Origin of the sequence: Streptomyces sp. NPDC093065 (assembly GCF_044754585.1) — a bacterium.
Taxonomy (GTDB): Bacteria; Actinomycetota; Actinomycetes; order Streptomycetales; family Streptomycetaceae; genus Streptomyces.
Window position 1 is genome coordinate 1 of record NZ_JBIVPJ010000012.1, and the last position, 55355, is coordinate 55355.

Genomic DNA, 55355 nt, shown 5'->3' on the forward strand with positions numbered 1-55355 from the left:
GTTGGACTCCATGTCCAGCTGCTGGAGGTACGCGGTGAACTTCGACAGGTAGTGCGAGTACGGCAGCACCGCGTGCGACTGCGCGCCCAGGAAGTTGCCGTACCAGACCCCCAACAGGCCCATCAGCAGAGGCACGTTGGACTCGGCGGGGGCGGTGCGGAAGTGTTCGTCGACCAGGTGGAAGCCGTCGAGCATCTCCCGGAAGCGGTCCGGGCCGATGGCGATCATCAACGACAGCCCGATGGCCGAGTCGAAGGAGTACCGGCCGCCGACCCAGTCCCAGAACTCGAACATGTTGGCCGTGTCGATGCCGAAGTCCGCGACCTTCCCGGCGTTGGTCGACAGCGCCACGAAGTGCCTGGCGACGGCGGCGTCGTCGCCCAGGGCGTCCAGCAGCCAGGTCCGGGCGGAGGTGGCGTTGGTGACCGTCTCGATGGTGGTGAAGGTCTTGGAGGCGATGACGAACAGCGTCTCGGCCGGGTCCAGGTCCCGGACCGCCTCGTGCAGGTCGGCGCCGTCCACGTTGGAGACGAAGCGGAGGGTGAGGGAGCGGTCGGTGAAGGCCCGCAGCGCCTCGTAGGCCATCGCGGGGCCCAGGTCCGAGCCGCCGATGCCGATGTTGACGACGTTCTTGATGCGCTTGCCGGTGTGGCCGGTCCACTCGCCGGAGCGGACCCGGTCGGCGAAGCCGGCCATCCTGTCCAGCACGGCGTGCACCTTGGGCACGACGTTCTCGCCGTCGACCTCGACCACCGCGTCCCCGGGGGCCCGCAGCGCGGTGTGCAGGACGGCCCGGTCCTCGGTGACGTTGATGCGCTCACCGCGGAACATGGCGTCGCGCAGCCCGAACACCTCGGTGGCGGCGGCCAGTTCACGCAGCAACCGCAGGGTCTCGTCGGTGGCGAGGTGCTTGGAGTGGTCGACGTACAGATCTCCCACGCGGAGCGTCCAGCCGGTGCCGCGCCCCGGGTCGGCGGCGAACAGCTCGCGCAGCCGCACGTCACCGAGTTGCTCGCGGTGCTTGGCCAGCGCGGCCCATTCGGGCGTCTGGTGGAGCCTGGTACGGCCGTCTGCGTTCATGTCGGACGTCAGCCTTCTTCCTTGGGGTGTCCCAGCTGTCCCGGCTGTACAGCTGTTCCAACCTAGATGATCAGGAGTGAAGGCGTCCGACGGAGACGGAACTAGATCTCGCCGCGCAGCTTGGCGAGTGCCTCGGCGAGAATCGCCTCGCCGTCCGCGTCGCTGCGGCGTTCGCGCACGTACGCGAGGTGGGTCTTGTAGGGCTCGGTGCGCGGCGGGTCGGGCGGGTTGTCCCGGTCCTGTCCGGCGGGGAAGCCGCAGCGCGGGCAGTCCCAGGTCTCCGGGACCTGGGCGTCGCTCGCGAAGCTCGGCTGTGTCTCGTGTCCATTGGAGCACCAGAAGGAGATGCGCAGACGCGGCGCGGACTCGCCGCGCTCGGCCTCGCCCATCGGCCCCGCCCCGACCCGGCTTCCCCGGATCGCGTTGCCACTTGCCACGGTCGTAACTCCCTGCGTGATGGTGCCGCGAAGCGAGTCGGCGTTTCGCTTCGCTGCGAGCGCCTCAGTCTACGTAAGGCCCAACGCGCGTCCAGTGATTGGAGTTACAAGCTCCGATGCTCAGACGCAAGCCCCATGATAGGCGGCGCCGTGGGGCGCGTACCGAACATGGGGCTTTACGTGCACAAGTGTGTGAAGGGTCGGTGCGACCGGTCAGTTGTTGGCCTTCATGATCAGGCCGAGCACCATGATGCACGCGAACCAGCACAGACCGACCACCACGGTGATCCGGTCGAGGTTGCGCTCGGCGACCGAGGAGCCGCCGACGGACGACTGCATGCCGCCACCGAACATGTCGGAGAGACCGCCGCCCTTCCCCTTGTGCATCAGCACCAGCAGCATCAGCAGCAGGCTGAAGACGATCAGGGCGATCGAGAACCCCAAAACCACGGCTGGACCAACTTCCTCGGATTCGGATGAACGACGGGGGCACGGTGACAGCACACCACCATGCCCCCGCAAGGGTACGACGTATCGCCGCTAGCGCATACTCACTGGTCGATCTGCCTCCCGACCGGGCGCCGGCTACTGGTCGCGGAATCGGACGATCTTGACGAACTCGTCCGAGTCCAGCGAGGCGCCGCCGACCAGGGCGCCGTCGATGTCGGGCTTCGCCATGATCTCGGCGACGTTGCCGGACTTGACGGAGCCGCCGTACTGGATGCGGACCCGGTCGGCCAGCTCCTGGGAGTACAGCTCGGCGAGCTTGCCGCGGATCGCCGCGCAGACCTCCTGGGCGTCGTCGGCGCCGCAGACCTTGCCGGTGCCGATGGCCCACACGGGCTCGTAGGCGATCACGACGGTCTCGGCCTGCTCGGCCGGGAGGTCCTTCAGACCGCCCTCGACCTGGGCGAGGGTGTGCTCGACGTGATTGCCCGCCTCGCGGACGTCCAGCTCCTCGCCGACGCACAGGATCGGGGTCAGGCCGTGCTTGTAGGCCGCCTTGACCTTGGCGTTCACGATCTCGTCGGTCTCGGCGTGGTACTGCCGACGCTCGGAGTGGCCGACGGCCACGTACGCGCACTTCAGCTTGGCCAGCATCGGGCCCGAGATCTCGCCGGTGTAGGCGCCGCCGTCGTGCGCGGAGATGTCCTGGGCACCGTACTTGATCTTGAGCTTGTCCCCGTCGACCAGGGTCTGCACGGAGCGCAGGTCGGTGAAGGGGGCGAGGACGGCGACCTCGACGGCGTCGTAGTCCTTGTCCGCGAGGGCGAAGGCGAGCTTCTGGACGTGGGCGATGGCCTCCAGGTGGTTGAGGTTCATCTTCCAGTTGCCCGCCATCAGCGGCGTGCGGGTGGTCATCGGGGTCAGTCCTCCAGTGCGGCGAGGCCGGGGAGCGTCTTGCCCTCGAGGTATTCGAGGGAGGCGCCGCCGCCGGTCGAGATGTGGCCGAATGCGTTCTCGTCGAAACCGAGCGTGCGCACGGCCGCGGCGGAGTCGCCGCCGCCGACCACGGTGAAGCCCGGGGCGTCGACGAGGGCCTGGGCGACCGCTTTGGTGCCCTCGGCGTAGTCGGGGTGCTCGAAGACGCCCATGGGCCCGTTCCAGAAGACGGTGCCGGCGTCGGCGAGCTTCGATGCGTACAGCGTGCAGGTCTCCGGACCGATGTCCAGACCCTCCTGGTCGGCCGGGATGGCGTCCGCGGCGACGGTGGTGGGGTTGGCCGGAGCCTTGGTCTTCAGGTCGGGGAACTCGGGCGCGACCAGGACGTCGACGGGCAGGACCAGTTCGACGCCGTTCTTCTCGGCGCGCTCGATGTACTCCTTGACCGCCGGGATCTGGTCCTCCTGGAGCAGGGAGATGCCGACCTCGTGCCCCTTGGCCTTGAGGAAGGTGTACGCCATGCCGCCGCCGATGAGGAGCCGGTCGGCCTTGCCGAGCAGCTGGTCGATCACGGCGAGCTTGTCGGAGACCTTGGCACCGCCGAGGGCGACCACGTACGGGCGCTTCACCTCGTCGGTCAGCTTCTTGAGCACGCCGACCTCGGTGGCGATGAGGTACCCGGCGTAGTGCGGCAGCCGCTTCGGCAGGTCGAAGACGGAGGCGTGCTTCCGGTGCACCGCGCCGAAGCCGTCGCCGACGTACACGTCCGCGAGGCCGGCGAGCCTGTCGGCGAAGGCGGCGCGCTCGGCGTCGTCCTTGCTGGTCTCGCCCGCGTTGAAGCGCAGGTTCTCGATGACGGCGACCCGGCCGTCGGCGAGGCCGGAGACGACGGCCTCGGCGGAGCTGCCGACCGTGTCCTCGGCGAAGGCGACGTCGGCGCCGAGGAGTTCACCGAGGCGGGCGGCGGCCGGGGCGAGGGAGAAGGCGGGGTCCGGGGCACCCTTGGGGCGGCCCAGGTGGGAGGCCACGATCACGCGGGCACCCGCGTCGGCCAGCGCCTTGACGGTGGGCACCACGGCGCGGATGCGGCCGTCGTCGGTGATGGTGGTGCCGTCCAGCGGGACGTTCAGGTCGGCGCGGACGAAGACGCGCTTGCCCGCGACGCCTTCGGAGAGCAGTTCGTCGATCGTCTTCAAGAGGGCTCCTGGGTTCTCGGATCGCTCGTGATCCTACGAGGGCTGGTCGCAGCGGACGCGACGCAGGGCCCGGACAGCGCGACCTTGCGCTGCCCGAGCCCTGCTACCGCATCGAGGTGCCTTGCTGAAGTCGATCAGAGCTGGTTGCCGACGAAGACCGTGAGGTCGACGAGGCGGTTCGAGTAGCCCCACTCGTTGTCGTACCAGCCGAGGATCTTCACCGACTTGCCGTCCTGGACCATCGTCATGGAGGAGTCGAAGGTGCAGGAGGCCGGGTCGCCGACGATGTCCGAGGACACGATCGGGTCCTCGGTGTAGAAGAGGAAGCCCTTGAGGTCGCCGCCGTCGGCGGCCTTCTTGAACGCGGCGTTGACCTCGTCCTTGGTGACCTCGCGCTGCAGCTCCACGACCAGGTCGGTGGCCGAGCCGGTGGGGACCGGGACGCGCATCGCGATGCCGTCGAGCTTGCCCTTGAGCTGCGGCAGGACCAGCGCGGTGGCCTTGGCGGCACCCGTGGTGGTCGGGATGATGTTCTCCGCGGCGGCGCGGGCGCGGCGCAGGTCCTTGTGCGGGAAGTCCAGGATGCGCTGGTCGTTGGTGTACGCGTGCACCGTCGTCATCAGACCCTTGACGATGCCGAAGTTCTCGTCGAGGACCTTGGCCATCGGCGCCACACAGTTGGTGGTGCAGGAGGCGTTGGAGATGACGTGGTGGTTCGCCGGGTCGTACTTGTCCTGGTTGACGCCCATCACGATGGTGATGTCCTCGTCCTTGGCCGGGGCCGAGATGAGGACCTTCTTCGCGCCACCCGCGATGTGCTTCTCGGCGTCCGCCTTCTTCGTGAAGATGCCGGTCGACTCGATCACGATGTCGACGCCCAGCTCGCCCCACGGGATGTCGGCCGGGTTGCGCTCGGAGAGGACCTTGATGGTCCTGCCGTCGACGGTGATGGTGTCCTCGGTGTGCGTGACCTCCTGCTTGAGGCGGCCGAGGATGGTGTCGTACTTCAGCAGATGGGCGGTGGTCGCGGTGTCACCCAGGTCGTTGACAGCCACGATCTCGATGTCCGCACCCTGCTCCAGCAGCGCGCGGAAGTAGTTGCGACCGATGCGGCCAAAGCCGTTGATGCCTACGCGGATCGTCACGAACCGATCTCCTCGTTGGTACGCCGGCCCGATGTGCCGGCGAGCTGTATTTGGGATGTCCCCGACCACCTCCGACCCTACCTCTCCACGGCGTCGGGGGTGACATCGAGACGGCCCATACCCGGCAGGGCGGTCCGTACCCGCCAGTAGGGGTACGGACCGCCCTGGGCGACGGGGACCGATCACCCGATTTCGCTACACCGTGTCAGTCCCCCGCGTACCGGAATTCACTCGTCCAGGGCACGCAGCGCCTGCCGGACCAGTGCCGCGCGGGCGGCCGGTCCGGAGAGGTGCTCCAGGCCGAATCCCAGCAGCACGGTGTCGTCCGTGGTGACCGCGCCGTAGGTCTGGAACAGGGTCCCGGTGCGGGTCCAGTCCTTCAGGACGGCGGGGCTGCCCTCAGGCGGTCCGGAGACCTGCCAGGCGCCCAGCGAGCTCTCGAAGCCCTCGGTCTGCGTCGCCGTGCCGCCGACGACCAGGGAGGCCTCGTCGGCCAGGACGCCCCGGCCGCCGCTGCCCGGGTCGGTGACGTAGGCGATCGACAGCTCGACGGACTTTCCGGCGTAGGCGCTCAGCTCGAACTCGACCTGCTTCCAGCCGCCGGAGGAGCCGGTGAGGCTGTTCCACCGGCCGGTCGTGCCGGTCGCGGTGCAGCCGTCGTCGGTCAGGGTGAGGTAGTGCCCGAGCCAGGGGTGCCCGGCCAGGTAGAACCCGGCAGCGCACTCGGCGGGTACGGCCGTGCCGGTGGCGCCGTTCGCCTCGGGCAGCGTGGTCCAGTCGTCGGCGCCGGTGGTGTGCGCCTCGATCAGGGCGTTGTCGTAGCCGCGCTCGGTGTCCCACAGCAGCTGGGTGCGGAGCGTGGGGCGGTCGGCGGCGGTGACATCGGTGAGGTCGACGGTGCGGGTGAGGCGCTTGTAGGCGTCGTCGGTGTGGACGGCGGCGGCCATCCACTCTCCCGCGTAGGGCCCGTACGGGTTGACCGTCCCGGCGAACTCGCCGGCGCCCGCGCTCGCGAACTGCGGGTAGGTGCCGGGGTCCAGCTCGTCAGAGGTCACGCTGTAGGCGCCGGCGGCGTCCAGCGGGTTGCCGGGGGCGTCGCCGAGCGTGCCGCCGGCCTCGGCGAGCCTGCCGGAGCCGGTGAAGCCGGTGGCGCCGGAGGTGGCGGTGCGGGTGTAGGCGCCCAGGTAGTACTGGCTGAAGTCGTCGGACAGGGTGCCGCCGCCGAGGTCGACGTCGCCGCCCGCCTGCTCACCGGCCTCGATCAGCTTGCCGCCCTCGTTCAGGAAGGCGCGCAGCTGGAGCTGGGTGGCGTTGCCGGGCACCGCGGCGCCCGTGTAGTGGACGACGGTGCCGAAGTGGCCGAGGACGCCGAGCGCGTCGGGAGCGCCCTGCGTGGCGACGTCCCAGACGGCGGCGCGGTGGCCGGTGGCCTTGAGCGCGTCCACGTACGTCCGGGTCTGCGTGGCCTTCGCGCCCTCCTCGGCGACGACGAGGACGTCGGCGCGGGGCCGCTCGGCGACCTTGTACGTGAAGTGCTCGCTCTCGGTGCGCTTGCCGTTCCGGTCGTGGCTTCCCCGCGGCGTCCGGCCGCTGAACCAGACCTCGACGCGGTCGCCGGGGCCCGCGCCCCCGACCTCGGCCCGGTACTCGTCGAAGTAGAGGTTGTCCTCGCCGCCGTAGGTCTCGCCGCCCCGCCAGGGCCGCAGCGCCGTGTGGTGGGTGCGTCCGCCGTTGACGCGGTACCTCAGCTCCTTGTCGCGCACGGACTTGCGGACGACGACGGAGACGTCCTGGTCGGCGCCGCGCGCATAGGAGGTGGTGAAGGGGGCCGGGGTGAAGTCGGCGGCGTCCAGACCGACCGAGGAGGACGGCCGGTCGGGGTGGGCGGCGGTCTCGGCGACGGAGAGCGCGAACGGGATGTTCTTGGTGAACTCCTGCTGGATCAGCTTCTCGTCGTCGGGGAAGTTGAAGCCCGACCGGCAGTCCCGCGCGTTCCACTGGTCGTCGGGGTCCACGTCGGAGGCCGTCTGGCAGGTCGACATCTCCGGGGTGAACATCGCCATCCCGTTGACGTTGGCCGCGTGCCCGTCGGCCTCGCCGTTGGTGGTGTACAGCTCCGAGGAGACCTGCGGGTGGTAGCCGGGGATCGCGGAGTCGTCGGGCGTGCCGGCCAGTGCCTTGTAGAGGACGTCGTCCGGGGTGCCGGTGGCCACCTGCCAGCCGACGCCGTAGAGGAGGAGTTCGGCGGCGGAGTGGTAGTTGATGCCGTACGTGAAGCCGATCCGCTTCTGGAAGGCGTCCAGCGCCTTGGTCTCGGGCTCGGAACCGGGGCTCGCGCCGCGGTAGGTCTCGCTGGTGGGGTTGGGGGACGAGCCCTCGTCGTCGTAGCCCCACTTGTAGGCGAAGTTGCGGTTGAGGTCGACGCCGTCGCCGGTGCCGATGACGCCGTCGCCGTTGACGTCGCGCAGGTTCTTGCGCCAGAGGCGGTTCTCGGTGCTCTCGAAGGTGTAGTCGTAGCCGTCGGGGTTGGCCGACAGGACGAACCACAGCTCGGTGGAGTCGACGATCTTCCTGATCCGCCGGTCCTTCTTGTAGTTGTCCAGGTAGTGGTGCATCAGCCGCCGGGTCATCTCCGGGGTGATCCACTCGCGCGCGTGCTGGTTGGACATGTAGAGGACGGAGGGCTTGGAGCCGTCCTTCGTCTTCTTCGCCTGCTTGGTGAGCTTGAGCGCCAGGATGTCCTGGCCCTTCACGGTCTTCCCGATGGAGACGACCTTGGTGAGCGCGGGGTTCTCCTGGGCGGTGCGCAGGATCTCCTCGCGCAGGCCGCCGCTGCCGCTGTAGGGGCGGAAGACGCCGTCCGCGGCGCTCGCGACCCGCTTCCGGGCCTGGGCGGACAGGGTGTGCTCGGTGAGGTCGACGCCCTGTTTCTCCAGGGTGCCGGCCTGTTTCCCGGTGAGGTAGAGCTCGACGGCGGCCGTACCGCGGTCGGGTACCTGCTCGCCGAGTTCGTGGCCGTCCTGTCCGGCGGCCAGCAGCAGGGGTACCTGCTCCTTGGTGACGTCGGCGCGGAAGACCTTCACTTCGTTCGCGTCCGGGGTCGCCGGGTCCGCGGGCTGTGCCTGGGCGACGGGTGCGAAGCCCGCTCCGCCGATCAGGAGCGCGCCGACGGCGAGGATCGATCTCGCTCTTCGTCTCATGAAACCCCCTGGGTGGGGCCTGTCCGACAGGCCTGGGTCCGCCACGGCGGCGAACAGATGCCAGGCTCATGACAGCCCATGATCGAGTCAAGAGCGCGGCAGGGACACGCGAAAGCCGGTGCCGGTCACCCAAGTGGGCGTCGGCACCGGCGTGTTGGCGGTCGCGTTCGAGGGGGCTGCGTCACCGGCCGTCCTCGGTCCGGTCTCGCTCAGCCGACCAGGTTGTCGGCCATCTCCTCCTCGCCGAGGTTGGCGTCCGTGCCGGCGATGCCGAGGTCCGAGGCCCGCTTGTCGGCCATGGCCAGCAGTCGGCGGATGCGTCCGGCGACGGCGTCCTTGGTCAGCGGCGGGTCGGCGAGGGCGCCCAGCTCCTCCAGGGAGGCCTGCTTGTGCTCCATGCGCAGCCGGCCCGCGGCGGCGAGGTGCTCGGGCACGTCGTCGGCGAGGATCTCCAGCGCGCGCTGGACGCGGGCCCCGGCGGCGACGGCCGCGCGGGCGGAGCGGCGCAGGTTGGCGTCGTCGAAGTTGGCGAGCCGGTTGGCGGTGGCGCGTACCTCGCGCCGCAGCCTGCGCTCCTCCCAGGCCAGCACCGAGTCGTGCGCGCCGAGCCGGGTGAGCAGCGCGCCGATCGCGTCGCCGTCGCGGACCACCACCCGGTCGACGCCGCGCACCTCGCGGGCCTTGGCGGGGATCGACAGCCGGCGGGCGGCGCCGACCAGGGCGAGCGCCGCCTCGGGACCCGGGCAGGTCACCTCCAGGGAGGAGGAGCGGCCGGGCTCGGTGAGCGAGCCGTGCGCCAGGAAGGCTCCGCGCCAGGCGGCCTCGGCGTCGCAAGTGGCCCCCGAGACCACCTGCGGCGGCAGACCCCGGATCGGGCGGCCCCGGCCGTCCACCAGGCCGGTCTGCCGGGCCAGCTGGTCACCGCCCGCGACCACCCGTACGACGTAACGCGAACCGCGGCGCAGCCCGCCCGGCGCCATCACGATCAGCTCCGAGCTGTGCCCGAAGATCTCCAGGATGTCCTGCTTGAGCCGGCGGGCCGCCCGCGCGGTGTCCAGCTCCGCCTCGATCACGATGCGCCCGCTCACCAGGTGAAGGCCGCCGGCGAACCGCAGGACGGCGGAGACCTCCGCCTTTCTGCAGCAGGTCCGGGTGACGGGGAGCCGGGAGATCTCGTCCTTCACCGCTGCCGTCATCGCCATGGGCCGATCCTTCCATGCATCCGAAAAATACGGTCGTACGCGGCGGCCAGCAGCTCCGGGTCGTGCCTCGGGGTCCCGTCGGTCCGGGCGACCGGAGCCAGTTCGACCGCGGCGCCGAACCGTTTCGCGGCGTCGGTGAGCGAGTCACGGTCGGGCACGGCGGCCTCGTCGGCCAGCACCACGTCCAGGGCGAGTTTAGGGGCGTGTCGTCCCAAAACCTCCAAATGACGCTGCGGTGAGAAGCCCTCAGTTTCTCCGGGCTGCGGGGCGAGGTTCAGCGAGAGCACCCGGCGCGCCTTCGTCTCGACCAGCGCGTCCAGCAGGTCCGGCACGAGCAGGTGCGGGATGACCGAGGAGAACCAGGAGCCGGGGCCCAGGACCACCCAGTCGGCGTCCAGGACGGCGTCGACCGCGTCGGGGACGGCCGGCGGGTCGCTGGGCACCAGGTGCACGGACTGCACCTCGCCGGGTGTGAGCGCCACGGTGGCCTGTCCCCGTACGGTGTCCACCGCGTCGGGCCGCTCCGGGTCGTGGCCCCTGACCAGGGCCTGGAGCTCCAGCGGGACGGCGGACATGGGCAGCACCCGGCCGTGCGCGCCGAGCAGCTTGCCCACCAGGTCCAGTGCCTGGACGTGGTCGCCGAGCTGCTCCCACAGGGCGACGATCAGCAGATTGCCGACCGCGTGCTCGTGCAGGTCGCCCTGGGACTGGAAGCGGTGCTGGATGACGCGGGCCCAGGTCTGGCCCCAGTCGTCGTCGCCGCACAGCGCGGCCAGCGCCTTGCGCAGGTCGCCGGGCGGCAGGACGCCCAGCTCGTCGCGCAGGCGTCCGCTGGAGCCGCCGTCGTCGGCGACGGTGACCACGGCGGTGAGGTCGCCGGTGATCCGGCGCAGTGCGGCGAGCGAGGCGGACAGGCCCATGCCGCCGCCGAGGGCGACGACCTTGGGCTGGGCGCCCCGGCGGCGCGGCTTGGCGCCGCGCGCGTGTTCGGGCCGGGCGGCGCGGGCGTCGGCGGGTCTGCCGCCGCGGCCCTCGGGCACCACCCGGCGCAGCCTGCTCAGCCGCGGAGTACGTCCTGTCATTCTCCTGTCATTCCCGTCCCATGTCCCGGTGGACGACCACCGTCTCCACGCCCTCGGCGGCGAGCCGGGCGGCGAGCTTCTCCGACATGGCCACGGACCGGTGCTTGCCGCCGGTGCAGCCGACGGCGACGGTCACATAGCGCTTGCCCTCCCGACGGTAGCCCGCGGCGATCAGCTGCAGCAGCTCGGCATAGCGGTCGAGGAACTCCTTGGCCCCCGGCTGGTTGAGGACGTAACTCGAGACCTCCTCGTTGAGGCCGGTGAAGGGGCGCAGCTCCGGGACCCAGTGCGGGTTGGGCAGGAAGCGCATGTCGACGACGAGGTCGGCGTCGACGGGGAGGCCGTACTTGAAGCCGAAGGACATCACCGTGGCCCGCAGCTCGGGCTCCTCCTCGCCGGCGAACTGGGCGTCCATCTTGGCGCGCAGTTCGTGCACGTTGAGGCTGGAGGTGTCGATCACCAGGTCGGCGTCGCCGCGCAGCTCGCGCAGCAGCTCGCGCTCGGCGGCGATGCCGTCGACGATGCGGCCGTCACCCTGGAGGGGGTGCGGGCGGCGCACCGACTCGAAGCGGCGCACCAGGGCGTCGTCGGAGGACTCCAGGAAGACGATCCGGCGGGTGACGCCGCGGGCGTCGAGGTCCGCGAGCGATTCGCGCAGGTTGTCGAAGAAGCGCCGGCCGCGGACGTCGACGACCACCGCGATGCGGGCCACGTTGCCCTGGGAGCGGGCGCCCAGCTCCACCATCGTGGGGATCAGCGCGGGCGGGAGGTTGTCGACGACGAACCAGCCCAGGTCCTCCAGACACTTGGCGGCCGTCGAGCGGCCGGCCCCGGACATGCCGGAGATGATCACCAGCTCGGGGATGGCCGCCTCGTGCGCCCCGGCTGTTTCCTTGCCCGTACTCACCTGTGCTCCGTCGTTGCGGGTCTGTTCTCGTTCCGCTGTGCGCCGCGTCTGTTCCTGTTCGGCCGCGGGCTGTGCCTGTTCTCGTTCCGCTGCGGTCCGTGCCTCGTGCTCGGTCATCTCTCCTGCCCCCGTCGTTCGTCCGGGGTGCCCGCGGACACGGGCTCCCCCGGGGCATCCGCCGTCGTCTCGGGTGCCCCGTCGTCGTCATCCATGATCTCTCCGGTCGCCGTGTTCACGGCGGGCGCGGCCGGGGTGGCCCCGGCCAGCGCCACGGCGACGGTCTCGGCCGTCTTGCGGCCTATGCCGGGCACCTCGCAGATCTGGTCGATCGTCGCGGCCCTCAGCCTCTTCACCGAACCGAAGTGCTTGATCAGCGCCTGCTTGCGGGTCTCCCCCAGGCCGGGCACGTCGTCCAGCGGGCCGGCGCGGAAGCGTTTGGCGCGCTTGGCGCGCTGGTAGGTGATCGCGAAGCGGTGGGCCTCGTCGCGCACCCGCTGCAGCAGGTAGAGGCCCTCGCTGGTGCGGGGCAGGACGACCGGGTCGTCCTCGCGGGGCAGCCAGACCTCCTCCAGGCGCTTGGCGAGACCGCACACGGCGATGTCGTCGATGCCCAGGTCGTCGAGAGCCCGCTGGGCGGCCGCGACCTGTGGCTGTCCGCCGTCGACGACGACGAGCTGCGGCGGGTACGCGAAGCGCCTGGGCCGGCCGTCGTCGTCCTTGAGCGCCGGACCCTGGGTGAGCGCCTCGCCGTCGTCCGGGGCCGTGCCGCCCTCCGTGCCGGCTTCGCCGTCGGTGCGCTGCTCGCCGTCGGTGAGTCCCTCGCCGTCCGCCCACTCGCCGGTCTTCTCCTTCTCGGCGAGGTAGCGGCGGAAGCGGCGGGTGATGACCTCGTGCATGGAACGGACGTCGTCCTGTCCCTCGAAGCTCTTGATCTGGAACCGCCGGTATTCGCTCTTGCGGGCCAGTGCGTCCTCGAAGACGACCATGGAGGCCACCACGTCGTCGCCCTGGAGGTGCGAGATGTCGTAGCACTCGATGCGCAGCGGGGCGCTGTCGAGGTCGAGGGCCTCGGCGATCTCCTCCAGCGCGCGCGAGCGTGTGGTCAGGTCGGAGGCGCGCTTGGTCTTGTGCAGGACGAGGGCCTGCTGGGCGTTGCGCTGGACGGTCTCCATCAGCGCCTTCTTGTCGCCGCGCTGCGGGATGCGCAGCGACACACCCGACCCGCGGCGCTCGGTCAGCCACTGCTGGACGGGCTCGACCGGGTCGGGCAGGGCGGGGACCAGGACCTCCTTGGGCACGGCGTCCCCGCTCTCCTCGCCGTACAGCTGCTGGAGGGCGTGCTCGACGAGGGCGCCGGTGGTGATCTCCTCCACCTTGTCGGTGACCCAGCCGCGCTGGCCGCGCACGCGTCCGCCGCGCACGTGGAAGATCTGGACGGCGGCCTCCAGCTCGTCCTCGGCGACCGCGATCAGATCGGCGTCGGTGGCGTCGGCGAGCACGACCGCGCTCTTCTCCATCGCCTTCTTCAGGGCCCCGATGTCGTCGCGCAGGCGCGCCGCCCGCTCGTACTCCATCTCCTCCGCGGCGTCGGCCATCTGCCGCTCCAGGCGGCGCAGGTAGGTGCCGGTGCGGCCGGCCATGAAGTCGCAGAACTCGTCCGCCAGGTCCCAGTGGTCGTCGGGCGTGATGCGGCCGACGCAGGGGGCGGAGCACTTGCCGATGTAGCCGAGCAGACAGGGGCGGCCGGTACGGGCGGCGTTCTTGAAGACGCCCGTGGAGCAGGTGCGCACCGGGAAGACGCGCAGCAGGAGGTCGACCGTGTCGCGGATCGCCCAGGCGTGGCCGTAGGGCCCGAAGTAGCGCACGCCCTTCTTCTTGTGGCCGCGCATCACCTGGACGCGCGGGAACTCCTCGTTCATCGTCACCGCGAGGTAGGGGTAGCTCTTGTCGTCGCGGTACTTGACGTTGAACCGGGGGTCGTACTCCTTGATCCAGGAGTACTCCAGCTGCAGTGCCTCGACCTCCGTGGACACGACCGTCCACTCCACGGACGCGGCCGTGGTGACCATGGTGCGGGTGCGGGGGTGCAGGTGCGCCAGGTCCTGGAAGTAGTTCGCCAGGCGCTGGCGCAGGCTCTTCGCCTTTCCGACGTAGATCACCCGGCGGTGCTCGTCACGGAACCTGTACACCCCCGGGGAGTCCGGGATCTCTCCCGGCCTGGGGCGGTAGCTGGAGGGGTCGGCCATGACTCACACCCTACTGGCGCGGACCGACACTTCGGCGGGGCTGTGGACGACGGGCCGGACCCCCTGTGGACAGCCGCCGGGGAGGACCGCGGGCAGCCGGGGGAAGGGCCGGGGAAGACGGTGCGGGACCGGACGGTCACGGCGGGTGGCCCCCGGGAGGGCGGGCCGGTGCGTTCTCGGCCAGGAGCGCGTGACGGTCGGGCGTCAGGTGTTGTCGGGACTTGGGCAACACGCTTCAATGCGGGGGGACTCGGGGCCTGAAGCGCGGCGTACGGATGTGAAGAGCTCTGCACCGCGACCGGGGGCGGCCCCGGCCGATCCGTGTCGACGGTCTGACCAGCCGTCGTGAACTTCACAGAAGGGCCCCTGCATGCCGCACGCCACACAGCACGCGGACGTCGCCACCGCTCAGCTCGACTCGGCCCTGCGCTGTGGCCCCTTCCACGTCGCGCTGCGTGCGGCGATCGCCGCCCGCGGACTGCCGCTGCAGCGCGTGCAGCACCATCTGTCGCGCCTCGGGGTGAAGGTGGGCGTCACGAGTCTGAGCTACTGGCAGCAGGGTGCCCGGCGTCCGCAGCGTCCGGAGTCCCTGCGGGCCGTGCGGGCCCTGGAGGAGATACTCCAGCTGCCCGAGGAGTCGCTGATACGCCTGCTCGCCGACTCGGAGGCCGCGGACCGGCGGCCCGCCGGCCGCTCCTACCGCGCCCATCTGGCTGCCTCGGGCGTCCTGGACGGGCTGCTGACGGAACTGGGACACCCGTCTCCGGACGGCGGGGTGCACACCCTCGGGCACCACGAACGGATCCGTGTCGGGTCGGGCCGTGAGCTGGCGGAGCGCGAGTCGCACCTCATCGTCCGCGCCCACCGGGACGGCGTCGACCGCTTCCTCGCCGTCCACTACGGCGATCCGGGGTGCGTCCCCGCGCGGATGACCGTCCACGCCCTGGAGAACTGCCGCACGGGGCGGGTGCGCGTCCACCACGAGACCGGTCTGCTCGTCACCGAGCTGCTCTTCGACACGCGGCTGGGGGTCGGCGACACCCATCTCTTCCGCTACGGCGTCGAGGACGGCACGGCCGGTGTGTCGCGCGAGTACGTCCGCGGGTTCGGTACGGCGGGCGGGCAGTACGCGCTCCAGGTGCGGTTCGACGCCGCGGCCCTGCCGGTGCGCTGCCACCGGTTCACGCAGCACTCCCCGGCGGCACCGCGCGGCGGCCGGCAGGAGCTGGCGCTCAGCGGGCGGCACCACTCGGTGCACCTGGTGGAGCCGCGGGTCAGGTCGGGCATGCTGGGGATCGGCTGGGACTGGGAGTAGGACGCCGGCCCCGCCGGTCAGGTCCCCGGGCTCGCGACGATCCGGCCCTGCTTCACCTCGACCGGCAGCTCGATGAGCGGCACGGTCGCGGGGGCGTGCAGCACCTCGCCGGTACGGGCGTCGAACTCGCTGCCGTGGCAGCCGCAGACGAGCTTGGTCCCCTCCAGTTTCTTGATGGGGCAGCCCGCGTGCGTGCACACCGTGCTGAACGCCTTCAGGGAGCCGTCCCCGGCCCGGCTGACCACCACGTTCCCGTCCGGGAAGAGCTTGGTCGCGCCCTTGGCGACCTCGCCGTCCGCGCCGAGGTCCACGGGTGCGGTCGGCCTGGCCGGGGCGGCGCCGTCGTCGCCCGGGGAGCAGGCGGCCAGACCGAGTCCGGCGACGGGCGTGGCGGCCGCCGAACGCAGGACGGTACGGCGACTCGGGGCGGGGCGGCCGGGCATGGGGGTCTCCACTGGTCGGGGCGGGGCGGGGTGCGCCGCACGGCGACGATATCGGGCCGGCCGGGCGGTTCCGCAGGCCGGGTGGCGTGCCGGGCGGCCCGCGGCGGACGTCGTGAACCGGCGTGCGTAAACGCTTGCGCAAGCGTTTACGCGCCCATGGCGCATGGGGTACGGTCCGGCCAACGCGACCGTGGGCGAAGGGGGTGTGGCGGTGCCGACCATGGCCGATGTCGCGCGGAGCGCCGGGGTCTCCGTGGCGACCGTCTCGCACGTGCTCAACGACACCCGCCCGGTGCTGCCGCACACCCGCCGGGCGGTGCTCGACGCCGTCGAGGAGCTGGGCTACACCCCGAACACCCTCGCCCGTTCCCTGGTGACCTCCCGCACCCGCTCCATCGGGCTCGCGGTGTCCGCGATCAGCAACCCGTACTTCACGGAGATTCTCCAGGGCGTCGAGGCCGGCGCCCTGGAACACGGTTACGGCCTGCTCATCGCCGATCCGCACGACGACCCCGGGCACGAGCGCAAGGTCGTCCAGCTGCTGCACGAGCGGCGCGTGGACGGCATGATCGTCGCGCCCTCCGCCGACCCCCGGGACCTCGTCGCCTACCTCACGCGCCACCGGGTGCCGGCCGTGTTCCTCGACCGGGTCGTCGACGTGCCGGACGCCGAGGGCGCCCCGCGCTTCGACCAGGTCTGCGCCGAGGGCGCCGAGCCGACGACCGCACTGGTGTACCACCTGGCCGGGCTGGGCCACCGGCGGATCGGCCTGGTCGCGGGCCGGCCGGGCCTCAGCACGACCCGCGAGCGGATCACCGGGTACCGGCACGGCCTCGCCGCCGCCGGGCTCCCTCACGACGAGCGGCTACTGGTCCACGGCGACTCCGAGGCGGCGGGCGGTGAACGGGCCACGGCGCGACTGCTGTCCCTGGCGGTGCCGCCCACCGCCCTGGTCACCGCCAACAACGCGATGACCATCGGCGCCCTGCGCGCCGTCCGTGAGCGGGGTCTGTCCGTGCCCGGAGACCTCGCGCTGTGCTGTTTCGACGACTTCGCCTGGGCGGACCTCTTCTCGCCCCGGCTCACCGCCGTCGCCCAGCCCAGCAGGGACATCGGCGCGCGGGCCGTACGGCTGCTGCTCGACCGCCTCGCCGAGCCGGACCGGCCCGCGCGGACCGTACGGCTGCCCTGCTCCTTCGTCCACCGCACCTCCTGCGGCTGCGCCGCGCAGCCCGGGCGGTTCTCCGGCCGTCCGGAAGAGCCCATGCCAAGGCCCACGAAAGGACCCTCCCGTGATCGTCGTCGCCGGTGAGGCACTGATCGACCTGGTACCGCAGGGCACGGGTGCCCTCGCCGCGCTGCGGCCCGCGCTCGGCGGCGGTCCGTACAACACCGCCGTCGCCCTGGGCCGCCTGGGATCGGCCGCCGCGTTCTGCTCCCGGGTGTCGTACGACGCCTTCGGCGAGGCGCTCCTCGACCGGCTGCGCGAGACCGGCGTGGACGTCTCGCCGGTGCAGCGCGGGACCGAGCCGACGACCCTCGCCGTGGCCTCACTCGACGTGGACGGCTCGGCGGCGTACACCTTCTACGTGGACGGGACGGCCGACCGGCTGTTCTCGCTGCCCGCGGGTTTGCCGCCCGGCACGCGGGCCGTCTCCTTCGGGACCTGTTCGCTGGTGCTGGAGCCGGGCGCGAGCGCGTACGGGGAGCTGTTGCGCGAGACGGCCGCGCGGGGCGTGTTCACGGCCCTGGACCCGAACATCCGGGCCGGGCTGATTCCGGACCCGGACGCCTACCGGGCCAGGTTCAAGAGCTGGCTGCCGTCGGTGTCGCTGCTGAAGCTGTCCGCCGAGGACGCCGAGTGGCTCGGCGGCACGCCCCGGGAGTGGCTCGCGGCGGGCCCGGCCGCGGTCGTGGTCACCCGGGGCGGCGACGGGCTGACGGCGTTCACCCGTGACGGGGGCGAGTACACGGTGCCGGGCGAGCGCGTCGAGGTGGTGGACACCATCGGCGCGGGCGACACGGTGAACGCGGCACTGCTGCACGGCCTCGCGGAACGGGATGCCCTGGGCGACGCGGCCGTGGCCGCCCTGGGTGCGGACGGCTGGGCCGGGCTGCTGGGCTTCGCCGCCCGCGCGGCGGCGGTCACCTGTTCCCGCGCGGGCGCGGAACCGCCGTACGCCCATGAAGTCACCGTCTGACGCCACTGTTCGACGACGCGGTCGTCGGACGCGGTACGGCACCGGCAGCGCCACCGGCTGCTGAGCGCCGGGCCGCATGCGAACGGCGGCGGGGCCCCGCGGATGATCCCGTGGGGCCCGGCCGCCGGCCGGACTCAGGCCTTGCTCGTCCGCGTGGTCTTCTTCGCGGCGGGCGTGGCGGCCTTCTTGGCAGACTTGGCCGTCTTGGTGGCGGTCGCCTTCTTGGCGGCCGTGGCGGTGACCGCCTTGGTGGCGGTCTTCTTGGCGGCGGCCTTGGTCGCGACCGTCTTCGCCGCCTTGCGCGGCCTGGTCACCGAGGGCGCGTCACTGACCCGGTCGGCGCCCAGGACGTCCCGCAGGAACTTGCCGGTGTGGCTGGCGGGAACGCCCGCGACCTGCTCGGGCGTGCCCTCGGCGACCACCAGGCCACCGCCGGCGCCGCCCTCGGGTCCCATGTCGACGACCCAGTCGGCGGTCTTGATCACGTCGAGGTTGTGCTCGATGACGATGACCGTGTTGCCCTTGTCGACGAGGCCGCCGAGGACCGTCAGCAGCTTGCTGATGTCCTCGAAGTGCAGACCGGTGGTCGGCTCGTCCAGGACGTAGACCGTGCGGCCGGTGGAGCGGCGCTGCAGCTCGCTGGCGAGCTTGACGCGCTGGGCCTCACCGCCGGACAGGGTGGTCGCGGACTGGCCGAGCCGGACGTAGCCGAGGCCGACGTCCTTGAGGGTCTTCATGTGCCGGGAGATGGCGGGGACCGCCTCGAAGAAGTCGGTCGCCTCCTCGATCGGCATGTTCAGCACGTCGGCGATGGACTTGCCCTTGTAGTGGACCTCCAGGGTCTCCCGGTTGTACCGGGCGCCGTGGCAGACCTCGCACGGGACGTAGACGTCCGGGAGGAAGTTCATCTCGATCTTGATCGTGCCGTCGCCCGCGCAGTTCTCGCAGCGGCCGCCCTTGACGTTGAAGGAGAACCGGCCGGGCAGGTAGCCGCGGACCTTCGCCTCCGTCGTCTCGGCGAACAGCTTGCGGATGTGGTCGAAGACTCCGGTGTACGTCGCCGGGTTCGACCGCGGGGTGCGGCCGATGGGCGACTGGTCGACGTGGACGACCTTGTCGACGAGGTCGTCGCCGTCCACGCGCGTGTGCCTGCCCGGGACGTTGCGCGCGCCGTTCAGCTCGCGGGCCAGGTGGGTGTAGAGGATGTCGTTGACCAGGGTCGACTTGCCGGATCCCGAGACGCCGGTGACGGCGGTGAAGACGCCCAGCGGGAAGGACACGTCGATGTCCTGGAGGTTGTTCTCCCGGGCGCCGTGCACCGTGAGCTTGCGGGAGGGGTCCTGCGGGCGCCGGATGTCGGGCAGCGGGATGGCCTTGCGCCCGGACAGGTACAGCCCGGTCTGCGACTCGGCGTTGTCGAGCAGCTCCTTGAGGTTGCCGCTGTGCACCACCTTGCCGCCGTGCTCACCGGCGCCGGGGCCGATGTCGACGATCCAGTCGGCGACCTTGATGGTGTCCTCGTCGTGCTCGACGACGATGAGGGTGTTGCCCATGTCGCGCAGCCGGACCAGGGTCTCGATCAGCCGGTGGTTGTCGCGCTGGTGCAGGCCGATGGACGGCTCGTCGAGGACGTAGAGCACGCCGACGAGTCCCGAACCGATCTGGGTGGCCAGCCGGATGCGCTGGGCCTCGCCGCCGGAGAGGGTGCCCGCCGCCCGGTTGAGCGAGAGGTAGTCGAGGCCGACGTCGACCAGGAAGCGCAGCCGTTCGTTGACCTCCTTCAGGACTCGCTCGGCGATCTTCTTGTCGCGGGCGTTGAGCGTCAGCTCGCCCAGGAAGTCCGCGCAGTCGCTGATGGACATGGCCGAGACCTCGGCGATCGACCTGCCCATGACGGTGACCGCGAGGACGAGCGGCTTGAGGCGGGTGCCCTCACAGGTGGGACAGGGCACCTCGCGCATGTAGCCCTCGAAGCGCTCGCGGCTGGAGTCGCTCTCGGCCTCGCTGTGCCGGCGCTTGACGAAGGGGATGGCGCCCTCGAAGGCCGTGGTGTACCGGCGCTCGCGCCCGTACCGGTTGCGGTAGCGGACCTCGACCTGGGTCTTGTGGCCGTTCAGCAGGGCCTTGCGGGCGCGCAGCGGCAGGCCCGCGAAGGGGATGTCCGTGCGGAAGCCGAGCGCGTCCGCGAGGGCGCCGATCAGGCGGCCGAAGTAGTCCTTGGTGTGCCCGTGCGACCAGGGGTGGATGGCGCCCTCGTCGAGGGACTTGTCCTCGTCGGGGACGATCAGCTCCGGGTCGACCTCCATGCGCGTGCCGATGCCGGAGCAGTCGGGGCAGGCGCCGAAGGGCGAGTTGAAGGAGAAGGAGCGGGGCTCCAGCTCCTCGAAGGACAGGTCGTCGTACGGGCAGTACAGGTGCTCCGAGTACATGCGCTCGCGCTCGGGGTCGTCCTCGGGGAGGTCGACGAAGTCGAGCACGACCATGCCGCCGGACAGGCCGAGGGCGGTCTCCACGGAGTCGGTCAGGCGCCGCTTGGCGGAGTCCTTGACGGTGAGGCGGTCGACGACCACCTCGATGGTGTGCTTCTCCTGCTTCTTGAGCGTGGGCGGGTTGGACAGCTGGACGGTCTCGCCGTCCACCCGCGCGCGGGAGTAGCCCTTGGTCTGCAGGTCCGAGAAGAGGTCGACGAACTCGCCCTTGCGCTCGCGCACCAGCGGCGACAGCACCTGGAAGCGGCTGCCCTCCGGCAGCTCAAGGACCTTGTCGACGATGGCCTGCGGCGACTGGCGCGAGATGGGCCGGCCGCACTCGGGACAGTGCGGCTTGCCGATGCGGGCGAAGAGCAGGCGCAGGTAGTCGTAGACCTCGGTGATGGTGCCGACCGTGGAGCGCGGGTTGCGCGAGGTCGACTTCTGGTCGATGGAGACCGCCGGGGAGAGGCCCTCGATGAAGTCGACGTCCGGCTTGTCCATCTGCCCGAGGAACTGCCGGGCGTAGGAGGAGAGCGACTCCACGTAGCGCCGCTGGCCCTCGGCGAAGATGGTGTCGAAGGCCAGGGAGGACTTGCCCGACCCGGACAGGCCCGTGAAGACGATGAGCGAGTCGCGAGGCAGGTCGAGCGAGACGTTCTTCAGGTTGTGCTCGCGCGCGCCACGGACGATGAGACGGTCGGCCACGCCGGTCCGCACCTTTCTTGAGAGAAGTGACAGGGGCGGGGCCCCCGTCTTTCTCAGACTAGGGGGAGCCACTGACAACGCCGGTCGGATTCACCGGTTGTCAACAAACCCCGACTTCCCAGCATGCCCGACGCCGCAATCGACCTTATAGCACGTGCATTCGAATTGCGGGGGTCGTCCACAGCCTTCACCCGAAGGTGTGGCGCGGTCTAGGGTCAGCAGCATGATTGATCACGCTCATGACCTGGCGTCTGTACGTGACGCGACCGAGCGGCTGCTCACCGCGGTCGGGAAACTGGACAACGCGTCCGTGACGGAGTCGTCACGGCTTCCCGGCTGGAGTCGCGGCCATGTCCTCGCCCACCTCGCCCGAAACGCCGACGCCCTGGTGAACGTCCTCGAAGGACGCCCCATGTACGTCTCCGGCGAGGCCCGCGACGCCGACATCGAGCGGGACGCCCCGCGCGCCCTCGACGCCCAGCTCACGGACGTGCGCGAGAGCGCGGCCCGCTTCCAGGAGACGGGAGCGGCGCCCGCGGACTGGTCGCGCACCGTGGAGCTGCGCAACGGGGTCACCGACTCGGCCTCGCGCGTGCCGTTCCGGCGGTGGGTCGAGGTGGAGCTGCACCACGTGGATCTGGGCATCGGGTACGAGCTGGAGGATCTCCCCGTCGAGTTCACCGAGCGGGAGACGGACTTCCTCGCCGCCCGGTTCGCCGGACACCCGGACGTGCCGCCCACCCGGCTCACGGACGGCCCGCGCGTGTGGCGCACGGGAGGGGAGGCGGGCACCCCCGAGGTGACCGTCACCGGTCCCCCGGCCGACCTGCTCGGCTGGCTCGCCGGCCGCCGCGAGGGTTCCGCGCTCGCGGTCGAGGGCGGCCCGCTGCCGGCGCTGCCTCCCCTGTAGGTCGTGGAGCGCGCCCGGGAGGCGGCCTGTGGGGCGCCTGCCGGGGCTAGGCTGGCCGTCATGACGTACAGCGGAGAGGTGACGGTCGGCGGACCCGCCGACGTGCACGAGCTCAAGGACCTGATGATCACCAAGGTCGCGGTCGGCCCGATGGACAACAACGCCTATCTGCTGCGCTGCCGGGCCACCGACGAGCAACTGCTGATCGACGCCGCCAACGACGCGCACACCCTGCTCGGCACGATCGGCGAGGACGGCATCGCTTCCGTCGTCACCACCCACCGCCACGGCGACCACTGGCAGGCGCTCGCCGAGGTCGTCGCGGCCACCGGTGCGCGCACCCACGCCGGCCTGCACGACGCCGAGGGCATCGCGGTGCCCACCGACGTCCTGGTGGACGACGGCGACACGATCCGGGTGGGGCAGGTGGAGCTCACCGCCCGCCACCTCGTCGGGCACACGCCGGGTTCCATCGCCCTGGTCTACGACGACCCGCACGGGCATCCGCACTTGTTCACCGGGGACTGCCTCTTCCCGGGCGGCGTGGGGAACACCTTCAAGGACCCGAAGGCCTTCGCGAGCCTGATCCACGACGTGGAGACCAAGATCTTCGACGCACTCCCGGACGAGACCTGGGTCTACCCCGGGCACGGCGACGACACGACGCTCGGCACGGAGCGGCCGCACCTGCCGCAGTGGCGGGAGCGCGGCTGGTGACGGACGGGCGCTCGCCGGCCCGGAGCGGGCGCACGCAGCGGGCGCCCACTCCCCCGTGCCTCGGTGCGCGCCCCGTGTGAAGCGTTCGCACACACCCGCGGGCCGCGCGCGCTCCCGCCGCACCGGTGCGGCGCGGTCGACTGGTGGCAGCCCCGCGCAGGACCGACGGCTCCTGGGCGGCACGGGCCGCCGGCCTCCCGATCCCCGCCCTCGGCCGGCGGCCCCGGCGCCTCAGGTACTGGCCGAGCCCGCCCCGGCCAGGGCCGCGATCCGCTCCACGCCGAACACGTACCCCTGCACGCCGCATCCCGCGACGACTCCGTCGGCGCGCTGCGAGACGTAGGAGTGGTGACGGAACGGCTCGCGCTGGTGGATGTTGGAGATGTGGACCTCGATCACCGGCAGCCCGTCGCAGGTGTTGAGGGCGTCCAGGACGGCGACGGACGTGTGCGAGTACGCGGCGGGGTTGATCACGATCCCGCAGTGGTTCAGCCGGGCCTCGTGGATCCAGTCGACCAGTTCCCCCTCGTGGTTGGACTGCCGGAAGTCCACCGTGCCGCCGTGCGCGGCCGCCGCCTTGACGCACAGTGCCTCGACGTCGGCGAGGGTGTCGGAGCCGTAGATCTCCGGCTGACGCCGGCCGAGCAGGTTCAGGTTGGGGCCGTTGAGGATCATGATCGGGGCTTGGGCCAGGGTGCGGGGCACGGTTCCTCCGGTCCGTCAGTGGTGCGGCGGCCCTTGCTCGGCCGCTGCTCGGTCCCCGGTTTATCACGGTGCACCGCCGTCCCCGCGGGCCCTACGCTCCGCGCATGACGGAGATCGGGTACCCGCCCGAGCCCTCGCCCGGCGACCGCGTCGCGGTGGTGTCCCCCGCGTCCGGGCTGCCGGGATTCCTCCCGCTCCCCTACGAGTTGGGCCTGGAGCGGCTGCGCACGGTGTACGGGCTCGAACCGGTCGAGTACCCGGCCACCCGGAAGACGGGCTCGACGCCCGCCGAGCGTGCCGCCGACCTTCACGCGGCCTTCGCCGACCCCGGCATCAGGGCGGTGTTCGCCTCGATCGGCGGCGACGACCAGATCACCGTGCTCCCGCTGCTGGACCGGGAGCTGATCCGGGCCGGCCCGAAGCCGTTCTTCGGCGTGAGCGACAACACCAACCTGCTCGCCTACCTGCGCAACACGGGGATCGTCGGCTACCACGGCGGGAGCGTGATGGTGGAGCTGGGGCGCCCCGGCGCCATGCACCCGCAGACCGCCGACTCCCTGCGCGCGGCGCTGTTCACCTCCGGCCGGTACGAGTTTCGGCCCGCCGAGCGCCGGAACGACGTCGACCGCGACTGTGCCGACCCCGCGACCTTCGAGCCCGAGCCCGCGATGCGGCCCGCAGCGGGCTGGTAACCGTGACGGCGACGGCGAGGACCAGGGAGCCGAAGGGCTCGCCGACCCGGTGGGCGACCACCTCGGCGTGGTGCACGGCGGCCAGGACGGACACCACCAGGACGATCGTGAGCGGCGCGACGACCATGCCGGGCAGCGAGCGGCCCCAAGTGAGGACGAGCAGCACGGCCGCGGTCACGGGCGTGGCGGTCGTCCACCGTGCGAGGAGCGACCTGGGGCCGGTGACCATGCGGTGATCGTCGCAGAGGGGGGCGGGGCCCGCACGCCGGGTCTCCGGGCCTCCCGCCACGGTGCACGCCGCGGTTGCCGGGCACGCGGGGAGCGGCGAACGGCACATCCGCCGTCCGCCGCTCCCGGCCCGGTGCGTCAGGCCTCGACGCTGTCCTTCGGGGCGTCGCCGCTCTCGGCGGCCGCCGCTTGCGCAGCCTCCTGCTTCTTGGAGGCGCGCAGGCTGGTGATCGTGGTGACGATCAGGACGGAGCAGATCACGCCGAGCGAGACCGGAATGCTGATCTCGGGCACGTGCACGCCGGACTCGTGCAGGGCGTGCAGCACCAGCTTGACGCCGATGAAGCCCAGGATCACCGACAGGCCGTAGGAGAGGTGGACCAGCTTCTTCAGCAGACCGCCGATGAGGAAGTACAGCTGCCTGAGACCCATCAGGGCGAACGCGTTGGCCGTGAACACGATGTACGGGTCCTGCGTCAGACCGAAGATCGCCGGGATGGAGTCGAGCGCGAAGAGCACGTCGGTGGTGCCGATCGCGAGCATCACGACCAGCATCGGGGTCATGATCCGCTTGCCGTTCTCCTCGATCCACAGCTTGGTGCCGTGGTACCGGTCGGCGACGCCGAAGCGGCGCTCGGCGGCCTTGAGGAGCTTGTTCTCCTCGAACTCCTCGTCCTCCTCGTCGGTCCGGGCCTCCTGGATGAGCTTCCAGGCGGTGTAGATGAGGAAGGCACCGAAGATGTAGAAGACCCAGGCGAAACTGGCGAGGATCGCGGCACCCGCGGCGATGAAGACGGCCCTGAGGACCAGGGCTATGAGGACACCGATGAGCAGGACCCGCTGCTGGTACTGCGAGGGCACCGCGAACTTCGCCATGATCAGGACGAAGACGAAGAGGTTGTCCACGCTCAGCGACTTCTCGGTGATGAAGCCCGCGAAGAACTCGCCGGCGGGTTCACCGCCGCCGAAGAGGAGCAGGCCGAGCCCGAAGAGGCCCGCCAGGGCGATCCAGACGCCGGTCCAGATGCCGGCTTCCTTGATCGATACGTCGTGCGGCTTGCGGCCGATGAAGAAATCGACCGCGATGAGGGCGGCGAGGCCCACGATGGTCAGGACCCACAGGGTCACGGAAACTTCCACTACGCCTCCGGCAGTACGTCACACGGCAGATGTCAGCGTCGTCGCTGCCGGAGGTCTCTTCCACCCCGGTCCGGGACGCGTGAGGCGCACGGACCACGGGCCGACGCCCCGGGATCTGGCCTGATCCGTATTGACGGGTACGCCGCAGCAGACAGGGAGTACTCCCCTCCGTACGGAAGACAGTACCCCAATCCCCAAGAGAAGGTAAAGAGATTTGCAAGTAGAGCTCAAAAGGCCAGCTCGGAGGCGGTCACCGGCCCCATGAACGGCGGGCGGCGGCGACCTGAGCGAGCACCTGCCGCAGCACCTCGCTGCCAGCCGGCACGAGCGGCGGCTCGTAGGTCCAGGCATGCCCGACCCACGGGTCGGCGAGGTGGTCCTCGGCCACCGGTGTCAGCCGCAGCAGTGAGCGCCACAGCGGGTCGAGCAGGGGTCCGAACCCGGCGGACTCCTCGCGGTCGGCGACCATCATCAGGTGGACGCCGACGGCCGGCCCCTCGTCGGCGAGATAGCGCAGCTGGTTGACGGCCCGGTCGTCGAAGCCGTGCGGGAAGTCGTTGACGATCAGCAGCTGGTGCGACGTGTCGAGGCCGGGCGGGAGCGCGTCGGGAGCGCCCCCGCGCAACGCCATCTGCACCAGGTCGACGCGCTGGGTGAGACGGGCCAGTACCTCCGCCGCCCCCGCGGCGCCCTGGGCGGGCGGCGCGGCGAGCACCCCGCTCTGCACCAGCGGCGCCAGTGCCTGGGCGCCGGATCCGGCCGGGTCGATGACGTGCACGGTGAACTCGCCCGCCGGATAGACGGCGAGCAGCCGGGCGGCGTGGACGACGGCCGTCTCCAGGCCGAGCCGCCGCATCTCGTGGGAGTCGGCGAACGAGCCGTCGAGCGAGGCGGAGCGTCCGCTGTCGACCCACAGGCCGCGCTCGAGCGGCAGCCGGATCAGCATGGGGATGCGTACGCGGTCGGCCTCGGGCAGGTGGAGATCGCCCAGCCGCAGGGCCATCGGGATCTCCATGGGGACGCGGTAGGCGTGCCACACGGGGTTGTCCCAGCGCGCGAAGGCCGCCGGCAGCGCGGGCTCGACGACCTCGGCCTCCGCGACGAGCTGGGCGACGTCCCGGTCCAGGACCTCCCTGGCCTGGGACACCAGCAGGCCGTGCCGGGCACGCGCCGCTTCCCTGGCGGCGTCGCCCTGTCCGCCGATCCGGTTGCGCGGGTCGGACAGGACCTGGTCTAGCTCCTTCTCCATGCGGGAGTCGGCGAAATCGACGGCACTGCGGTAGGCGGCCGTGGTGCGGGCCAGGTCCTCGAACATGCCCCACACCTGGTTGTAGAGCCGCTCCTCCATGGACCAGCCGGTGGCGTCACCGGCGACGGGCCGGGCGGGCCGGCCCGGTTCGGACGGGGGTGCGGCCGGCGGGGGCGGGGGCGGCGCCGAGGTCTGCCGACGCGGGTGGCTGTAGTCGATGGGGCCGCCCGTGCCGGGCGCGGGCGGCTGGCCGGCGGGGGCGGGCTCCCCCGGGCCGCCCGGGTACGGCTGCCGCGCTCCGTGCTGTCCGGGGCCCTGCGGGCCGGGACCGGGAGTGCCCTGGGGGTCGTACGGCGACGCCGGCGGTACGGAATCGCCGGTACCGGTCCCCGGCGCGGTGCCCTGGTCCGGACGGTGCGCCGGGGCGGCGGCCGGAGGTGCCGGGACCGAACGGGCCAGCCCGCTCGCCACCGCCTCGTCGATGCTCGCCGCCAGCCGGTGGGCCTGCGGCAGCTTCTGGTCGGCGAAGAGCTCGGCGAGGCCGCCCGCGTAACCCTGGCCGACGGCGCGCACCTTCCAGGCGCCCTGCCGCCGGTAGAGCTCCAGGGCGACGACGGCCGACTCGGCCTCCAGGCCGGTGATGGTGTAGCTGGCGACCTCGTCGCCGTCGAGGCCCGTGACGGCGACGAAGGGCGCGGCGACGGCGCCGAAGCGGGCCGGGCCCGTGCCGCCGGCGGGAAGGGCGAGCAGCACACTGACGCGGTGCACGGCGTCCGGTACGGCGTCCAGGTCCACCGCGAGGCGGTGGTCGGCGGCGGCCTGCCGGGAGACCTCCAGGCCGGGCAGGGTGGGCGCACCCGGGTGGGCGACCTGCTCGACGCCATGGATGATGCCGTTCTCGTCGCCGAGCGTGGCCCCGGCCACGACCGGCGTGCCGGCCGAGACCCGTATCTCGAGACGGACCCCGGGAAGCGGGTGGTTCTGTCCCCGCGTCAGCTCGGCCGTCATCGCCTGTCTCCCCCGTGTCGTTCGTGCGTCACCCGCGAGGCGCCATGCGGGTCTGGCCGGTCCCGCGAGCGGGACCGGCCGGCTGGTTTCGGACTGCTGCGGGCCGGACCGCCGCAGCCGGGCTTTCGCGGGCCGGCCGCTACAGCACCGGCAGGATCGCCGGCATGAGGTCCTGGAAGGTGCGGCCGTTGGCCGGGGTGCCGATGGCGGTCATCGCCCAGCCCTGGCCCGCGCGGTTCACCTTCGCCATGATCTGGGCCGTGAAGGCCCCGCCGCCGGCCAGGGTGTAGCGGGCCAGCTCCTGGCCGTTGGTCTCGTCGACCAGGCGGCAGAAGGCGTTCTGTACCTCCTGGAAGGTCTGGCCGGTGAAGGAGTTCACCGTGAAGACGATCTGGTCGATGTGGACCGGAACGCGCTGAAGGTCGACGAGGATCGCCTCGTCGTCGCCGCCCTGGCCGACACCGCCGACGAGGTTGTCCCCCGTGTGGCGCACCGAGCCGTCGTCGCTCACCAGGTGGCGGAAGAAGACGACGTCGACCGGCTGCTTGTCCGCGAAGAGGACCGCGGAGGCGTCCAGGTCGATCTCCCGGGTGCGCGAACCGAACAGGCCGCGCCGGGGAGCCGCCTGCCAGCCGAGGCCCATGCGCACCGACGTCAAGGTCCCGCCGTCGCTCTTCTGCAGACTGATGGCCTGACCCTTGGTCATGTTGACGGTCACGCGCTGATCCCCTCTCGAACTGTCCCCTGTTGCCGCGTTGCCCGCGGTTGACCAGAACACTACGCAGGGGCACCGACAGTGCCCCACCCCGGTCCGCGCTTTGTGTCGGTCTTGCAACACAGTGCGCTGCCCGGACGGGCCGTCAGGCCAGGCCCGCCTCCTTCATCTGGCGCAGTTCCTTCTTCATCTCGGAGACCTCGTCGCGCAGCCGGGCCGCGATCTCGAACTGGAGGTCGGCCGCGGCGGCGCGCATCCGGGTGGTGAGGTCCTCGATCTGCTCGGCCAGGTCCGCCGCCGGACGGTCGGTCACCGCCGTTTCCTTGGCCCGGCCCTTGGCGGCCTTGGTGCCGCCCGTCGTCTGGCCGCCCAGCGCGGGCACGGGTGCCTTGGCGCCCTTGCCCTCCTTCACCTGGCGGTAGCCCGAACCGAGGAGCTGCTCGGTGTCGACGTCCTCGCGGGCGATCTGGGCGACGATGTCGTTGATCTTCTTGCGGAGCGGCTGGGGATCGATGCCGTTGGCGTTGTTGAACGCGACCTGCTTCTCCCGGCGCCGGTTGGTCTCGTCGATGGCCTTCTCCATCGCCGGCGTGATCTTGTCCGCGTACATGTGGACCTGGCCCGAGACGTTGCGCGCCGCGCGGCCGATGGTCTGGATCAGGGAGGTGCCGGAGCGCAGGAAGCCCTCCTTGTCGGCGTCGAGGATCGCCACCAGGGACACCTCGGGCAGGTCGAGGCCCTCGCGCAGCAGGTTGATGCCGACCAGGACGTCGTACTCGCCGGCGCGCAGCTCGCGCAGCAGCTCGACGCGGCGCAGTGTGTCGACGTCGCTGTGGAGGTAGCGGACCTGGATGCCGAGTTCCACGAAGTAGTCGGTGAGGTCCTCGGCCATCTTCTTGGTGAGGGTGGTGACCAGGACGCGCTCGTCCTTCTCGGTGCGCGTGCGGATCTCGTGCACCAGGTCGTCGATCTGCCCCTCGGTGGGCTTGACGACGACCTCCGGGTCGACCAGGCCGGTGGGTCGGATGATCTGCTCGACGGCGCCGTCCGAACGGGAGAGCTCGTAGGCGCCGGGGGTCGCCGACAGGTACACGGTCTGCCCGATGCGCTCCTGGAACTCCTCCCACTTGAGCGGGCGGTTGTCGAGCGCGGAGGGCAGCCGGAAACCGTGGTCGACCAGGGTCCGCTTGCGGGAGGCATCGCCCTCGTACATGGCGCCGATCTGCGGGACGGTGACGTGCGACTCGTCGATGACGAGCAGGAAGTCGTCCGGGAAGTAGTCCAGGAGCGTGTTCGGCGGGGAGCCGGGCGAGCGGCCGTCGAAGTGCATCGAGTAGTTCTCCACGCCGGAGCAGGAGCCGATCTGGCGGAGCATCTCGATGTCGTACGTGGTGCGCATCCGCAGCCGCTGGGCCTCCAGGAGCTTGCCCTGCTTCTCCAGCTCGGTGAGGCGCTCGACCAGCTCCTTCTCGATGTCGTTGACCGCCCGCTCCAGGCGCTCGGGGCCGGCGACGTAGTGGGAGGCCGGGAAGACGTACAGCTGCTGGTCGTCGCTGATGATCTCGCCGGTGACCGGGTGGAGCGTGGACAGGGCCTCGATCTCGTCGCCGAACATCTCGATGCGGACGGCCAGCTCCTCGTAGACCGGGAAGATCTCGATGGTGTCGCCGCGCACCCGGAAGGTGCCGCGGGCGAAGGCCATGTCGTTGCGGGTGTACTGGATGTCCACGAAGCGGCGCAGCAGCTCGTCCCGGTCGTGCTCCTCGCCGACCCGCAGGGGGACCATGCGGTCCACGTACTCCTGCGGGGTGCCGAGACCGTAGATGCAGGAGACGGAGGCGACCACGACGACGTCACGGCGGGTGAGCAGCGAGTTGGTGGCGGAGTGGCGAAGGCGCTCCACCTCCTCGTTGATCGAGGAGTCCTTCTCGATGTAGGTGTCCGACTGGGGGACGTACGCCTCGGGCTGGTAGTAGTCGTAGTACGAGACGAAGTACTCGACGGCGTTGTTGGGCAGCAGCTCGCGGAACTCGTTCGCCAGCTGGGCGGCCAGGGTCTTGTTCGGGGCCATCACCAGGGTGGGGCGCTGGAGCTTCTCGATCATCCACGCGGTGGTGGCGGACTTGCCGGTGCCGGTGGCGCCGAGCAGGACGACGTCCTTCTCGCCAGCCTGGACGCGCCGGGCCAGCTCGGCGATGGCGGTCGGCTGGTCGCCGCTGGGCTGGTAGGGGCTGACGACCTCGAAGGGCGCCACCGTGCGTTCGATCTGGGAAACGGGCCGCATGGGTTCCACCGTACGACCCCGCACTGACAACGGGTCCCGGTCAGCGGTTCTGCGGGGTGCGGGAGCGCCGGTGCTCGAGGGGCCGGCGGGTGCGGCGGGCGGGGTGGTGCGCCGGGTGCCGGACCGTGCGCCGGGCCCCGGTGTGGGCGGGGATGCCCGGCTTGCGCTCGACGGGGGCCGCGGGTGGCCCGCCCATGACCATCAGCGGGTCGAAGAGGACGACGACGCCGGCGAGGAGGAGGAAGGCGAGGGGGCCGATCAGCATGGGGATCAGCAGTTCGGCGGGCGATCCGCCGACGGTGGGCTCGGCCGTGCCGGTGAGGTGGACCTCGAGGGCGGCCATTCCCGTGTAGTGCATGCCGGTGACGGCCAGCCCCATGATCAGGGCGGTGCCCACGCTCCACAGGAAGCCCCGGACCTGTCCGGCCGCCCACAGGGCGACGGTGGCGGCGGCCATGGCTATGACGACGGACGCCGCGACGGTGAACGTGTTGTACGTCAGCTGCCCGTCCAGGTGCATCCCGGCCATTCCCAGGTAGTGCATCGAGGCGATGCCCAGGCCGGTGACGGTGCCGCCGGTGAACAGGGCCGTCCCGCGCGCACCCCGGTAGCCGACGATGAAGATCCCCACGCCGACCATGACGACGGCGACGGCGAGGCTGGCGAAGGTCATCAGCCAGTCGTAGCGGATCGGGGTGTGTTCGATCGTGAACCCCATCATCGCGACGAAGTGCATGGTCCAGATGCCGGATCCGATCGCCGCCGAGCCGAGGGCGAGCCATCCGGGGCGCCAGGAGCGGGTGACCAGCATGGCCCTGGCGGTGCAGCGCAGGCCGAGGGCGCCGCCGAGGAAGGCCATGACGTAGGCCACCAGCGGTGTGACGAGTCCGTAGCTGAATCCGTCGACCGTGCTTTGCATGTGCGGCTGCCTTTCCGCCTTCTTACGCCCCGGAGGTGTCCCGGATTCTCCTGATGTGCGCCCCTCCCGGGACCGCGCGAACGATCAGGGTCGAGGCAGAGAGTATGGCTTCCACCGGAATGGTCGAACGATTCTCCGGCAAAGAATCACGGTCTCGCCCCAGTTGTGCCGCCTCCGTGAGCGTAGTTGAGCAACTCCATTCAGCCTGCGGCCACTCCGCACCCCTCTTTTGTTGACTCTCTGGTGTCACAGTGGTGCTGTCCGTGATCGTTCGAGGCGAGGAGTACGCATGCACGTACGGGCAGTAGCCGTCACGACCACCGCTCTTCTGGGGGTCGCCCTCACGGCTCCCCTCTCGCACGCCCGGGCCGACGAGGCTGCCGACGACGGGCCCGTGGTCGTCGCCCACCGCGGCGCCTCGGGGTACGCGCCCGAGAACACGCTGGCCGCCGTCGACCGGGCGGCGGAGCTGGGCATCCGCTGGGTGGAGAACGACGTCCAGCGCACCCGGGACGGCGAACTCGTCGTCGTCCACGACGAGAGCCTGGCGCGTACGACCGACGTGGAGGAGGTCTTCCCCGACCGGTCGCCCTGGAAGGTGAAGGACTTCACCGCCGCGGAGATCGCGCGGCTGGACGCGGGGAGCTGGTTCGGGGCCGAGTACGCGGGCGCGCGCGTGCCGACGCTGAAGCAGTACGTGGACCGCCTGGAGCACAACCACCAGAAGCTGCTGCTGGAGCTGAAGAGCCCCGGACTGTATCCGGGCATCGAACAGCAGACCCTCAAGGCCCTCGCCAACGAGGGCTGGCTCGACCGGCGGCACGTCACGGGACGGCTGGTCGTGCAGAGCTTCGACGCCGACAGCATCCGGACGGTCCACGATCTCAAGCCGGCCGTCAAGACCGGCTTCCTGGGCACTCCGGCCGTGTCTGAGCTGCCCGCGTACGCGGAGTTCGCCGACCAGATCAACCCGTCGTACAGCTCACTCTCCATGAGCTACGTGTCCGCGGTGCACGCCTTCACGGGCCCGCACGGCAGGCCGCTGGAGGTGCTCACCTGGACGGTGAACGACGCGGACACCGCGCGCCGCGTCGCCGGCTACGAGGTCGACGGCGTCATCAGCAACAAGCCCGACGTGGTGCGGGACGCCGTGGACTGAACCGGGACGCCGCGGACCGGCGGGCGTTGTCAGCGGCGGGCCGTACCGTGGGCGCATGGACAGCCATGGGCAGTACGGGCAGCAGGTCGTGTGGACCGTCGTCGGCACCGACATCGGTCCGCTGCTGCTGGCCGCCACCCGCGACGGCCTGGTCAACGTCGTGTTCCACGCCACCGGCGCCGCGCGGGACCGGGCGCTCGAAAGGCTCGCGGCCCGGCTGGGCACGGAGCCCGTCGAGGCGCCCGGTTCCCCGCTGCTGACCGAGGCGATACGTCAGGTGGAGGCGTACTTCGCGGGGCGAGGGCACGACTTCGACCTGCCGCTGGACTGGTCGCTGATCTCGGGCTTCAACCGGCGGGTGCTGCGCGAGCTGGCCTCCGGCGTTCCCTACGGCGAGGTCGTCGGTTACGGCGACCTCGCCTGCCGGGTGGGCCGGCCGGGCGCCGCGCAGGCGGTGGGCATGGCCATGGGGGCCAATCCGTTGCCGGTGGTCGTGCCGTGCCACCGGGTCGTGGAGAGCGACGGCGGCATCGGCGGGTTCGGGGGCGGCGTGGACACCAAGCGGCGGCTGCTCGCACTGGAGGGCGTGCTGCCCGAGCCGTTGTTCTGACGGGCGGCGCCGGCCCGGCCGGGCGAGCCCCGGGCGGCTACTCGTAGTGCCGGGCCTCGATGATGTTGCCGTCCGGGTCGCCGAAGTAGAAGCTCCGCCTGGCCGGGCCACGGGCGCCGTAGGAGTCGTAGGAGAGATCCGAGACCGGGACGGACTGCTCCTCCAGGCGGGTGCGCAGTGCGTCGAAGGCTTGGGGGGACAGGGATACGCAGATGTGGTTGACGGGATGCCCGGCACTGGCGTCGGCTCCCGGCAGCACGCGCATGCGGGGCGCCATGGAGTGCGGTGCCAGGTCGAGGATGGTCAGGTCGTCGATCCGCACGGAGGGAAAGCTCACGGTCCCCTCGGCGTACTCGGTGACCCGCAGGGGCTCGAAGCCCAGGTTCTTCTCGTAGAAGCCGGCCGCGGCGACCGGGTCGCGCACCCACAGGACGACGTGGTCGAGACGGGTCGTGTTGTCTGTCATGGCCCCAGGCTCGTGCCCCGTCACGAGGGCCGCAACGGTTTTGTCCGCGCACCGGCGGGGTTTGGCCGGGCCCCCCGCCCGCCAGGGATGAGGAGGACCGGAGCTGAGGGAGACCGTCGGACAGGAGGCAGGCGCGTGAAGCTGATGGTGTCGGAAGAGGTACGGGAGGCGATCGGCGCGCGCCGTCCCGTGGTGGCCCTGGAGTCCACGATCATCGCGCACGGCCTGCCGCGCCCGCGCAATCTGCTGGTGGCCCGGGAGCTGGAGGAGGCGGTGCGGCGGGAGGGCGCCGTACCGGCGACGATCGCCGTGCTGGACGGACGGCCGCAGGTCGGCCTGGACAAGGAGCAGCTGGAGCGGATCGCCAACGAGGACGGCATCCGCAAGCTGGGGCACCGGGACCTGCCGCTCGCGGTGGCCTCCGGGGCGAGCGGGGCGACGACCGTGTCGGCGACCGCCCTGCTGGCGGCACTCGCGGGCGTGCGGGTGTTCGCGACGGGCGGGCTGGGCGGGGTCCACCGGGAGTGGACGGTGACGCAGGACGAGTCGGCCGACCTGGGCCTGCTGGCCCGTACCCGGATCACGGTGGTCTGCGCGGGCGTGAAGTCCATCCTGGACGTGCCGGCGACCCTGCAACGGCTGGAGACGCTGGGGGTCGCGGTGGCCGGCTACGGGACGGACCGCTTCCCCGGCTTCTACCTGTCCGACTCGGGACACCCGGTGGACTGGACGCTGGACGACCCGGAGCAGGTGGCGGCGGTCATGCGGGCGCAGGACGCGCTGGACGGGCCGCGGTCCGCGCTCGTGGTCGCCAACCCCGTGCCCGAGGAGGAGCAGCTCGATCCCGCGCTCCACGCGCGTGTGCTCGCCGACGCGCTGCACGCGTGCGAGGCGGAGGGCATCACGGGCCAGGCGGTCACGCCGTTCCTCCTCGAACGCCTGGTACGGCTCACCGACGGCGCCTCGCTGAGCGCCAACCTGGCGGCGGTGCGGGGCAATGTGCGGCTGGCGGCCCGGATCGCGGCGGCCTGGACCGGGGCATGAGCGCGACACCGGGCGGTGCGCTGCTGGTCGTCGGGGACGTGGTCACGGACGTCGTCGCCCGGCACCGGGGGCCGCTGGCCGCCGGCACCGACACCGCCGCCTCGATCCGGCGGCTGCCCGGCGGGGCGGGCGCCAACGTGGCCTGCTGGGCCGCGTACGCGGGGTGCGGGGACGTACGGCTGCTGGGCCGGGTGGGCACCGACGCGTCCGCGTGGCACGAGCGGGAGCTGGCGGCGTGCGGGGTGCGTCCGCTTCTCGTCGTCGACGCGGTGGCGCCCACGGGGACGGTGATCTGCCTGGTCGACAGCGACGACTCGGCCGAGCGGACGTTCCTGACGGACAGCGGTGCGTCGTTGCTGATCGGGCCGGACGACTGGTCGGACACGCTGCTCCACGGCGTGGGCCGGCTGCACCTGTCCGGCTATCTCCTCTTCTCGGAGCCCGGCCGCGCCCTGGTGTCGCTCGCCCTGACGGCGGCACGCGCGCGCGGGGTGCCCGTCAGCCTGGACCCGGCGTCGGCCGGGTTCCTCACCGAGCTGGGCGTGGGCCGTTTCCTCGGCCTGGTCGAGGGCGTGGACGTGCTGCTGCCCAGCCGTGGCGAGGCGTGTCTGCTCACCGGCCTGCCCGACGCGGCGGACGCGGCCGCGAAGCTCAGCCGGCACGTTCCGCTGGTGGTCGCCAAGCAGGGGGCGGACGGGGCGCTGGTGGCCCGGTCCGGCTCCGTGAGCGCACGGGTGGCCGCCGTCACCGCGTCGCCGCGGGACAGCACGGGCGCGGGGGACGCCTTCACCGGCGCGTTCCTCGCCGCACTGCTCAGCGGCGCGGAGCCCGAGAAGGCAGCGGCCACCGGGTGCCAGGCAGGCGCACAGGCAGTCGAAGAGGTGGGCGGGAGACCACCCCGAACGGGCGGCCGGCGAGTGACCGCCGGGTAGCCGCCGTCGCCGCGGGACAGCACAGGCGCGGGGGACGCCTTCACCGGCGCGTTCCTCGCCGCACTGCTCAGCGGCGCGGAGCCCGAGAAGGCGGCAGCCACCGGGTGCCAGGCAGGCGCACAGGCAGTCGAAGAGGTGGGCGGGAGACCCCCCGGACGGGCGGCCGCCGGGTAGCCGCGGTCACCCCTTGCGGCCCCACGCCGAGATCATCGGCGCCGTCGCGAGGTCCATGTCGCCGGCCGCGACGTTCGCGAGGTGGCGGTCGATGTCGTCGTGGGAGGCCACCCCGGCGGAGACCAGCTGGTCGCGGATCTGTCGTACGGTCGCCGACTCCAGGGCGGCGCACGCGGGCGAGGTGACCGGGAAGTAGGCGTCGGCCTCCACCCGGTGCAGGCCCGCCTCCCGCAGCAGCCGGGGCAGCCGGCGGCCGTAGGACAGGTCGGCGCCGCGCTGGGACAGCAGTTGGCGGAAGCCGTGCCGGAGCCTGTTCGCCAGCTGCTGCTCGGGACCGTGCTCGTCGGGGCAGAGCAGCGGCTGGAGCGCCGGGTCCGCGTCCTCGACCAGGAGCCGGCCGCCGGGCCGCAAAGCCCTGATCATGGACCGCAACGCCCGCTCCCGGTCGGGGACGTGGACGAGTACGAGCCGCGCGTGCACGAGGTCGAAGCCGTCCCCCGGCGGTTCCTCCGCGCCGGCGTCGTGCACCCGCACCTCGACCGGCGGCCGGCCGGCCGGGGCGACCCGTGAGGTGTCGATGTCCGTCGCGAGGACCCTGCCGGTCGGCCCCACCCGCTTGGCCAGCCACGACACCACGGAGGTGCCGCCTGCCCCGACCTCCCAGCAGCGCCACCCCGGGCCGACGCCGAGCGCCTGGAGGTGCCGGAACGTGGTGGGGTCGAAGAGCGTGGCGAAGGCGTCGAAGCGCTCCGCAGCCTCGGACTGACCGTTGTCGAGGAGGTATCCGTCGGTTCGCGTCATGCTGCGATCATCCCAGTTGTCCCGCTTGCCCGAAGGGGGCGACGCTCCGGCGCCGGCGGCCCTCCGGGTCAGCCGTTCCAGGCGGGACGGCGTGGATCGTCGGCGCGCACCAGGACGTCGGCGGTGCCGGACGGGTCGGCATCCTCCTCGTAGCGCTCGAAGGCGGGCAGGGTCCAGTGCTCGGACTCGGGAGTGCGGCGGCGCAGCGCGCCGGGGGTGAGGACGAGATGGACGCTCAGGTCCAGGGGGAACCAGTGGCGCAGCAGAAAGGGACCGTGGAGCAGCAGCACGCCGCCGGCGGGAAGCCGGGAGCGGGGGCTGCGGGTGGCGCGGTCGGTGACGGGGTCCCACAGGTCGGGCAGGAGCCGCCCGTCTCCGCCGGGGCCGAGGGGGTCGAAGACCTCGCGCCACAGGGCGCCGATGTCGTACCAGCCGCTGTAGTAGGACTCGACGTCCTGGTGCCCGTACTCCAGACGGAGTGAGGCGGGCCGCAGGAAGCCCTCCGTTCCCACGACGAGCGAGGGGCGCCCGCGGACGCGCAGCGCCTCACCGATGCGGTCGGCGAGGTCGCCGGGGCGGGCGGCCGGGGCGCCGTCCAGGGCGACGCGCGTCCAGGCACTGCCGTCGGCCGGCTCCAGGTCGAGCAGTCGCTCGGCAAGCCGGTCGCCGAGCCGGTCCCAGGTGATCGCTTCCAGTCGCACCCGCCCATGATGCGTCACCCCGCGCGCCGCCCGTCGCGTCGGTCGTGCGGGCGGTCGCCGGCCCGGCCGCCTGGACGCCCGCACATGGCCCCGCGGCGCTCGGCCATGGTCACCGAGCCGTCGCGGAGGTTGACTTGGGGTGATCGGCGGCCGGTGCCACAGGGCGGGCGGCCACCGGGACGACGGCTGCTCGACGGGTGGGAGTGGACTGACATGATCGACGGACCGTACTTCGTGCTGACGGTGCTGGGCGTACTCGGGACCGGTGTGATGGCCGGTGTCTTCTGCGCCTTCTCCACCTTCGTCATGCGGGGGCTGGCCGCGCTGCCGCCGGCCCAGGGCGTCGCCGCGATGAACGCGATCAACACGGCCGCGGTACGGCCGGCCTTCATGTCCCTGTTCCTCGGGACGACGGTGCTGGCCGCGGTGATCGCCGTGGTGACGATCGTGCTGTGGCCCGACGGCGCGGCGGTCGAGCTGCTGCTCGGCAGCGCGCTTTACCTGGTGGGCTCCTTCGGGGTCACGGCGGCCGCCAACGTGCCGCGCAACACCGCGCTGCTCCGGATGGAGCCGGGCTCCGCGGAGGCGGCCGCCCGCTGGCCCGGGTACGTGCGCGAGTGGACGGCCTGGAACCACGTCCGTGCGGGTGCCTCGGCCGCCGCGGCGGTGGCGTACGTGCTGGCCCTCGCCTGAGTCGGTGGGGGGGGGCACGACGGCGCCGTGCCGTCACCCCGCGCCCGGCCGCCGCCGCACGCGGGGCACGGCTCGCGGGCCACCGCCCCTACCGGGGGACGACATCGTTTTCCGGGGCGGCCACCGGGTCGCCGAGGTCGGGATGCCACGGGTGCACCCCGACGCCGGGTTCGGCCGGGCCGGCCCGGCCCGGCGAGGAACTCCTCACGCGAGCTCTCGTGTGCCGTGTGCCGTGGCCCCCCGGCCATCGGGCCTTTCACTCCAGGTGGTGGGTTCTCGTCGCGGTGGGTGATCGACTCGGTTCAGTGCCAAACAGCTTAGAAACAACAATCAGCGAACGCGGGGTTCAGGACAGCAGGAAGTCCGCCTCTCCCGCCTTCGCGCCCTCGATGAAGGCCGTCATCTCGGCCGTGGTGTAGATGAGCGCCGGCCCGTCCGGGTCGGTGGACTGACGTACCGCGATCCGGCCGTCGGCGAGCTTCATCGCCTCCAGGCAGTTGCCTCCGTTGCCGCCGCTCCACGGCTTGTGCCAGCCCTCGCTGCCCAGTTCACGGGCGGGCATGCCGTTGTAGATCCGCTCACCGCGGGTCAGTGGCGGGCGCTGGGGTTTGATGCGGTTCATTCACAGCTCCTTGCGGAGATCCCGGAGGATCTCCTTCGTGCGATGTGCCGTGGCGGCCTGCGCCGCCATGCGGTCCATGACCTCGAGGTGGGTCGCCACCTCGGCACGCGCGTCGAGGTAGACGGCGCCGGTCAGGTACTCGCTGTAGACCATGTCCGGGAGTTCCGGCATGGCGAATCGGAACAGCACGAAGGGCCCGTACGTACCGGGGTGCGGCCCGCTCGCGAACGGGGCGACCTGCAGCGTCACGTTGGGCAGCTTCGCGGCCTCGAGCAGCCGGTCGATCTGGGCCCGCATCACCTCCGGCCCCCCGACGGGGCGGCGCAGCGCGGTTTCGTCCATCACGACCCACAGCCGGGGTGCGTCGTTACGGGTGAGCAGTTCCTGGCGTTGCATGCGCAGGTCGACGTGGCGCTCGATGTCGTCCGGCCGGGTCTGTCCGACGGCCCCGGAGCGCAGCACCCCGCGCGCGTAGTCCTCGGTCTGCAGCACTCCGGGGACGAAGTGGGGCTCGTAGGAGCGGATCAGGGAGGCCGCGCCCTCAAGGCTGACGTACAGCGAGAACCAGCCGGGGAGGATGTCGTGGAAGCGCTGCCACCATCCCGGCTTGTTGGCGTCCTCGGCCAGCCGGACGAACGCGTCGGCCTCCTCGTCGCCGACCCCGTAGGCCTTCAGCAGGAGCTGGAGGTACGGGATCTTGAGGGCGACCTCGGCCATCTCCATGCGGCGCACCGTGGCGGGGGCGACGCGCAGGATGCGGGCGGCTTCCTCGCGCTTGAGACCGGCACGTTCCCGCAGGTCCAGCAGGCGCCGGCCGAGTACGACCTGGCCGACCGTCGGCGCGGACCGCGGCTCGCTCACCGCCCACCTCCTGAAGAGTCCCTGAGAGTCCTTGCGTCCCTGTTCCGTTGTACGGAGTTCCGTCGTACGGACAGCCACGGCGAGATCCGGCGTGTCCTGGTGCGGACAGCCCGGCGGCGCCATTCGAAGGTCCGTTCGAAAGCCGGAGAGGCGTTTCGGACGACCTGAAGTGGCGCCGCTCGACGTGCTGTTGCGAGCAGTGTGCCACGCCCGTCCAGAACGTCACACAGCACTCTGCATTTTTCAGAGTGACACTTGCCAAGTGTTCACGGCGGGGCGATAGTGGCAAGCGTGATTCCGTCCGCGCCCTTAGGAACAGACGCCACCGTGGGCTCCCTGGGCCTCGGTGCCGCCATGGGAGCCGGCTCCTCGGGAGCCACCACCGCCGAGCGCCGGTTCCGTTTCGAGCTGGCCGCCCATCCGGGCTCTCCCTCACAGGCAAGACGCCTGACCCGGGCCCGGCTGAGCGGCTGGGCGGTGTGCGAGGACACCTGCGACACCGCGGCCCTGGTGGTCTCCGAACTGGTGACCAACGCGATCGTGCACACGGCGAGCAGACACATAGTGTGCGAGCTGCACGACGCCGACGACCTGGTCCGCATAGCCGTGCGCGACGAGGGCTGTGCCCCCGGCCAGCCCCACCCCTCGGCCGATCAGCAGCCCGAGGACGAACACGGCAGGGGCCTGCTCCTCGTCGACGCCCTGTGCGACGCCTGGGGCGCCCACGAGCACGGTCCCGGACTGCTGGTCTGGGCCGAGCTGCCGCGCAAGGCCGACGGACCGGCCGGCCCCGCGGAGCCCCACAACGACCTGGGCTGGGGCGCCCGGCCGAAGCCCGGCCCCGCGGACACCCCGGGAGACGAGGGCGAGGCGGAGTCCCGCCGCCGGGAGAGCCCGAAGACACGCCGCGGAACGGGGACCGAATGGGTATGAGGGCTGCGTCCGGCATCCGACCGCTCGGCCTGGACACCGTGGTCCGCCTCCAGCGCGGACGACGCACCGCCGGGACACCCGTGCGGCTGCCCGTGCCGGACGGCATGACGGCACCGCTGGGCTGCGACGCCGTGGCGGTACCCGCCCTCCTCGCCCAGCAGGTACTGCCCCGGCTGCCGCGGGTGGGGTGCGTCTACGCCGATGAGACGCACTGGTGGTGGATCGTTCCGTCCGACTCCGACTACGCCCTGGAGTGGCCGGCGCCCGCGCGCTACGCCACCGGTGCGGTGGTCCCCGGCGCCGCGGGCGTCCCCGGCCTCCTGCACCGCTCGGACGGCACGGTCCCCTACACGCCGCCCATCCCGCTGTACCTGGCCCTGTGCCGGCTGACGAACACGACGCCCACCTGGTCGCGGACGGTGAGCGCGTAAGTGCTGTGAGCGGGCAGGCGCTGTGAGTGCTTGGACGCCGGGCGGCCGCGTGTCAGGCGGCGGCGTCACCCGCGGCGTCGCCACGGCGCACGACGACCAGGAACATGTCCGAGGCGAGGTCCATGACGACCTCGGCGGCCAGGCCTTCCAGACGCCGCGCCTGTGCGAACTCCTCCGCCGGCCAGGATCCCCGCGGCCCGCCGGCGGGAAAGCGTTCGAGCACCGTTCGCCCGTTCACTCCGCACCTCCATGTAGCGCTGTACTCGTAGAGTTAAACGCCAACCATGGAGCGAACGCCTCGCACGGTGATGGTACTGAGACATAGTTGACACCCGTTCACCGCAAAGTGTGAGCGGCGCCTCGGCCGTCCGGCCGTTTCCGCTACGGAGCGTCTCAGTCCTCGTACTCGTCGTGGTATCGGACTCTCCCACTGCCCACAGGCGCACCGAGAGCCGCCGCGCGCCCCTCTGGTTCCTCCCACGGCTCCCGTCGGCCGAGCGCCGTCAGGTCGAGGAGGCTGGTGGTCGAACCGAGCCCGTCCAGGCCTCGCCCGTACGTGGAGTAGGTGTGGAAGACCCGTTCGCGGTCCCGCAGGAAGCAGCTGAGCCCCGGCCGCTCGACCGGCTCGCCCTCCTGCTCCAGGGTCGCCTCGAAGTCGGTGTTGAAGTCGCTGACGTACGACGAGTACCAGGGCAGGGTCCAGCCCATCCGCGCCTTGAACGGCAGGATCCTCGGATACGGCGCCCGGGAGACGGCCGCGAACGACGTACCGCGCGCCCTGAGGTGCGCGAGGTGCCCGACCTGGTCCAGGAACGCCGAGCAGCCGCGACAGCCGGCCTCCCACTCGGGCGCGAACATGAAGTGGTGGACGACGAGCTGGTCCCGGCCCTCGAAGAGGTCGAGCAGCGTGGCCTTGCCGTCGCCGCCCTCGAAGACGTACTCCTTGTCGACCTCCACCATGGGCAGCCCGCGCCGCTCGGCGTTGAGGGCGTCACGCGCGCGGATGGCCGCCTCCTCCTTCACCAGTAAGGCCTCGCGCGCCGCGCGCCAGTCCGCGCGGGTGACGATCTCGGGCAGCGACATGGCTCCAGCCTCCTGTGCGACATGCGTCGTGCTTCGGTCCGACGGCCGACGGTCCGAAGCCCTCGGGCCGTCCGGGTGGTGACCGACGGACGGAGCGGAACTCATCGCTGCCCGGCAGGATTCTTTTCAACAGGTCACTGAACGGTGTCCGAACGGGTCTTTCAGGTGCCGTACTCCTGGACACGCGCCGTGCGTGGGCCGGCGGGTCGGGCGGGCTCGGCGGGCCCGGGCGGAGAAGGCGTCGTCACGCCGACGTACGGTGCCGCCCCACGCGCCCGCGCCGCTCTGCGAGTTCGTCCCGCAGCGCGGCGAGCCGTTCGGTGTGGCGGGGTGTGAGCCGCCCGGTGTCGTCGAGGTGCACGGCGCACGCGGTGGTGGTGTCGACGAGCCGTTCGAGCACCGCGGCGACCTCGTCGGTGCCCTCGGAGTGCCGGGCGAGAGCGGGCAGTTCGGCGGCGGCGCGGGCGATGGCGGCGCGGGCCTCGGCAAGCGTGCGGTAGGCCTCACGGCGCAGCGTCCACCGGGTGGCGCGGTCGTCGGACTCGCTCAGTACGTGCGTGAGGTAGGCGTGCGCGGCGGCCTCGGCGGCGTCGAGGCCCGCCCGGAGACCGGCGCCCCGCTGCCCCGGTACCGGCAGGTGCCCGACCACCAGCACGATCGCGCAGGCCAGCAGCGTCTCCCCGATACGCCCCGCGGAGGCCGGCGGTTCGCCGCCGACCATCACCAGGGCGAGGACGAGGACGGTGACGACGGTCGTCTGGGCGGCGAAGTGCCGCGCGGCGACCGGCACCAGGGCACCGCAGACGGCGACCAGGACGACGAGCCCCTGTGGCCGGGGCAGTACGGCCGCGAACCCGGCGAACAGCAGCGCGCCGAGCACCGTTCCGGCCGCCCGGCACAGCACCCGGGACGCGAGCGGGCCGAGGTCGGGCTTGACGAGGAAGACGGCGGTGGCGGGCAGCCAGTACCAGTGCTGGTGGGAGCCGTACCAGTGGCCGTGGTGCAGCGCTTGGGCGACGGCGGCGCTTGCCCCGAAGCACAGCCCGGCCCGCATTCCGTACTCCCGGCCGCCGGCGCCGAGCACGGCGCGCGCGAGGGAGCGGGCCGACCGCCTGCGCGTGTGCAGGTCCGGGCCCCCGCCCTGGTCGAAGGCCTCCGCCGCGTGCAGCAGGGCGTCGTCCAGGGCGCGCAGGGCGGGATCGGTCCGGCTGGGCGCGGGCAGCGGCCCGGCGTGGGTGTTGGCGCGGACGGCGGCCGCGAGCCGCCGGGGCCCTTCGGCGGCCCGTGCGGGCACGGCGTGCTCCGCCCAGGCCAGCGCGGTCGCGGCCTCGCCGAGGGGCAGCGCGGCGGCGTACTGGGCGTGCAGCCGCCGTTCGGCCGTGGTGGAGGCACGGCGCCGCAGCCGGGGCCCGGCGAGCGCGTCCTGCGCGTGGTCGAGGGCTGCGGTGAGCGCGGCCCGCCGGGCCACGGCATCCCCCGTGCCGACCGCGCCGAGCAGCCCGGCGACGGCCTCGTAGACGTCGGCGACGGCCGCCCGTTCCCCGTCGAAACGGAAGTCGAGACGCAGGGCGCCGGTGAGGGAGGTGGGCGTGGGCAGGACCAGCCGCAGCAGGAGCAGCCATCCGGCCCCGGCGAGGAAGGCGAGCACGCACTGCCGGCCGGGTTCGGGCAGCGGCATTCCGGCACCCACGGCACTGCCGACCAGCAACTGCGTCCCGGTCGCCGACGCCACCGGCCCGACGGCACTGACACCACCGGCGACCAGCCCGAGCCCGGTCAGCACCAGGGTCAGCGCCACGGCTCCGAGGTGCTGCCCGGTGTACGTCCCGACGAGCAGCCCGAACGCCCCCGCGAGCGCGGGTACGCCGATCCGGCGCACGGAGGCACGGCGACTGCCCGGCCGGTCGTTGATGCCGGCCAGCATCGCGGCGATCGCGGCGACGACCCCGAGGGAGGCCCGCCCGGCGGCCAGGGCCACGATCAGCAACGGCCCGCCGGCCAGGGCACCCCGGACCACCGCGTTCCAGGGCACGGGGCCGCGCTGGGCGTTCAGGGCGTGACCGAGCCAGGGTGGGAGCGGGAGGGCAGCGCGGCGGGTGGTGCGGGACACGGGGTGCGGGCTCCTGTCGTCCGGTGGGCGAGAGTGCCTCCGGGCGACGCCGGCCGGATGTCGGGCGTGCCGTCCAGCGTACGGCCGGCTCATGAGGGGCGGGAAACGGGCGGGTTTCGGCGATGTGACGAGTCGCCCCGGTCGGCGCACACGCCCTCGCAGACAACCGGGGCGTGCGGTCCGCTCCGGCGGGCGGTGACCCGGCGGGCGGCGGTCCGGGCCGTGGATCGTTCGGCGGGGCGGTACGCCGATGAGTTCACCGCGCTCGAACGGTCTGCCCAGCGACACGACCGTTCTTCGACAGGAGTGCCATGTCCACCATCCAGCCGGTGATCCTCACCGCCGACCATGACGTCCTGCTCGACTTCTACACGCGCTTGTTCGGCGCCGAGAGGATCTTCCGGGTGCCGGAGGAGGGGCCGGTCTTCTACCTCGGCCTGCGCATCGGCGACACCGATCTCGGACTGGTGACCAAGGCGAATCCGGGGACCGGAGTACCACCGCGGATCCTGCTCAGCATCGCTGTCGACGACGTCGACGAGACGCTCGGCCGGGTGACGGCGCTGGGCGGCTCGGTCGACGGCGGCCCCAACGACATGCCGTGGGGACAGCGCGTCGCCCACATCCAGGACCCCGACGGCAACCCCGTCAACCTGACCCAGCCGATCCCGCCCCGGTGACGCGGTTGCGGGTGCTTGTGCCGGTCGTGGGCCGGCCGCGGACCGGTGTGGGCGTCAGCCCGCTTCCACGGCCTCGCGCAGCAGCGCCTCCGCCCGCGTCACCGACCGCTCCAAGGCCAGTGGCTCCGGCCTCAGGGCCGCCACCAGCGCGTCCATCCCGCCCAGCCCGGCCCGCGCGACCATCCCCTTCTCGTTCGTCACCCACTCCCCGCGTGCCGCCAGCACCGCGTGTGCGGTCTGGGTCGTGGCCAGGGCGAGGGCGCCGGCGACCTGGGTGAGGGCGCCCCTGGGGGCGTGGCCGGCCTTGGCGTAGGCGAGGGTGGCGGTGGCGGCGCCGTACCACCGGTCGGGGGCCGTGATGCGCAGGGCCTGCGGGTAGGCGGGGCGGGGCAGGCCGCCGCGCAGCACCTTGTTGACCGCCAGTTCGGCCACCACGAGGTACGTGGGGATGCCCGCCAGGTGGAACATGAGCGGTTCGACGCCGAAGCGGCCTGCCCGGGCCTCCGTCATCTCGTGTCCGACCGCGTCGAGGTCGCGGTAGTGCACGTCGACCCGGCGCTCGTCGATCGTCAGCCAGGCACCGCCGTTGAACACGCCGCCGCCCCACGCGCCGATCTCCGAGACCTCGCCCTCCCAGCCCACGGCCCGGAGGTCGTCCGGGTCGAAGGCGCCCCGGTAGTAGACCGCGAGGTCCCAGTCGCTGTCCGGTCCGTGCGTTCCCTGGGCCCGGGAGCCGCCGAGGGTCACCGCGCGGACCCCGGGCAGGGCGGCGAGCCGGTCGGCGGTGGTGTCGAGGAAGGCCTGGTCGGTGGGGTGGGGCGTGGGCACTTGGGGCGGGCTCCTGGCGTGAGGGGGCGTGGCCGGTTCCGGGAGCCTAGGCGGCCGGGGTGCGGGGTGCGAGTGAAATTCGGGTGCGTGGCGCGGGCGGAGAACGGACGATCGGGAGGTTGTCCGCCCGTCGTCTTCCAGGAGTCCACGTGATCCAGCGTGTCACCGTGCCCGGTCTCTTCCCGCCGCCCGTCTACTCCCACGCCTCCGTCGTCGAGGCCGGCACCAGGCTCGCCTTCCTCGCGGGCTCCGTTCCGCTGGACGCGGAGGGGAAGCTGGTCGGTGAGGGGGATCCCGTACGCCAGGCCGGGCAGGTGATCGCGAACCTCACCGAGCAGTTGCGCGCCGTCGGGAGCGGCCTGGAGCACGTGCTGTCGACCGACGTGTACGTCGTGAGCACGGAGACCGCCGCGCTGTCCGCCGTCTGGGACGTCGTCGAGGCGTCCGGGCTCAGCGCGGGTCCGCACTCCTCGACGCTGCTCGGGGTGGCCTGTCTCGGGTATCCGGGGCAGCTGGTGGAGATCACCGCGACCGCTGCCGTGCCGGACGGCGGCCGTCCGTGAACCGGGGCGCGGGAGCCGAGGCGGTCGTCCTGCGGCGCGCCTCCACCGCCGACGCGCGTGCGGCGGCCGACGTCTGGCTGCGCTCCTTCGCCGCCGCGCTGCCGAGCATGGTCCGGCCGCACTCCGACGCCGAGGTCCGTGCGTACTTCCGGCACGTGGTGGTGGAGCGGCACGAGGCGTGGGTGGCGGAGGAGGCCGGGGGCGCGGTGGTCGGGGTGATGGTGCTGGAGGGCGAGGAGCTGTGGCAGCTGTACCTCGCCCCCGAGCGGCGCGGGCAAGGCATCGGGAACCGGTTCGTCGCGCTGGCCAAGGAGCGGCGGACGGGCGGGCTGTCGTTGTGGACGTTCCAGGTCAACCCGCCCGCGCGCCGCTTCTACGAGCGGCACGGTTTCTCGGCCGTTCAGTGGACGGACGGCACCCGGAACGAGGAGCGGGAGCCGGACGTGCGCTATGTGTGGCGGCCCTAGGTCGCTGCGCCCCGCGCCAGCGCGTTCCTCACACCCCGGTGTCACCGCGCGCGTACTTGTCCGTCGCCGCGATCAGGGCCTCGTCGCCGGCCGCTCCGGCGTCGTGCCCGGCCTCGTCCACGACCACCAGTTCGCTGTCCGGCCAGGCGTGGTGGAGGCGCCAGACGATGCCGAGGAGGTTGCCGAAGTCGAGGCTGCCCTGGACCAGCGTGCCGGGGACGCCCTTCAGCAGGTGCGCGTCCCTGAGGACCACGCCCGCGTCGTTGCCGTCACCGAGGAAGTGGTCGTTGCCCCAGTAGTGCGTGACGGTACGCGCGAAGCCCATCCGGAACTCCGGGTCCCGGAACCGGGCGACCGAGCCGGGTGGTGCCGGGATCGTCGCCGTCTCCCAGTCGGTCCAGGCCCGCGCGGCCCGTTCCCGCACCGCCGCGTCGGGCGACTCCAGCAGGCGGTTGTACGCGGCCGCCAGGTTGCCGTCGCGTTCGTCCGGGGGCAGCTCGGCGAGGAACCGCTCGTGGGCCTCCGGGAAGACGTTCCCCAGCCCGCGGGTCAGAAGGGCCACTTCCGGGTCGGAGCCGGTGGCGACGCCGGTCAGCACCAGCTCGGTCACCGCCCCGGGGTGCGCCTGCGCGTACCGCAGGCCCAGGACGGAGCCCCACGACACACCCCACACCAGCCACCGCTCGATGCCCAGGTGGGCCCGCAGTCGCTCCAGGTCGGCCATGAGGTGGGGGGTCGTGTTGACGCTCATGTCGGTGTCGTGGGCACTCGCGCGGGGCAACGACCGTCCGGCGCCCCGCTGGTCGAGCAGGACGATCCGGTAGGCGGTGGGATCGAAGTACCGCCTCAGGCCCGGACTCGCGCGACTGCCCGGTCCGCCGTGCAGTACCAGCGCAGGCTTGCCGTGCGGGTTTCCGCAGGTCTCCCAGTAGACGTGGTTGCCGTCGCCGACGTCGAGCATGCCGTGGTCGTACGGTTCGATCTCCGGATACAGGCCCATCGGAGCACCGTAACCGTGTCGGTCGGGGGTACTCACCCGCTTTTGGACGGGGGCGTCACCGGTCACCGGACGGGCAGGCCCGCCGTCTCCGCCGCCGTGCGCAGCACGTCGCGCAGCATCTCGGGGGTGAGCCGGCCGGTGAAGGTGTTGCGCTGACTGACGTGGAAGCAGCCGAAGAGGTGCAGGTCCGGTCCGTCGGCAGCGTCCAGCCTCACGCGTGCGCCGTGCGCGAAGGGCGGGCGGGGTCGGGGCACCGTCCAGCCCGCCCCGGCGAACGCGGGCAGTACGGCCTGCCAGCCGAAGGCACCGAGGACGACCACCGCCCGCAGCGTCGGCCGCAGCAGCTCGAGCTCCTGCACCAGCCAGGCCCGGCAGGTGTCCCGCTCGGCCGGGGTGGGCTTGTTGGCGGGCGGGGCGCAGTGCACCGGCGAGGTGACGCGCACGCCGTACAGTTCCAGGCCGTCGTCCACGCGGACCGCGGTGGGCTGCGAGGCGAGGCCCACGTCGTACAGCGCCTGGTAGAGGACGTCCCCGGAACGGTCGCCGGTGAACATCCGGCCGGTGCGGTTGCCGCCGTGGGCGGCGGGGGCCAGCCCGACGATCAGCAGCCGCGCGTCCGGCGGGCCGAAGCCGGGTACCGGCCTGCCCCAGTACGTCCAGTCGGCGAACGCCGCCCGCTTGGTACGGGCCACCTCCTCCCGCCACTCGACCAGCCTCGGGCAGGCCCGGCAGCCCGCGATGCGCTGGTCGAGTACGCAGAGGCCACCGGTGTCCATGCGTCCACCGTAAGACCGTCCCCGGCCCGCGAGTGCCACGCCGGGGCTCCGGCCCCCGGACCGGGCCGGCCGTCGGCCGGGGAAATCCCCGCCCGTGCAGTCGTGCCGGGCGGTTAAGGTCGAGGCATGGCTTCCGAGCATGACGAAGGCGGAAACGGCCGAGCGGCCGCCCCGCGGGACGGTGCCGCTCCCGCCGCCGGGACACCGGACCCGAAGACCGCCGCGGCGGTCGCCGCCGCCGAGGCGGCCGGGCCGCAGAACGGCGAGAGCGTCCGCGTGGACAGCTGGATCTGGGCCGTCCGCCTGATCAAGACCCGCTCCCTGGGCGCCACCGCCTGCCGCGGCGGCCATGTCCGGGTGAACGGCGAGCGGGTGAAACCCGCGTACTCGCTCCGCGTCGGTGACGAGGTGCGCCTGCGGCAGGAGGGCCGGGAACGCGTCGTCGTCGTGAAGCGGCTGATCCGCAAGCGAGTGGGTGCCCCGGTCGCCGTCCAGTGCTACATCGACAACTCCCCGCCGCCCCCGCCCCGCGAGGCGGTCGCCCCGGCCGGCATCCGCGACCGCGGCACCGGCCGCCCGACCAAGCGCGATCGCCGCGACATGGAGCGGCTGCGCGGGCTGGAGGGCCTGAGCAGCTCTCGGAGGGACGCCGGGGGCAGGCCCTGAGCCCGGCCGTGGCGCGGCCACGCTCGGTCAGCCCCTTCGGACCCACTGCCGCGCCAGGCGGCGCAGCTCCTCGTTGTGCCCCCGGCGGACCCGGGCGACGATCAGGAGCGGCACCATCAGGATGAGCGGTGTCGCCGCGTTCTCACCGTCGAAGTAGGTGAGCTGGACGACGAACGCGCCCACCATCAGCGCGCTCAGTGCCGTCGCCGCCACCGACTGCAGCACCGGGACCACGAGGGCCACCGCTCCCGCCAGCTCAAGGGCACCGATCGCGTACATGCCCGCGTCGCCCCAGCCCATCTCGGCGAAGGTGTCGGCCGCCGAGGAGTGTCCGATCAGCTTGGGCAGGGCACTGGCGACGGCGAAGAACAGTGCGAGGAGCACCTGCACGACGCGCAGGGCGACCCGGGGTCCACGCCCGCGGGCCGGCAGGGCGGTGGTGGGGGAAGTGGTGGTCTCGGACATGGCGGTCTCCCGGGCTGAGTGGTCCGTGCTGCTGTCGGGATCCAGACCGCTCGCCGACCCGGAACTCATCGCCGGACCGATGCCTTCCTCCGCCCCCGCTCTGGCCGCTACCCCTGCCGCACGGGCACGGCTCTCACCCACGTCCCGTCGTCGGTGAGGTACCGGTCCACCGCGAGTCCCGCCTCCCCGAGCGCCTCCTCGAACTGCTCCCTGGACAGCGGCCGGGCCCGGAAGGTCTGCGTCCAGACCGCGTCCGGGAACTCGTACTCGGCCCGGACCGAGTTGACCCCGTCCCCCACCGGGTCCGCCGACAGGATCCGGACCGTGAAACCGCTGGGGTCCACCCGCTCACGCGGCAGATTCGTGTGGTAGTCCGCCCCCTCTCGCTGGATCAGTACACAGCCGTCCGCCGCGACGTGCCGGACGCAGGTGCGCAGCAGCCCTCTCCGCACCTCGGCGTCCCCCGCGTGTACGAGGAACGACGCGAGCATCACCGCGTCGAAGCGCTCGTCGAGGTCGAGGTCCTCGATCGGGCTGCATATGGTGCGCGCCCCCTGCACGCGCTCCAGCATCTCGGCGGACTCGTCCACCGCGGTGACGGTGAGGCCCCGCTCCAGCAGGGGGTGGGTCATGCGTCCCACACCACTGCCCAGCTCCAGCACCCGCGCGCCCTCGGGCACGGCGGCGGCGACGATCTCCGGCTCGGCTCCCGCGGGCAGCCGCGAATAGAGCTCGACCGCGCAGCCGTCCGGGGTGATGGCGCCGGGTCCCGTGCCCTGGTGTCCCTCTCGCATTTTCAGCTCCATGCCCGTCCAACGGACCGCATCCGTACGCCCGTTCCCTTCCGGCCCCGATTCACCCGACCGAGTGAAAGCACCCGGTCTCGTGGTGCGGCAGGCCCGGCGGTACGCCTCGCTTCCCCCTCGCGGGCCGCCGGAGTACGTTCGTTGCAGGAGTGGTGAACCCATGCGTACGGGCAGTGAACCGACCACCGCGCGCAGTGCCCTGCGGGCGCGGTTCTGGCTGAGTCTGTGGGGGCTGGTCTGGGCGATCTTCGGCACGGCCGCCTTCGCGCTCACGGGACGGTTCGGATGGGCGCTCGCCTGCGGTGTGCTGTGGCTGATCGTCACGGTCGACCTGGCCGTGGTCCTCCGGCACATCCGCCAGGGCCCGCACTACCAGCCGGGCCGGAACATCCCGCCGTACCTGCCGCCGAAGCGCTGACCGTCCCGCCGACCGGCCGTCCCCCGGGCCGTCCTCACGTCGCACAGCGGCGGCCGTCAGGAGTCGAAGCGGGCCTGCTGCAGATACTCCGGGTTCGGGTCCAGCGCCGCCGCCAGCCGGAAGTGGCGCCGGGCCTGGTCCGGGCAGCCCCGGCGCTCGTAGGTGCGGGCGAGTGCGAAGTGCGCGAACGCGTTGTCCGGCTCGCGCTCCAGGACGATGGTGAACTCCAGCTCGGCCGGTCGCAGTTGCGCCGCGGCGAAGAAGGCACGCGCACGCAGCATCCGCGCGGCGGTGTTCTCGGGATGGGCGCCGATGACCCCGTCGAGGAGCTTCACCGCGCCGCGCGGGTCCCGCGCAGCGAGCAGTTGCTCGGCGGCACGGAAGTCGATGACGTTCGTCTCCGGCGTACGTCCGGTCGAACCGCTTGTCTCGGGCACGGCAGAGTCCTTCCCTCGCTGGAAGGGAACAACGCACGTGCGGGGACCGCTATTCCGTGCGCCGCTCGGCGTGCTGTTCCGCGTGCCGTTGCTCGTGCGCCTTGCGCACCAGTTCGGCCCACACCTCCGTGACGCGACGGCGCAGCTCCTCGAGCGGTACGTCGTTGTCGACGACCACGTCCGCGATCTCTCGGCGCTGCTCGCGCGTCGCCTGGGCGGCCATGCGCGCCCGCGCGTCCTGCTCGGTCATGCCGCGCAGCCGTACCAGCCGGTCGAGCTGGGTGGCGGGGCCGGCGTCCACGACGACCACCAGGTCGTACAGCGCGGCGAGGCCGTTCTCCGTGAGCAGGGGGACGTCGTGGACGACGACGGCGTCCTCGGCGGCGGCCTCCTCCAGGGCGCGGGAGCGCTCACCGACCAGGGGGTGCACGATGCCGTTCAGGACGGCCAGCTTCTCCGGGTCGGCGAAGACGATCGAGCCCAGTTTCGGCCGGTCCAGGCTGCCGTCCTCGGCGAGGACGTCCTCGCCGAACGCCTCCACGACCGCGGCGAGCCCCGGTGTCCCGGGGGCGACGACCTCGCGCGCGATCCGGTCGGCGTCGATCAGTACCGCGCCGTGCTCGACGAGGAGCCGGGACACTTCGCTCTTGCCGGCACCGATACCGCCGGTCAGGCCCACCTTCAGCATGAGCGGAAGCTTAGAGGGTGCCGGTCGGGGCGTCAGTTGTCGCCCTCCCGCTCCGCCAGGAACCGTTCGAACTCGCGGCCGATCTCGTCCGCGGAGGGGATGTCGACGGGCTCGGCGAGCATGTTGCCCCGGGTCTCGGCGCCCGCGGCCGCGTCGTACTGGTGCTCCAGGCCCTGGACGAGGGCGGTGAGCTCCTCGTCGCCCTCCTGGATCTGCCGGTCGATCTCCGTCTGGGTGCGGTGGGCGTCGGTGCGCAGGGAGTGGGCGATGCCCGGCAGCACCAGGCCGGTCGCCGCGGTGATCGCCTCCAGGACGGTCAGCGCCGCGTCCGGGTACGGGGAGCGGGCGATGTAGTGCGGGACGTGCGCGGCGACGCCGAGCACGTCGTGGCCGGCCTGCGCGAGCCGGTACTCGACGAGCGCCTCCGCACTGCCCGGAACCTGCGCCTCCTCGAAGGGGCTGCGGTGGCCCGGCACGAGATCCGTGCGGGTGCCGTGCGGGGTGATGCCGACGGGCCGGGTGTGCGGGACGCCCATGGGGATGCCGTGGAAGCTCACCGACAGACGCACGCCGAGCCGCTCCACGATCTGGCGCACGGCGGCGGCGAAGCGCTCCCACTCCACGTCCGGCTCGGGGCCCGACAGGAGCAGGAAGGGCGCCCCGGTGGCGTCCTGGACGAGCCGCACCTCGATGGTGGGTTCCTCGTAGTCCGCCCAGGTGTCGCGCTTGAAGGTCAGCAGCGGCCGACGCGCCCGGTAGTCCACGAGCCGGTCGTGGTCGAAGCGGGCGACGACCTGGTGGGGCAGCGAGTCGAGCACCTGGTCGACGATCTGGTCGCCGGTCTCGCCCGCGTCGATGTATCCGTCGAAGTGGTACAGCATGACCAGTCCGGCCGACTCCTGGGCGAGTGCCATGTCGACGACGGCAAGGCCCTTCGGCTCCCAGGCGTACAAATCCTGCGGATCAAGCACAGTGACCGCTCCCCTCCTCGTGTTCACAGGTGACAACGCCCTTGCGGGGTGGGGCATTCCCGAAGCGGCACACCCGGCAGGCCCGGAGGAACACACCGGCCCGGAGGAACACACCGAAGGGGCCGCACCTCGGAAGGTGCGGCCCCTCGGTCAACCGCTGTGCTTCAACCGCTGTGTGTCAGCGGCCGGTGTTCAGAGCTTCAGCTCTGGCCGCCGGCCAGCTTCTCGCGCAGCGCGGCCAGCGCCTCGTCCGACGCCAGGGCGCCGGAGTTGTCGCCGCCCTCGGAGGAGTACGAGCCGCCGCCACCACCACCGGACGCGGCCGGGGCCGCACCCGCGGTGTCGACACCCTCGGCAGCGGCCTTCTCGTCCGCCTCGCGGGACTTGATGACCTGCGCCTGGTGCTGCTCGAAGCGCTGCTGGGCCTCGGCGTACTGCGTCTCCCAGGCCTCGCGCTGGGTCTCGTAGCCCTCGAGCCAGTCGTTGGTCTCGGGGTCGAAGCCCTCGGGGTAGATGTAGTTGCCCTGGTCGTCGTAGGACGCGGCCATGCCGTACAGGGTCGGGTCGAACTCGACCGCCGACGGGTCGGCACCGAAGGCCTCGTTGGCCTGCTTCAGCGAGAGGCTGATGCGACGGCGCTCGAGGTCGATGTCGATGACCTTGACGAAGATCTCGTCGTTGACCTGAACGACCTGCTCCGGGATCTCCACGTGGCGCTCGGCCAGCTCGGAGATGTGGACCAGACCCTCGATGCCCTCGTCCACGCGGACGAACGCACCGAACGGAACCAGCTTCGTGACCTTGCCGGGCACGACCTGGCCGATCTGGTGGGTGCGGGCGAACTGCTGCCACGGGTCTTCCTGGGTCGCCTTCAGCGACAGGGAGACACGCTCGCGGTCCATGTCGACGTCGAGGACCTCGACGGTGACCTCCTGGCCGACCTCGACAACCTCGGACGGGTGGTCGATGTGCTTCCAGGACAGCTCGGAGACGTGGACCAGACCGTCGACGCCACCCAGGTCCACGAAGGCACCGAAGTTGACGATCGAGGAGACGACGCCGGAACGGACCTGACCCTTCTGGAGGGTGGTGAGGAACGTCTGGCGGACCTCGGACTGGGTCTGCTCCAGCCAGGCACGGCGGGACAGGACCACGTTGTTGCGGTTCTTGTCCAGCTCGATGATCTTCGCCTCGAGCTCCTTGCCCACGTAGGGCTGGAGGTCGCGGACGCGGCGCATCTCGACCAGGGAGGCCGGGAGGAAGCCGCGGAGGCCGATGTCGAGGATGAGACCACCCTTGACGACCTCGATGACGGTACCGGTGACGATGCCGTCCTCTTCCTTGATCTTCTCGATGGTGCCCCAGGCACGCTCGTACTGGGCGCGCTTCTTCGAGAGGATCAGGCGGCCTTCCTTGTCCTCCTTCTGGAGGACCAGGGCCTCGATCTCGTCACCGACGGCGACGACCTCGTTGGGGTCGACGTCGTGCTTGATCGAGAGCTCGCGGCTCGGGATGACACCTTCGGTCTTGTAACCGATGTCGAGCAGGACCTCGTCCCGGTCGACCTTCACGATGACGCCGTCGACGATGTCGCCGTCGTTGAAGTACTTGATCGTCTCGTCGATCGCGGCGAGGAAGGCTTCCTCGTTACCGATGTCGTTGACCGCAACCTGCGGGGTGGTGGCGGTGGTCTCGGTGCTGCTCGTCATGTGGGAAAGGGCTCCGGTACGGACATTGAAGTCGTAGGTACTGCTTACGCCGGGAGCCCGTTTCGCTCTGAAGAAGCCGGACAGCCAAGGAAGCGTCACCGAAATCCACTGGTGACGCCTCGAGAACCGAGGGGACATACAACAGATGCGAGCGCGACCTGCTACGTCTGAGGTGCGCAGGCCCGCAGCGCAACTTGTAGCATACGGGGGCAGCCGGGCAGGGTCAATGCACGAAGCCGCACACCCGGGGCGGATCCTCGCATACCCGGCACAAAAGCCGCCTCCGGAGGCCACACGGACCCCTGGATGCCTCGTGCGTGACACGCGGGGCGGGCGGCACGGAAGAGCCCGCAGACTAGTACGAGGGAGCCGGTCATCCAAGAGCCCGTAACGTCCGAGGCCGCGTCCGGGGCCGAGGGAGCCGAAGGATCCGAGCCCGAGGCCACCCGGCGTGCCGCCGGTGTCACGGAGAGTTCCCGAGCCAACCGCGGCTGGTGGGACCGGAACGCGGACGAGTACCAGACCGAGCACGGCACCTTCCTCGGCGACGACCGCTTCGTGTGGTGTCCCGAGGGCCTGGACGAGGTGGAGGCCGAACTGCTCGGCCCGCCGGAGGACCTGAAGGGCAGGGACGTCCTGGAGATCGGCGCCGGCGCCGCCCAGTGCTCGCGGTGGCTGACC

Annotated in this window: 54 protein-coding genes and 3 pseudogenes (1 of these 57 running past the window's edge); 20 read left to right on the plus strand and 37 right to left on the minus strand. The window is 71.9% G+C overall.

What is annotated here, in order from left to right; genetic code table 11:
* The 11 genes from pgi to uvrC form a co-directional block, all read right to left on the minus strand.
* The coding region (pgi, locus tag ACIQFU_RS21105; RefSeq protein WP_402553450.1) for a glucose-6-phosphate isomerase at positions 1–1080 on the minus strand (1080 nt) is incomplete at its 3' end.
* Between the two features lie 101 nt (positions 1081–1181).
* On the minus strand, positions 1182–1517 hold the full coding sequence (locus ACIQFU_RS21110; RefSeq protein ID WP_003976875.1) for an RNA polymerase-binding protein RbpA: 336 nt from the start codon (positions 1515–1517) through the stop codon (positions 1182–1184).
* Between the two features lie 213 nt (positions 1518–1730).
* Positions 1731–1967, minus strand: a complete 237-nt coding sequence (secG, locus tag ACIQFU_RS21115; RefSeq protein ID WP_402553452.1) for a preprotein translocase subunit SecG — start codon at positions 1965–1967, stop codon at positions 1731–1733.
* Positions 1968–2102: 135 nt separating this feature from the next.
* The gene (gene tpiA / locus ACIQFU_RS21120) at positions 2103–2879 is read right to left on the minus strand and encodes a triose-phosphate isomerase (RefSeq protein ID WP_402553453.1); all 777 of its coding nucleotides are present in this window, start codon (positions 2877–2879) and stop codon (positions 2103–2105) included.
* Between the two features lie 5 nt (positions 2880–2884).
* On the minus strand, positions 2885–4096 hold the full coding sequence (locus tag ACIQFU_RS21125) for a phosphoglycerate kinase (RefSeq protein WP_402553455.1): 1212 nt from the start codon (positions 4094–4096) through the stop codon (positions 2885–2887).
* A 134-nt stretch (positions 4097–4230) separates the two neighbouring features.
* A complete protein-coding gene (gene gap, locus ACIQFU_RS21130) occupies positions 4231–5241 on the minus strand; it encodes a type I glyceraldehyde-3-phosphate dehydrogenase (RefSeq protein ID WP_402553457.1) in 1011 nt (336 codons plus the stop codon).
* A gap of 227 nt (positions 5242–5468) precedes the next feature.
* The gene (locus ACIQFU_RS21135; RefSeq protein ID WP_402553459.1) at positions 5469–8441 is read right to left on the minus strand and encodes a M14 family zinc carboxypeptidase; all 2973 of its coding nucleotides are present in this window, start codon (positions 8439–8441) and stop codon (positions 5469–5471) included.
* A 209-nt stretch (positions 8442–8650) separates the two neighbouring features.
* Entirely contained in the window at positions 8651–9643 is a 993-nt protein-coding gene (gene whiA / locus ACIQFU_RS21140) for a DNA-binding protein WhiA (protein WP_402553461.1), read from the minus strand.
* The gene (gene yvcK / locus ACIQFU_RS21145) at positions 9634–10725 is read right to left on the minus strand and encodes a uridine diphosphate-N-acetylglucosamine-binding protein YvcK (protein ID WP_402553462.1); all 1092 of its coding nucleotides are present in this window, start codon (positions 10723–10725) and stop codon (positions 9634–9636) included. Before yvcK ends, whiA begins: the two co-directional genes overlap by 10 nt.
* Positions 10726–10732: 7 nt before the next feature.
* On the minus strand, positions 10733–11749 hold the full coding sequence (gene rapZ / locus ACIQFU_RS21150; RefSeq protein WP_402553465.1) for an RNase adapter RapZ: 1017 nt from the start codon (positions 11747–11749) through the stop codon (positions 10733–10735).
* Entirely contained in the window at positions 11746–13878 is a 2133-nt protein-coding gene (gene uvrC, locus ACIQFU_RS21155) for an excinuclease ABC subunit UvrC (RefSeq protein WP_402553467.1), read from the minus strand. Before uvrC ends, rapZ begins: the two co-directional genes overlap by 4 nt.
* A 370-nt stretch (positions 13879–14248) precedes the next feature.
* On the opposite strand from uvrC, the gene ACIQFU_RS21160 reads away from it, so the two are divergent.
* The gene (locus ACIQFU_RS21160) at positions 14249–15193 is read left to right on the plus strand and encodes a hypothetical protein (protein WP_402553468.1); all 945 of its coding nucleotides are present in this window, start codon (positions 14249–14251) and stop codon (positions 15191–15193) included.
* Between the two features lie 17 nt (positions 15194–15210).
* Here ACIQFU_RS21160 and ACIQFU_RS21165 read toward each other — a convergent pair whose 3' ends face one another.
* Complete coding sequence (locus tag ACIQFU_RS21165; RefSeq protein WP_402553469.1) at positions 15211–15636, minus strand: Rieske 2Fe-2S domain-containing protein; 426 nt, start codon at positions 15634–15636, stop codon at positions 15211–15213.
* A gap of 211 nt (positions 15637–15847) precedes the next feature.
* On the opposite strand from ACIQFU_RS21165, the gene ACIQFU_RS21170 reads away from it, so the two are divergent.
* Together ACIQFU_RS21170 and ACIQFU_RS21175 are read left to right on the plus strand one after the other, a co-directional pair.
* Positions 15848–16948 (plus strand): LacI family DNA-binding transcriptional regulator, encoded by a 1101-nt coding sequence (locus ACIQFU_RS21170; RefSeq protein WP_402553748.1) that lies wholly within the window; start codon positions 15848–15850, stop codon positions 16946–16948.
* On the plus strand, positions 16929–17837 hold the full coding sequence (locus tag ACIQFU_RS21175; protein ID WP_402553471.1) for a carbohydrate kinase: 909 nt from the start codon (positions 16929–16931) through the stop codon (positions 17835–17837). Before ACIQFU_RS21170 ends, ACIQFU_RS21175 begins: the two co-directional genes overlap by 20 nt.
* A gap of 134 nt (positions 17838–17971) precedes the next feature.
* On the opposite strand, the gene uvrA is transcribed toward ACIQFU_RS21175, so the two are convergent.
* Positions 17972–21013: an excinuclease ABC subunit UvrA gene (uvrA, locus tag ACIQFU_RS21180; protein ID WP_402553473.1), complete on the minus strand. Its 3042-nt coding sequence runs from the start codon at positions 21011–21013 to the stop codon at positions 17972–17974.
* 223 nt (positions 21014–21236) lie between these two features.
* On the opposite strand from uvrA, the gene ACIQFU_RS21185 reads away from it, so the two are divergent.
* On the plus strand, positions 21237–21923 hold the full coding sequence (locus ACIQFU_RS21185) for a maleylpyruvate isomerase family mycothiol-dependent enzyme (protein WP_402553475.1): 687 nt from the start codon (positions 21237–21239) through the stop codon (positions 21921–21923).
* Between the two features lie 60 nt (positions 21924–21983).
* Positions 21984–22640 carry an MBL fold metallo-hydrolase gene (locus ACIQFU_RS21190; protein WP_402553476.1) on the plus strand — a complete coding sequence of 219 codons (657 nt, stop codon included), beginning with the start codon at positions 21984–21986 and terminating at the stop codon, positions 22638–22640.
* 231 nt (positions 22641–22871) lie between these two features.
* On the opposite strand, the gene aroQ is transcribed toward ACIQFU_RS21190, so the two are convergent.
* Positions 22872–23345, minus strand: a complete 474-nt coding sequence (gene aroQ / locus ACIQFU_RS21195; protein ID WP_402553478.1) for a type II 3-dehydroquinate dehydratase — start codon at positions 23343–23345, stop codon at positions 22872–22874.
* A gap of 104 nt (positions 23346–23449) precedes the next feature.
* Between aroQ and ACIQFU_RS21200 the strand changes: the two are divergent.
* A pseudogene (locus ACIQFU_RS21200) lies at positions 23450–24034 on the plus strand (LD-carboxypeptidase); the annotation flags it as partial.
* A 1-nt stretch (position 24035) separates the two neighbouring features.
* On the opposite strand, the pseudogene ACIQFU_RS21205 reads toward ACIQFU_RS21200, so the two are convergent.
* From ACIQFU_RS21205 to ACIQFU_RS21230, 6 genes and pseudogenes are all read right to left on the minus strand, one after another.
* A pseudogene (locus ACIQFU_RS21205) lies at positions 24036–24266 on the minus strand (ionic transporter y4hA); the annotation flags it as partial.
* A 137-nt stretch (positions 24267–24403) separates the two neighbouring features.
* Positions 24404–25405: a TerC family protein gene (locus ACIQFU_RS21210; RefSeq protein ID WP_402553480.1), complete on the minus strand. Its 1002-nt coding sequence runs from the start codon at positions 25403–25405 to the stop codon at positions 24404–24406.
* A gap of 250 nt (positions 25406–25655) precedes the next feature.
* Positions 25656–27662, minus strand: a complete 2007-nt coding sequence (locus ACIQFU_RS21215; protein ID WP_402553482.1) for a TerD family protein — start codon at positions 27660–27662, stop codon at positions 25656–25658.
* Positions 27663–27801: 139 nt separating this feature from the next.
* A complete protein-coding gene (locus tag ACIQFU_RS21220) occupies positions 27802–28380 on the minus strand; it encodes a TerD family protein (protein ID WP_402553483.1) in 579 nt (192 codons plus the stop codon).
* 142 nt (positions 28381–28522) lie between these two features.
* Positions 28523–30661, minus strand: coding sequence for an excinuclease ABC subunit UvrB (gene uvrB / locus ACIQFU_RS21225; RefSeq protein WP_402553485.1), 2139 nt, complete (start codon positions 30659–30661; stop codon positions 28523–28525).
* A 40-nt stretch (positions 30662–30701) separates the two neighbouring features.
* Positions 30702–31580 (minus strand): MHYT domain-containing protein, encoded by an 879-nt coding sequence (locus tag ACIQFU_RS21230; RefSeq protein WP_402553487.1) that lies wholly within the window; start codon positions 31578–31580, stop codon positions 30702–30704.
* Positions 31581–31869: 289 nt separating this feature from the next.
* On the opposite strand from ACIQFU_RS21230, the gene ACIQFU_RS21235 reads away from it, so the two are divergent.
* Both ACIQFU_RS21235 and ACIQFU_RS21240 read left to right on the plus strand, forming a co-directional pair.
* On the plus strand, positions 31870–32739 hold the full coding sequence (locus ACIQFU_RS21235; RefSeq protein ID WP_402553489.1) for a glycerophosphodiester phosphodiesterase: 870 nt from the start codon (positions 31870–31872) through the stop codon (positions 32737–32739).
* 55 nt (positions 32740–32794) lie between these two features.
* A complete protein-coding gene (locus ACIQFU_RS21240; protein ID WP_402553490.1) occupies positions 32795–33349 on the plus strand; it encodes a methylated-DNA--[protein]-cysteine S-methyltransferase in 555 nt (184 codons plus the stop codon).
* 37 nt (positions 33350–33386) lie between these two features.
* On the opposite strand, the gene ACIQFU_RS21245 is transcribed toward ACIQFU_RS21240, so the two are convergent.
* Positions 33387–33815: a VOC family protein gene (locus tag ACIQFU_RS21245; protein ID WP_402553491.1), complete on the minus strand. Its 429-nt coding sequence runs from the start codon at positions 33813–33815 to the stop codon at positions 33387–33389.
* A gap of 135 nt (positions 33816–33950) precedes the next feature.
* Here ACIQFU_RS21245 and ACIQFU_RS21250 point away from each other — a divergent pair, with 135 nt between their 5' ends.
* The 3 genes and pseudogenes from ACIQFU_RS21250 to ACIQFU_RS21260 all read left to right on the plus strand — a co-directional run.
* On the plus strand, positions 33951–34859 hold the full coding sequence (locus ACIQFU_RS21250) for a pseudouridine-5'-phosphate glycosidase (protein ID WP_402553493.1): 909 nt from the start codon (positions 33951–33953) through the stop codon (positions 34857–34859).
* Complete coding sequence (locus ACIQFU_RS21255) at positions 34856–35791, plus strand: carbohydrate kinase family protein (protein ID WP_402553495.1); 936 nt, start codon at positions 34856–34858, stop codon at positions 35789–35791. Before ACIQFU_RS21250 ends, ACIQFU_RS21255 begins: the two co-directional genes overlap by 4 nt.
* Before the next feature lie 21 nt (positions 35792–35812).
* Positions 35813–35965 (plus strand): annotated as a pseudogene (locus ACIQFU_RS21260) (PfkB family carbohydrate kinase); the annotation flags it as partial.
* Between the two features lie 6 nt (positions 35966–35971).
* Here the strand turns inward: ACIQFU_RS21260 and ACIQFU_RS21265 are convergent.
* Together ACIQFU_RS21265 and ACIQFU_RS21270 are read right to left on the minus strand one after the other, a co-directional pair.
* The gene (locus ACIQFU_RS21265) at positions 35972–36766 is read right to left on the minus strand and encodes a methyltransferase domain-containing protein (protein ID WP_402553497.1); all 795 of its coding nucleotides are present in this window, start codon (positions 36764–36766) and stop codon (positions 35972–35974) included.
* Positions 36767–36834: 68 nt separating this feature from the next.
* Positions 36835–37467, minus strand: coding sequence for a uridine kinase (locus ACIQFU_RS21270; RefSeq protein WP_402553498.1), 633 nt, complete (start codon positions 37465–37467; stop codon positions 36835–36837).
* A gap of 213 nt (positions 37468–37680) precedes the next feature.
* On the opposite strand from ACIQFU_RS21270, the gene ACIQFU_RS21275 reads away from it, so the two are divergent.
* Positions 37681–38160: a DUF1772 domain-containing protein gene (locus tag ACIQFU_RS21275; protein ID WP_402553500.1), complete on the plus strand. Its 480-nt coding sequence runs from the start codon at positions 37681–37683 to the stop codon at positions 38158–38160.
* A 346-nt stretch (positions 38161–38506) separates the two neighbouring features.
* Here the strand turns inward: ACIQFU_RS21275 and ACIQFU_RS21280 are convergent, their stop codons facing one another.
* Both ACIQFU_RS21280 and ACIQFU_RS21285 read right to left on the minus strand, forming a co-directional pair.
* Complete coding sequence (locus ACIQFU_RS21280) at positions 38507–38782, minus strand: DUF397 domain-containing protein (RefSeq protein ID WP_402553501.1); 276 nt, start codon at positions 38780–38782, stop codon at positions 38507–38509.
* Positions 38783–39643 (minus strand): helix-turn-helix transcriptional regulator, encoded by an 861-nt coding sequence (locus ACIQFU_RS21285; RefSeq protein ID WP_402553503.1) that lies wholly within the window; start codon positions 39641–39643, stop codon positions 38783–38785.
* A gap of 282 nt (positions 39644–39925) precedes the next feature.
* Here ACIQFU_RS21285 and ACIQFU_RS21290 point away from each other — a divergent pair, with 282 nt between their 5' ends.
* Together ACIQFU_RS21290 and ACIQFU_RS21295 are read left to right on the plus strand one after the other, a co-directional pair.
* Positions 39926–40576, plus strand: coding sequence for an ATP-binding protein (locus tag ACIQFU_RS21290; protein ID WP_402553504.1), 651 nt, complete (start codon positions 39926–39928; stop codon positions 40574–40576).
* Positions 40567–41007: a hypothetical protein gene (locus ACIQFU_RS21295; protein WP_402553506.1), complete on the plus strand. Its 441-nt coding sequence runs from the start codon at positions 40567–40569 to the stop codon at positions 41005–41007. Before ACIQFU_RS21290 ends, ACIQFU_RS21295 begins: the two co-directional genes overlap by 10 nt.
* A 52-nt stretch (positions 41008–41059) precedes the next feature.
* Here ACIQFU_RS21295 and ACIQFU_RS21300 read toward each other — a convergent pair whose 3' ends face one another.
* From ACIQFU_RS21300 to ACIQFU_RS21310, 3 genes are all read right to left on the minus strand, one after another.
* Positions 41060–41245, minus strand: coding sequence for a hypothetical protein (locus ACIQFU_RS21300; protein ID WP_402553507.1), 186 nt, complete (start codon positions 41243–41245; stop codon positions 41060–41062).
* Between the two features lie 155 nt (positions 41246–41400).
* Positions 41401–42090 (minus strand): DUF899 domain-containing protein, encoded by a 690-nt coding sequence (locus tag ACIQFU_RS21305; RefSeq protein WP_402553509.1) that lies wholly within the window; start codon positions 42088–42090, stop codon positions 41401–41403.
* A gap of 244 nt (positions 42091–42334) precedes the next feature.
* Positions 42335–44200 (minus strand): FUSC family protein, encoded by a 1866-nt coding sequence (locus ACIQFU_RS21310; protein WP_402553511.1) that lies wholly within the window; start codon positions 44198–44200, stop codon positions 42335–42337.
* 311 nt (positions 44201–44511) lie between these two features.
* Between ACIQFU_RS21310 and ACIQFU_RS21315 the strand changes: the two genes are divergently transcribed.
* Positions 44512–44880 (plus strand): VOC family protein, encoded by a 369-nt coding sequence (locus ACIQFU_RS21315; RefSeq protein WP_402553513.1) that lies wholly within the window; start codon positions 44512–44514, stop codon positions 44878–44880.
* A gap of 54 nt (positions 44881–44934) precedes the next feature.
* Here the strand turns inward: ACIQFU_RS21315 and ACIQFU_RS21320 are convergent, their stop codons facing one another.
* Positions 44935–45708 (minus strand): nucleotidyltransferase family protein, encoded by a 774-nt coding sequence (locus ACIQFU_RS21320; protein WP_402553514.1) that lies wholly within the window; start codon positions 45706–45708, stop codon positions 44935–44937.
* A gap of 149 nt (positions 45709–45857) precedes the next feature.
* Here ACIQFU_RS21320 and ACIQFU_RS21325 point away from each other — a divergent pair, with 149 nt between their 5' ends.
* Positions 45858–46271, plus strand: coding sequence for a RidA family protein (locus tag ACIQFU_RS21325; RefSeq protein ID WP_402553516.1), 414 nt, complete (start codon positions 45858–45860; stop codon positions 46269–46271).
* Positions 46268–46738 carry a GNAT family N-acetyltransferase gene (locus ACIQFU_RS21330; protein ID WP_402553518.1) on the plus strand — a complete coding sequence of 157 codons (471 nt, stop codon included), beginning with the start codon at positions 46268–46270 and terminating at the stop codon, positions 46736–46738. The genes ACIQFU_RS21325 and ACIQFU_RS21330 overlap by 4 nt, the downstream gene beginning before the upstream one ends.
* A 28-nt stretch (positions 46739–46766) precedes the next feature.
* Here the strand turns inward: ACIQFU_RS21330 and pip are convergent, their stop codons facing one another.
* The gene (gene pip, locus ACIQFU_RS21335) at positions 46767–47738 is read right to left on the minus strand and encodes a prolyl aminopeptidase (RefSeq protein ID WP_402553520.1); all 972 of its coding nucleotides are present in this window, start codon (positions 47736–47738) and stop codon (positions 46767–46769) included.
* A gap of 62 nt (positions 47739–47800) precedes the next feature.
* Entirely contained in the window at positions 47801–48514 is a 714-nt protein-coding gene (locus ACIQFU_RS21340) for a uracil-DNA glycosylase (RefSeq protein WP_402553521.1), read from the minus strand.
* A 126-nt stretch (positions 48515–48640) separates the two neighbouring features.
* On the opposite strand from ACIQFU_RS21340, the gene ACIQFU_RS21345 reads away from it, so the two are divergent.
* On the plus strand, positions 48641–49180 hold the full coding sequence (locus ACIQFU_RS21345) for an RNA-binding S4 domain-containing protein (RefSeq protein WP_402553523.1): 540 nt from the start codon (positions 48641–48643) through the stop codon (positions 49178–49180).
* A gap of 27 nt (positions 49181–49207) precedes the next feature.
* Here the strand turns inward: ACIQFU_RS21345 and ACIQFU_RS21350 are convergent, their stop codons facing one another.
* Together ACIQFU_RS21350 and ACIQFU_RS21355 are read right to left on the minus strand one after the other, a co-directional pair.
* Positions 49208–49645, minus strand: coding sequence for a DoxX family protein (locus ACIQFU_RS21350; RefSeq protein WP_402553525.1), 438 nt, complete (start codon positions 49643–49645; stop codon positions 49208–49210).
* Between the two features lie 107 nt (positions 49646–49752).
* Positions 49753–50439, minus strand: a complete 687-nt coding sequence (locus ACIQFU_RS21355; RefSeq protein ID WP_402553527.1) for a class I SAM-dependent methyltransferase — start codon at positions 50437–50439, stop codon at positions 49753–49755.
* 172 nt (positions 50440–50611) lie between these two features.
* Here ACIQFU_RS21355 and ACIQFU_RS21360 point away from each other — a divergent pair, with 172 nt between their 5' ends.
* Positions 50612–50869 (plus strand): DUF6343 family protein, encoded by a 258-nt coding sequence (locus ACIQFU_RS21360; RefSeq protein ID WP_402553529.1) that lies wholly within the window; start codon positions 50612–50614, stop codon positions 50867–50869.
* A 56-nt stretch (positions 50870–50925) separates the two neighbouring features.
* Here ACIQFU_RS21360 and ACIQFU_RS21365 read toward each other — a convergent pair whose 3' ends face one another.
* The 4 genes from ACIQFU_RS21365 to rpsA all read right to left on the minus strand — a co-directional run bounded on the left by ACIQFU_RS21365 (position 50926) and on the right by rpsA (position 54674).
* Positions 50926–51306 carry a tetratricopeptide repeat protein gene (locus ACIQFU_RS21365; RefSeq protein ID WP_402553530.1) on the minus strand — a complete coding sequence of 127 codons (381 nt, stop codon included), beginning with the start codon at positions 51304–51306 and terminating at the stop codon, positions 50926–50928.
* A 49-nt stretch (positions 51307–51355) separates the two neighbouring features.
* Entirely contained in the window at positions 51356–51994 is a 639-nt protein-coding gene (gene coaE / locus ACIQFU_RS21370) for a dephospho-CoA kinase (protein WP_402553532.1), read from the minus strand.
* A gap of 32 nt (positions 51995–52026) precedes the next feature.
* A complete protein-coding gene (locus tag ACIQFU_RS21375) occupies positions 52027–52965 on the minus strand; it encodes a PAC2 family protein (RefSeq protein WP_402553533.1) in 939 nt (312 codons plus the stop codon).
* Positions 52966–53165: 200 nt separating this feature from the next.
* Positions 53166–54674, minus strand: a complete 1509-nt coding sequence (gene rpsA, locus ACIQFU_RS21380; protein WP_373902114.1) for a 30S ribosomal protein S1 — start codon at positions 54672–54674, stop codon at positions 53166–53168.
* Positions 54675–55232: 558 nt separating this feature from the next.
* Between rpsA and ACIQFU_RS21385 the strand changes: the two genes are divergently transcribed.
* Positions 55233–55355, plus strand: partial view of a class I SAM-dependent methyltransferase gene (locus tag ACIQFU_RS21385; protein WP_402553535.1) — the 5' portion only. The gene runs 540 nt beyond the window's last position; only the first 123 of its 663 coding nucleotides appear in the window; it begins with the start codon at positions 55233–55235; the stop codon falls past the right edge of the window.

What these genes read in the sequence shown, in the direction of transcription:
- ACIQFU_RS21295 (WP_402553506.1), top strand. Translation starts at nt 40,567, where the DNA reads ATGGGTATGAGGGCTGCGTCCGGCATCCGACCGCTCGGCCTGGACACC.
- rapZ (WP_402553465.1), bottom strand. Translation starts at nt 11,749, where the DNA reads ATGACCGAGCACGAGGCACGGACCGCAGCGGAACGAGAACAGGCACAG.
- ACIQFU_RS21235 (WP_402553489.1), top strand. Translation starts at nt 31,870, where the DNA reads ATGCACGTACGGGCAGTAGCCGTCACGACCACCGCTCTTCTGGGGGTC.
- ACIQFU_RS21215 (WP_402553482.1), bottom strand. Translation starts at nt 27,662, where the DNA reads ATGACGGCCGAGCTGACGCGGGGACAGAACCACCCGCTTCCCGGGGTC.
- ACIQFU_RS21340 (WP_402553521.1), bottom strand. Translation starts at nt 48,514, where the DNA reads ATGGACACCGGTGGCCTCTGCGTACTCGACCAGCGCATCGCGGGCTGC.
- yvcK (WP_402553462.1), bottom strand. Translation starts at nt 10,725, where the DNA reads ATGACAGGACGTACTCCGCGGCTGAGCAGGCTGCGCCGGGTGGTGCCC.
- ACIQFU_RS21245 (WP_402553491.1), bottom strand. Translation starts at nt 33,815, where the DNA reads ATGACAGACAACACGACCCGTCTCGACCACGTCGTCCTGTGGGTGCGC.
- ACIQFU_RS21240 (WP_402553490.1), top strand. Translation starts at nt 32,795, where the DNA reads ATGGACAGCCATGGGCAGTACGGGCAGCAGGTCGTGTGGACCGTCGTC.
- ACIQFU_RS21185 (WP_402553475.1), top strand. Translation starts at nt 21,237, where the DNA reads ATGATTGATCACGCTCATGACCTGGCGTCTGTACGTGACGCGACCGAG.
- rpsA (WP_373902114.1), bottom strand. Translation starts at nt 54,674, where the DNA reads ATGACGAGCAGCACCGAGACCACCGCCACCACCCCGCAGGTTGCGGTC.
- uvrC (WP_402553467.1), bottom strand. Translation starts at nt 13,878, where the DNA reads ATGGCCGACCCCTCCAGCTACCGCCCCAGGCCGGGAGAGATCCCGGAC.
- ACIQFU_RS21190 (WP_402553476.1), top strand. Translation starts at nt 21,984, where the DNA reads ATGACGTACAGCGGAGAGGTGACGGTCGGCGGACCCGCCGACGTGCAC.
- ACIQFU_RS21230 (WP_402553487.1), bottom strand. Translation starts at nt 31,580, where the DNA reads ATGCAAAGCACGGTCGACGGATTCAGCTACGGACTCGTCACACCGCTG.
- ACIQFU_RS21280 (WP_402553501.1), bottom strand. Translation starts at nt 38,782, where the DNA reads ATGAACCGCATCAAACCCCAGCGCCCGCCACTGACCCGCGGTGAGCGG.
- ACIQFU_RS21345 (WP_402553523.1), top strand. Translation starts at nt 48,641, where the DNA reads ATGGCTTCCGAGCATGACGAAGGCGGAAACGGCCGAGCGGCCGCCCCG.
- ACIQFU_RS21275 (WP_402553500.1), top strand. Translation starts at nt 37,681, where the DNA reads ATGATCGACGGACCGTACTTCGTGCTGACGGTGCTGGGCGTACTCGGG.
- ACIQFU_RS21160 (WP_402553468.1), top strand. Translation starts at nt 14,249, where the DNA reads ATGCCGCACGCCACACAGCACGCGGACGTCGCCACCGCTCAGCTCGAC.
- coaE (WP_402553532.1), bottom strand. Translation starts at nt 51,994, where the DNA reads ATGCTGAAGGTGGGCCTGACCGGCGGTATCGGTGCCGGCAAGAGCGAA.
- tpiA (WP_402553453.1), bottom strand. Translation starts at nt 2,879, where the DNA reads ATGACCACCCGCACGCCGCTGATGGCGGGCAACTGGAAGATGAACCTC.
- whiA (WP_402553461.1), bottom strand. Translation starts at nt 9,643, where the DNA reads ATGGCGATGACGGCAGCGGTGAAGGACGAGATCTCCCGGCTCCCCGTC.
- uvrB (WP_402553485.1), bottom strand. Translation starts at nt 30,661, where the DNA reads ATGCGGCCCGTTTCCCAGATCGAACGCACGGTGGCGCCCTTCGAGGTC.
- pip (WP_402553520.1), bottom strand. Translation starts at nt 47,738, where the DNA reads ATGGGCCTGTATCCGGAGATCGAACCGTACGACCACGGCATGCTCGAC.
- ACIQFU_RS21135 (WP_402553459.1), bottom strand. Translation starts at nt 8,441, where the DNA reads ATGAGACGAAGAGCGAGATCGATCCTCGCCGTCGGCGCGCTCCTGATC.
- ACIQFU_RS21315 (WP_402553513.1), top strand. Translation starts at nt 44,512, where the DNA reads ATGTCCACCATCCAGCCGGTGATCCTCACCGCCGACCATGACGTCCTG.
- ACIQFU_RS21360 (WP_402553529.1), top strand. Translation starts at nt 50,612, where the DNA reads ATGCGTACGGGCAGTGAACCGACCACCGCGCGCAGTGCCCTGCGGGCG.
- ACIQFU_RS21255 (WP_402553495.1), top strand. Translation starts at nt 34,856, where the DNA reads ATGAGCGCGACACCGGGCGGTGCGCTGCTGGTCGTCGGGGACGTGGTC.
- ACIQFU_RS21165 (WP_402553469.1), bottom strand. Translation starts at nt 15,636, where the DNA reads ATGCCCGGCCGCCCCGCCCCGAGTCGCCGTACCGTCCTGCGTTCGGCG.
- ACIQFU_RS21265 (WP_402553497.1), bottom strand. Translation starts at nt 36,766, where the DNA reads ATGACGCGAACCGACGGATACCTCCTCGACAACGGTCAGTCCGAGGCT.
- ACIQFU_RS21355 (WP_402553527.1), bottom strand. Translation starts at nt 50,439, where the DNA reads ATGCGAGAGGGACACCAGGGCACGGGACCCGGCGCCATCACCCCGGAC.
- ACIQFU_RS21350 (WP_402553525.1), bottom strand. Translation starts at nt 49,645, where the DNA reads ATGTCCGAGACCACCACTTCCCCCACCACCGCCCTGCCGGCCCGCGGG.
- ACIQFU_RS21305 (WP_402553509.1), bottom strand. Translation starts at nt 42,090, where the DNA reads ATGTCGCTGCCCGAGATCGTCACCCGCGCGGACTGGCGCGCGGCGCGC.